Source organism: Pectobacterium sp. CHL-2024 (genome assembly GCF_044751765.1).
GTDB classification, from domain to species: Bacteria; Pseudomonadota; Gammaproteobacteria; order Enterobacterales; family Enterobacteriaceae; genus Pectobacterium; species Pectobacterium brasiliense.
On record NZ_JBIXKO010000002.1, the window covers coordinates 172,653 to 230,323 of the forward strand.

Here is a 57,671-nt window from a genome sequence, read left to right on the forward strand (position 1 = left end):
TCGTGCCATAGGTAATCATCCATAATACTCCCCACGCCGAGTAGCGTGGGGAAAATGCCTTATTCCGTTGCGGCTTCCCGGGTGATGGTCTCATCACCACTGGTCGTCAGCGCGGCATCATTATTTACACGGTCTTCGAGCCTGATATTTTCAATATGACCGAAATTCCAGGCTCCCGGTACATTCTCAAAAATGACATTTTTAAATTCACTGTTCTTCAGGAATGTGATGTCAGTAGCTTTTACATTTTTGAATTTTACATTCTCAAAATGTAAGCCTTGATGATAAGCATCACGTCCAAAAGAGAACTTATACGCATCAGCCATTTCAGCCACGGTCATCCCATCGACCATGATACTGTTTTTCTTCGCTGTACCATCAACCGTGACGTTGGAAACGGTCACATCACGGAACTGTGCGGGCTCAGCAGCAGGCTGGGTATCGTTCACGTCCGCTTTATATTTAATCGTGAACACAAACGGCTCGTTGACAATATCACGCATCGCGTTATTACGGAATACCACGTCACGCGAGCCACCCCCATAATAGGGTCGACTCTTCATGCGCAGGCCCACATCCGTCTTATTCATTACGTTATCTTCAGCAACAATTTTTTCAATCCAGGCACCGGTATGGCTACCCGTAACCACCGCACCATGCCCACGGCGGAAGTAGTTATTGAAAATCCAGGCACCGCTCTGCGCTTTTTGCCCCAGCGTTGCCACTTCGGCACCGTATCCCGCCGCAAAGTTTACGCTGTCATCACCCGTGTCAAAAAAGTTATTGAATACCATGACGTTCTGGCTGTTGCCGAATTCAATGCCATCCGCATTATTCGCGTCATACGTCGTGTGAACCAACGCATTCATCGCCACATTTTCGGATTCCAGCACCATCACACCATGGTATGCCGGGTTCAGAATCGTCAGCCCTTCCAGATACATATTGCTCACACCACGCAACGTCATCAGGCTGGAGCGGCGGTTTTTGTACGCCTCATCCAGTAGCATTCCTTCATCAACGGCTTTTGCCGTTTGGTCTTTTGCCAGAATACCGTCACTGCTGACATTGGTGGCTTTACTCGCACGATAGAGCGGTAAGGTGTTATTTAACTCATCAGTTTCAGTAATGTTTGTGTCGCTGGCTTTAATGCCGCGCAGCCAGCCGTTGCCATCAATGGTGCCCTGCCCGACGATACGAATATTTTTAAAGGTGCCTGCATGGCTGCTGCCCTGATCGTCCGCTTCCAATACGTTAATCAGAGAAGGCGGACGCTTCGGCAATTTAGGTGAACTGTAAGGGTAGAGATAGTAGCCGCGGGCGAGCGGGTAATCGTCACCGTTTGCCGATCCCAGCAATGTGGCACCTTTCGCGACTTCGAACGTCATGTCGCTGTGCAGGAACAGCGCGCCGGTTTTAAACGTTCCCCCCTCAACCACGACCTTACATCCTTTCGGATACGCGGCTGGCGTACAGTCATCAATCGCCTTCTGAATCGCCACCGTGTCGTTGGTTAAGCCATCCCCTTTCGCACCATAGTTGGTCACATTCAGTGAAGCTGGCGTCGCCGTCGTTTTCTGCACGACGGTTTCACTATCAACGGATTCTTTGCCGTCGTCATAAAGCGCGCGCACCGTGAAGCGGTATTCCGTTTCAGGCGACAGATTATCAACCTTGAAATTATGGAAGCTGACGCGGACATGCCAGTTATCGGTATCAATCGAATTGTAGAAATTATCGATATAGGGCTTGGCCGGCGAATGAGTGTTCTGGTTATCAATGGTTCCGCCCAGCAAGGTTCCATTCATATAGACACGGTAATCCTTAATGCCAGCGGCAGGTTTGGTCGGTTTTTCCCAGGCAAGTACCACGCTGCGGTCATCATAAGCCAACGTCGGCACTTTAAGATTTTGTGGCGCGGCGGAACGATCAACACCGACATCCGGCGTTGAGTCGCTATCGCTGCATCCGGCAATCAGGCCGCTCAGAACCAATGTTGCGCAGAGCGTAAGGCGAGTACGAGGTAAAAAGTCAGTCATAGCATTTCCTGTATTTTTACTATTATTTTGCCCGATGTATTTCGCCCTACGGCAGGGTAGTTGCCACAGAGCGAAACCTATCGGCAGAGGGTTTACAGATAAAAATCAAATAAAAAAATAACGGGTTGAATCAGGCGATTCACGGCAGAGAAATATCCAGTTTCCCCGCTCCGGCATTGTCCAGGACGTATTTCTCAACGGCGGCAATGGATTTCCCGGCGCTATACGCATAAGGCGGGCTCCATTCCAATTCATTGGTGCAGGTTTCCAGCGCCCATGCGGGTACCGCTTTGCCAGAATTCGTAGCGGCGACCTTCTCGGCTTCTTGCAATGTGCTGCATTTGTCTAATGCGATTTGATTCAAATTGCTTGCCGGATTGCCATTGAACCAGGAGCCGTTGTCTTTGAATTTGCTTCCTTTGTAGGCACCGATGATCAGATTTTCATCCGCGCCGCCGCCCTGGAAATTAAACACGTTACTTTCGGAAAGAATGGATGAATCGAAGCCCATCCCAATGGCATACAGAATGGGGTAATTTGTATCCGTTGCCCCGCGATGGTAGTTATTCAGCAAATGCACCTGACCAAAGCGCACACGCGGTGAACGCTGCACGCTGTTGTCCCATAAATTGCCTTCAAAAGTGATTCGGTATTCCCCTTTATCACCATCGCCGGAGCCAATTAATACCGTTTTGTCATGCTCGGCAAAAATGTTGTAGGAAATCGTCAGGTAGTCGGCACCGTCTTCAATATCCAGCAAACCGTCGTGGCGTTGGATATGTTTGCCAAATAGCACCGGTTCCTGATAGTCAGGGTGTTCACCATCCGTAAAGGTACAGTGATCAACCCAGACATTTTTACTGGCGTTAATCGACACGGAATCATAGCGCGCATTCCAGTTGCCTTTATCACCGTCGCCCGCATCCCAGGCAGGGGCGAAGTCACGCGGTGCCTGAAACGTAATATTACGGATAATGATGTTGCTGTTATCGGTTTTGCCAAACGTGTGACTTAAGGTGTTGAGGGATAAATAGCCTTCTACCAGTTTCGCTTCGCTACCCACGCCTAAAATCGTGGTATTCGGCGGTACCTGAAATTGAATCTGCGCCTTCTGGTTGTTGGCATACTGCGAGCGTTGACCATTTTGCTTTTTAAGCAGGCTAAGTTCAGCGCTAGCCGCCGCCGCATCGCTGCCGCCCGCATCCGCCGTCGCTTTCAACTGCGCCATATAATCCTGGTCGAACGCTTTGACGTATAAGTCAAAATCAAACGTCGTTTTATTCGGCTTGGTTTTATAATACTCAGCATCCGCATAGCGTCCATTGCCTAAATCATCGCCGCGGACCGTGCCTTGCCAGTAGATAATTTTGGGCTCTAATTTCGCCTTCAATTCCGCATCGGCATCGCCGGCGATATAACGAGGGCTGCGGATGTTATTTAATGCGTCTTTTAATTCCTGGCGGCTGGTGACGACATAAATACTATTTTCATGTGCGCCCTCGCCCCCCGTCGTTGCATAAAATTTACCATCCGTATTCTGATATTGCGCAGCCCAGCCAAACGGTGCCGTTTTCACCTGCAAATCTGGCGGAGCTGCTTCTGCCACTGGCTGCTGACTATTATCACACCCAGAAAGCACGAGCCCGGAAAGGGCAATAGCTACCGCACAGGTACGTAAACGACCAGTTCCAATAACCGCTCTAAACATTTTATCCCTCAGTATTTTTTAATTATTAAAATAGAAAAATAAATCCGCACAAAACCCTGCGATATTAATCGCATACTTTAAAAGTACTTTTATTCTTAATGTCGTGGCAGATTGGCACGTCCCTTATTGATAAAAAAGCAGTACACTATCTGTAGTAAAAAACCACATAATAATGCTGCCCATTTAGCACTCGGGACTGTTAATTAAATGATGATAGCACCACCCCACGCTGATTGATTATCGAACATAAAAAAGAAACGTTATACCTACAATGGTAAAACATGGTTTCATTAAAGCAAATTCACACGTTTTTTTTGCGACCCGCATCAAGATTCCATCTGTGATTATTATGACTATAATAGTTTTTAATCAAAATGGAGGAACTGTCACATAACCGAGAGATTCAGTTTTCTGGCTCTTTCTATTTTTTGCAAAATAAGGCAGACGGCACCATCCTACTCACCCGACTTTGGTTTATGATGTGGTGCTACACGACCTAAATACCCCCTAAAACACTTAAGGATAAGCGCGTGGATAACGCACCGGACGCAACGACACACTCACAGCCAGCACTGCTTGCCAGATACCCGATGCCCGGTTATCTGATGGTTATTTATGCTCTGCTTTTTACCGCACTCGGCTGGTTCAGCCACCAGCGCTGGGGGAGCCCTGCTTCTCCGACGACCGCTTTAGCGGCTCAAGCGACCACCTTGCCTGCGGCAGAAGAACAAACGCCAGCAGCACTCGCCGTTACACCTCATCAGGAAGAGGCCCATACCGATACACCCGCTTCCTCAGAGAAAAAGACCACGCTGCCGTTACCCGCCATCAGCAACGGTGAGATTCCGCCGCTGGCCTACAGCGCACATGTTTACACGTCGGATGATACCAAGCGCAGCATCACGCTCAACGGCCTGCAATTCCGCGAAGGGGATTCGCCAATAGAAGGGCTGACCATAGAACAGATCCAGCAGGATATGACCATTTTCAGCGTAGAGGGTGAGGTGTTTATTCTGGAAGCACTGGAAGATTGGCCAGGCGGAAAATTCAACGAAAATGAACGTTCCGCCGACAATCAAAGTGGAAGCGCTACGCCTTAGCTTTGGCTGCGAATGGCCTCAATAAACGGCGCCAATGTACGGTTAAATTCCGAACACTGCGCCTCTTTTGGCGTACTGTCTTTCAATAACCCTTGATACAGGCTTTCACTGCGCTGCGGTAAAGCCTGATAGCTCGCAACATTCCAGCCTCGTTGTTTCGCTACAGCCAACGCGACATTGGCAATCGTCGCATCATCAGGCAGATCGCTGCGGTTACACTTCGATTTGAGATAGCGGGTAGCCGCAACCAGCGACGCCAGTTGATTCAGTTGATCGTTAGGAGAAACCGTTACCGCAGAAGACTGGCCTGCCGCCGTTCCTTTTTGGGCAGACGTTCCTGTTTGCTGGCACCCGGCCAGCGTAACGCAAAGCAGCGTTAACGCAGAAATTTTAGACAGAGATAATGACATGACAAACTCATCCTGATTGAGATTAACGGTAGGCATTCTAGCAAATGATAAGCCGCTGTCACGGCATGTTTATGTGCTCCCAGTCAGTCGACTGGGAGCCGTGGTTATCAGGAAATGACTATCAGGCAGTCGTGCCCTTGCCGGGTAAGGATTTGGTGGTTGGCAGAAGACCGTCGGCACGGAACATGGCCTTAATACCGCGTACCGCCTGCCGAATTCGATCCTGATTCTCAATTAAGGCGAACCGAACATGGGTATCGCCATAATCGCCAAAGCCAATGCCGGGGGAGACGCAAACCTTCGCTTCCGACAGCAGTCGTTTGGCAAACTCCAGCGACCCCAGATGCGCATAGGCTTCAGGAATTTTCGCCCAGACGTACATTGACGCTTTCGGCTCATCAACCATCCAGCCGGCCTCGTGCAGACCACGCACCAACACGTTACGGCGCTGGCGATACTGCTCGGCAATATCCCGCACACATTGCTGATCGCCTTCCAACGCAGCAATCGCCGCCACCTGCAACGGCGTGAACGTACCGTAATCGTGGTAGCTCTTAATCCGAGCCAGCGCGCTGACCAGCTCTGGGTTGCCGACCATAAAGCCGATACGCCAGCCCGCCATGTTGTAGCTTTTCGACAGCGTGAAGAACTCTACCGCGATGTCCTTCGCGCCGGGAACCTGCATGATCGACGGCGCTTTCCAGCCGTCGTACACGATATCGGCATAGGCCAGATCGTGGATCACCAACACGCCGTACTGTTTCGCCAACGCCACAACGCGTTCAAAGAAATCCAGCTCAACACATTGTGCTGTCGGGTTCGACGGGAAACCGAGAATCATCATTTTCGGCTTCGGAATACTCTCGCGGATCGCGCGTTCTAATTCGTTGAAGAAATCGACGCCGTCCACCAGCGGCACAGAACGCACCTGCGCCCCAGCAATCACCGCACCATAAATGTGAATCGGGTAGCTGGGGTTAGGCACCAGCACCGTATCGCCATGATCCAACGTTGCCAGCATCAGGTGCGCCAGACCCTCTTTGGAGCCAATCGTGACGATAGCTTCGCTTTCAGGATCGATATCAACTTCATAACGATCGGCGTACCAGCGGGAGATCGCACGGCGTAAGCGCGGAATGCCTCGGGAGGTCGAATATCCGTGAGTATCTTCGCGTTGTGCGACCGTACAGAGTTTTTCCACGATATGAGGAGGGGTCGGGCCGTCAGGGTTACCCATGCTGAAATCAATAATATCTTCGCCGCGACGACGCGCAGCCATTTTTAATTCAGCAGTAATATTAAATACATACGGGGGAAGACGATCGATGCGCGTAAAACGGCGCGGAGAAGTAGAATCAGCCATAACATCCTCAGATTAACGTGAGCGCCCGGACCGTCCGAGCGACGCAGTGCCTGTAAAGGCACTCTACTCAACATCATTCAAATCGCTGTAACCCGTTTTCGTTGACGACACCTTTCGTTAACTACAACTTTCGTTAACCACAGGGGTACAAGCGACCTGAAGTGTGATGAGCTTATTCAAGCTATCTCAGATAATTCGCCCTGTCGATACTGTGCTCGTAAATTTTTCCAGCCTGGAATTAAGCTTCATCAATTTCTGGCTAAAATCGCGAAAAATGGAGAATACGCACCGAAAGAAGCATTACACTTGATGACCCGCTCAGACCTTGTAAATAAGGCGCTTATCCCCCCTGAGGCACAGGATGGTTAACCCGAGAGTAAGCTTATGACTGAGATGCGACATTTCACCGAGAGTTGGCCAATAGAAGGCGCATTTACCATTTCACGCGGCAGCAAGCGTCAGGCGGATGTCGTTGTGGTGGCGATCCAGTCTGGCAACGTGACAGGCTACGGCGAATGCGTCCCTTATTCGCGCTACGGCGAGTCCCTCGACAGCGTCACGGCACAAATTGCCTCACTGCACGGCGACATCCGTAACGGTTTAGATCGGGAGAGGCTGCAAACCATCCTGCCCGCAGGCGCGGCGCGCAATGCGCTCGATTGTGCATTCTGGGATCTGGAGTGCAAACAGCACCAACAGCGCATTTGGCAGCATTTGAATCTCCCTTCGCCTACGGCGTTGGAGACAGCCTATACGCTATCGCTGGATACGCCAGACCGTATGCGCCACGCCGCAATACATCATGCTAATCGCCCTCTTCTCAAACTAAAGCTGGCCGATGCAGACGATCTGGCCAGAGTTGCCGCCGTGCGCGAAGGCGCACCATCGGCTCGTCTGATTGTGGATGCGAATGAAGGATGGGATACCGAACGTTATCTGACGCTGGTTCCTGAACTTGCGGCACTTGGCGTAACGATGATCGAACAACCTTTCCCAGCAGGCAAAGATGATGTGCTGGCAGACTTGCCCCGCCCGATTCCCGTCTGTGCCGATGAATCCTGTCATGACAGTCAGTCGCTGGCCGCTCTGGTCGGCCGCTATGACATGATCAACATCAAGCTGGATAAAACCGGCGGTCTAACGGAAGCCCTGCGTCTGCGACAATATGCGCAGGAGCAAGGTTTAAAAATTATGGTCGGCTGCATGGTGAGTACATCGCTCTCGATGGCACCTGCATTTGTCGTAGCACAAGGTGCCGCCGTGGTCGATTTGGATGGCCCGCTGCTCTTGCAGCGCGATCGTACTAACGGGTTGCACTATAACGGTAGCGAAATATTACCGCCCGACGCATTATTGTGGGGATAACGCGCGTTAACCTGCATTGAGCAACTATTAAGGAGTGTTGTGATGCAACGTCTTGTTTATGTTGATGGACTGTATGTAGAAGAAAATGAAGCAAAAATTTCTGTATTTGACCGTGGTTTCCTGTTTGCCGATGCCGTCTATGAAGTGACGGCGGTCATCGATGGCAAGCTGGTTGATTTCGCCGATCATATCACTCGCCTGCAACGCTCCTGCCGCGAGCTGTCGCTCACGCTGCCTGTCACTCCTGAGGCACTCAAAGAGATTCACGATGAGCTGATCAATAAAAACGATCTGAAAGAAGGCGCGATCTATTTACAGCTTAGCCGTGGCAATGCCGGCGATCGTGATTTCTATTTCCCTTCTGCTGACGTCAAATCCACGTTGGTGTTATTCACTCAGGCACGTTCGTTGGTCGGTAACCCGAAAGCCACAACGGGCCTGCACGTTGTCACCACCGAGGATATTCGCTGGCATCGTCGGGACATCAAAACCGTCAGCCTGCTCGCCGCCAGCCTGGCAAAAGAGTATGCCCATGCCAATCAGGCCGACGACGCTTTCTTTGTTGAAGACGGTTTCATTACCGAAGGCAGTTCCTGCAATTGCTACATCGTCCTGCATGACAACACGGTTGTGACCCGCCCACTCAGCAACGCTATTCTGCACGGTATTACGCGTCAGTCGCTGCTCAAGCTGGCAGAAAAGGAGGGCATTACGCTGGAAGAACGCTTTTTTACGCCGGAAGAGGCGTATCATGCTAAAGAGATTTTTGTCAGTTCAGCCACCATGCTCGTTCTCCCCGTCGTCATGCTGGATGGAAAAACGATCGGCGACGGCAAGCCCGGAAAAATCACTCAGCGGTTGCGTGAAATCTATCTCGATATGATTAAACAGCAGGAAAAATAGCCGCGCTTCACATCCTGTAAGCACGGCTTCGATGTTCATCCGTTACCCGTTCACTGCCGGATAACGGATGGCTGAGCACATTATTTATCCTCACCCGACATGCCGTCAGTCAGCGCAAGCCCTGAGTTTTCCAACACCATCTTCTGCGGTACGGCCAGTGGAATATTAGATTCCCGCAGTCGCTTGATAATCGCAAACAGCAGATCGCTCTTCGCTTCCGATACCATTCTCGGACTGCTGACATAGCCTGTAACGCTCAGCACCATGCCCGTTGGGTTCAACTGGCTGAACTTCACTGACGGTGCGGGGGTTTCCAGAATCGCCTCATGACTGATGTAAGCATCCAGTAACAGTGTCCGGACTTCTTCAGGATCGATATCCAGCGGGAACGTCAGCGCCAGCGTGGCAACCCCAAACGGGTTCCCCATCGTAATATTGCGCACATTCTGCGAAATAAATTGGGAGTTCGGCACGATCACCGTCGAACGGTCGCCGAGCTGAATTTCCGTCGCACGCACGTTAATCCGCCGAATATCCCCTTCAACACCGCTGATACTGACCGAGTCGCCAACTTTCACCGGGCGCTCAGTCAACAAAATCAGGCCAGAGATAAAGTTCTTCACGATCTCCTGTAAGCCAAAACCGATACCCACCGACAGCGCGCTGACAATCCATGCCAGCTTGTTCCATTCAATCCCCAATGTCGCCAACGTCAGCAGGATAATCAGGATGTAGCCGATGTTGCTGAACAGCGTCACCAGCGACGCACGGATACCGCGTTCTAACGTCGTTTTAGGAAGGAATTCGTCTTCCAGCCAGCGTTTTGAGGAGCGTAAAACATAAACCCCCACCACCAGAAAGAGCACGGCATTGACCAGATGAGCAGGCACGATGCTGAGCGTTTCCAGCCCTTTTCCGCCCCAGATTTCAACGGCTTTTTGCACCAGCTCAAGCGGCGTAGTGGTGCCAAACGTCCCGTTCAGTAAAGCGACGGCCGCCATCAAGATTAAAAAGACTTTACCGGCAGCCGACAGGAGCAAGGTAGCCTGAGCCAGATGCCGATCGTCCAGATTGAGCGAATTCTTCATTCGCTTGCCGCTGGCGTTGTTGGGAGAAAAGAGGCTTTCGCAGATATCGGTAATAAACGTTGAGAACAAATACAGGCAGGAGAACACCATACCAATCCACACTAGCTCGAACGCCAGGAAACGAGCCAGTGAGATATAGCCGATGACCAGCGACACCAGAATAGAGAATGATGTTGCCAATACGGCAAGATGAATAATGCCGGATAATGTCGAACGCGCTTCCGGCTGTTCCCCTGAATGCACCATCTGCCGACGAATCTGATCGCTTTTTAGCGTAATTGTTCCCGCAGTAAAGGCCAGGAACAATGCAGATAAGCCGTTTACCATAATGGTTGCCGCGACCGATGTTCCCACCGTCGCTGTCACTTGTTCAATAAAACCGAAGATCAGAATAATGCCCGCGGCAACCACAGGAAACGGCTTCATGGCTTTTGCGACGGGGTTAGCAATCGCAGGCAAACGCCATGAAGGGCGCTGATTCGAAAGGAACGCACGCCCCAATCCAGCGATCATCGAACAGAAAATTGCCTGTCTCACCAACGCATCAAGGAATGACACGACGCGTTCTGAAGCCTCACCGTGGCGCGTAAACGTAAAGTCGATCAGATTAACCGCAATACCGATCGTGACCACGGTTGAAATAACCGACGCCGTGGCTAAAAAGCTCCGCCGCAGACGCCCTTCCGGCAGCCAGTTAATTCCCGCCCAGGCCAGACATTTCTCCATATACCGACGCCCCGCCGAACTCATAGCCATGGCGATCAAAATCAGGAGTGCGGAACCGTAACGCCAGTCTGGCTCCCAGGCCACCGTAAAAGCATCGCTTAATTGATCCTGAAAGGTACTCAGGCGGCGTACATCCTCAGCCTGCGGAGCCACAATCGGTGCCCAGAAGCGCCCGCCCAGAATGCTACCGGAATTCAATGCCAGCTGCGTTTTCAACGCATTACGGCGCAGAGTCACGATTTGCGCAGACAGATTGGTCGCTCCGGTGCGTAAAGCCTGAATCTGCTCGATCTGCGCATCCATTTTTGCTTTTTGCGTATTCAGACTGTTTCGCTTACGCGTCACTTCGCTGGTTTCACTAATGCTGGATCCGGGCTCTGGCGCTGGTCCTAAGACATCCAGCTGAGCCTGAATTTGAGCGCGCTGCGGTGCTACTGCATTAGCAAGCTCATTGGCGCTATTCACCAGTTCCTGCGTTGTGTCATTCAACGCGCCAAATTTGCTGTCGCTATTGGTGCCTGAAACCTGCTGCTTGATGTTATCTAACTGTTTTTGCAGCTTGATCAACTCGGCATCGACATTGATTTTTACGGGCGCATCGGTCTGCGCAGGCTGTGGGTCAGGATCAGAATCCGCACTCGCCACCGATGCATATCCAACAGGCAGCATCAACATTGCCAGCAGACAAACGCGCAAGAATGCGGATGAAAGAATGTTCATAAATCAAAAGGTTCCAAAGTTCGACAAAATAGCGGATCCACAAATAGCCGAGCGACAAACCCAGCACGTGAAAGCAGCCCACACTCATCCAAAACCCACGAATGCGAGCATAGTGTACCAACAGCGCAGAACGCAGAATATGCCCGTTCATAACTTGAAAAGAATTACTGAACGCATCTAGCAGATAAAACTGAAATTTTCATTGCTATGTGTAGTTCATGTGGACGAGGCTCGCAATTGTGCAAAAAAGTCACACCTGAGAAAGCGACATTCACCAAAGTTGTACAGGGATTCACCGTATAGCGTAAATCCAGCGCCAACCCGTTGACTCACTGGGACGTGTGGGTATAATCCAGCCCACTGTTGTAACACGCATCAGCCATTTCTTTTTGAAATGCGCCCTTAGCTCAGTTGGATAGAGCAACGGCCTTCTAAGCCGTAGGTCACAGGTTCGAGCCCTGTAGGGCGTACCATTTCGAAGTAAACAGACGTCAATCGACGTCTTTTTTATGCCTAAATTTCAGTGAATTAGCTATAAACCCGCTGCTTTCAGTCAACCAGACTCTACCGACATCTCCGTACATCAAGTAGGATTTGTTGGTATAAGGATGGTACAAGCCCGTTCAATGAATTCTTATACCAACAACCAGCGTATGCCGACACCTCAATATGGAGATCTGCTATGCCACTCACCGATGTAAAAGTCAGAAGTGCCAAACCAGAAGACAAGGCTTATAAACTTACCGATGGTGAAGGGATGCATCTGATGGTCCATCCTAATGGCTCTAAATATTGGCGTCTGCAATACCGCTTCGACGGCAAACAGAAAACGCTGGCGCTTGGGGTATATCCTGAAATTACCCTATCTGAAGCCCGGCAACGCCGTGATGAAGCCAAACGCCAGATTGCTACCGGGACTGACCCCAGCGAACAGAAGAAGGTGGATAAACAACTACGCCAAACGCTCGTTGATAACACCTTCAAAGCTATCGCATTGGAATGGCATGAATACAAACGCCCTAACTGGTCGAAGGGCTACGCTGAAGACCTGATGGAAGCCTTTGAGAACGATATTTTTCCTGATATCGGCAAACGGCCTGTTGCTGAGATCAAGCCGCTGGAGATGCTAACCTCGCTGCGCAAGCTGGAAAAACGCGGCGTACTCGACAAGTTGCGTAAGATTCGCCAAGCCTGTAATCAGGTGTTCCGTTATGCGATTGTCACTGGCCGGGCGGAAAACAACCCAGCATCAGAACTGGCAAGCGCCCTTCCCCCACCTAAATCCACGCACTACCCTCACCTTCTGCCGGATGAACTGCCAGATTTTCTACGCGCATTATCAACTTACTCGGGTAGTAAGGTCACACAACTGGCAACACGTATTCTGATGCTTACCGGCGTTCGCACCATCGAATTGCGGCAAGCAGAATGGAAGGAGTTTGATTTTGAGAAACAGCTCTGGGAAGTGCCGAAAGAACGCATGAAAATGCGCCGTCCTCACCTTGTGCCCCTTTCCGATCAAGTGATCGATGCGCTGCAACAACTCTATGCCGTTACCGGGCGATACAATCTGGTTTTCCCTGGACGTAACGACATCACCAAACCGATGAGTGAAGCCAGTATTAATCAGGTACTGAAACGGATTGGTTATCATGGAAAAGCGACAGGTCACGGCTTTCGCCACACGATGAGCACCATACTGCACGAACAAGGCTACAACACTGCCTGGATCGAATTGCAGCTTGCTCATGTGGATAAGAACACCATTCGTGGCACGTACAACCATGCGCAGTATCTGGAACAGCGGAGAGGCATGTTGCAGTGGTATGGGGATTTTGTTGATGGGCTGGAGCATGGGGATGTAAGGAAGGTTGTGGTGATGGGTAAGCGGAAGTAGGCACAAAAACGATTGGCCGGAATTGTTCCGGCTTTCGCGTTACGAGATCGATGCTTGAGTCAGTATGATGATCGCATGATGCGGTTGATCATGGGGTAACTTAGTGTGCTTCAAAATACAGCTTACACATGTGCGATTCGTGGCACGTATAGCCTTAATAGAGATGATGCAGTGATATGCAAGTTAAAACGGTGAGCTTGGGAAAGGTGGATTTATGATAGAAAAGCAGGATAGAACATGTACGTAAATAAATTAACATAGCCATCCTTACATCTGGATGGCTGATTTTTACAGGAGTATTTATTTTTCAAAAAGCTCTGAATTGCTGGCGTAAGGTACTTTCCCTGAAGGCACAACCTTTGCAGCAGTAATTAAATGTACATCCTGATCATCAAAGAAGATATGCGGTTTAAATGCTTTCAGTACTTTTGTTTTTTCTACGCCGCCTAGAAAAAAAGCTTCATCGACATATACCCCCCAACTTCTCAGTGTTTTAATGACTCGCATTTCAGAAGGGCTGTTTCTAGCCGTCACTAGCGCAATACGGACGGGTGAATATTCAACGCGAGTCGGCAATCGTTCTTGAAGCTTGGCTATTTTTTTTAGCAAAGTGGCATAGGGTCCCTCTTCCATTGGGATATCTTGCTGTGCATCTTCCTGAGCGTGAAAAGCAGCCATCCCTTGGGTCTTATAAACTAACTCGCTTTGATCAGAAAAAAGCACCGCGTCACCATCAAACGCGATGCGTACTTGCTCTTCTGGGATATCAGAGGCATTGGAAGGCGGGTCTTTCAATATGGCGGCGGCGCAAAACCTAGAATCAATGACCTTCTGGGCATCATCAACATTGGTTGTTAAAAACAGATCAACATCAAAGGCATCAAGATAATCGGCAACAGTTTCGCCTGCGGTAAAGGCTGAGCGAGTAATATCGAGCTTGTCATGACGAATGGTATTCAGAACGCGGATACCTGTATCGGGACTGTTACGCGACATCACAACAACCTCGACCAGTGGTGATTTATCATCCGGTTGGCGATACTGGTTCAGACCCAGAAGCGCTTTAACTAAAGGATAACCTGTACCAGGGTGTAAAGGCTGGTTTTCGTGTTCCAGCATGTAGGCGCGATACTTTTCAATGGCGCTATCGGGATCGGTCGCATAAGTTTCCCTAAACATACGATCGGATTCGCTCATGTCAAAAAGCGCGGTTGAGCTAATGCCAATAACTAAAGTATTACTTAAATCTAAAGGCATGGTTGGTTTCCTAAAGTCGAATTTCGAGGTTTTGGAATCGATACATAATAATGCAAGAAAAACATTTCAGTTATTAGTAAAAATAGATTACTGTCAAAAAAAATTATTCCTTACTTATCAATAACATCAAGAATCGACTGACATTTTTCTTTTACATATAGTTTAGTTTTTTCAATTTCCATCCTACTATTTATTAATTCACTCTTTAAGTTATTTATCGTACCCTCCTTTTTTGAAAGTATCTCATAAAGGAATGATATGTTATCCAGCAACAGTTTATCTTTATCTACAATATCAAGAGAATATATTTCATCCGCAGTTGAGTAACATATTTTAACTATATTCCCATTTTCTTTTTTTATTCCTGTAGCGATCCTTTTCTCATCTGGAAATATATTTATAATAGCAAGGTGAATTTCTTTTAATGACAAATTTTTTCTATATTCCTGGCGTCTACGCTCATAGTAAGAATCATTGCCGTAGTATAAATAGCTAATAAAAATATCACCATTATGGCCTTCTGATATATATGGTTGATAAGGATTTTCCGTCTGAAGCTTAAATGAACGCATTCTAATTTCATAGCCGTCATCAACTTTGTCGATTAAAGAATTTTTATCAAAATTGACTTCTGTTTTATCTGAAATATATGTGCCCATCTGGTCATCCTTCATGTATTTAGTTTAATTCGTGTAATGAATTATTCTAAGAAAATTATAGTTTATTGAATATTAAAAGACCACTAGCTAATGCATCGAAGAATTTAACTAATTCAGTCACTTTATCTTCTTGTTTTTTTACAAGAGATCCATGGAAATTAACTAATCTCGTAAAAGCAAGTTGTTTTTCCAACGGAGGAATAGGAATCCTAAGCGCTGATAAAGTACCTTGACTAATGTTTTGAATATTCGCGCCCTGGCCCCCGCTCAACATTTGCTGTTTCATTGAAGGTGTACGAAAGAGAAAATTAAGATAGTCTGGGATGATTGCAGGATTTTCTAATCTGTATCGGATACAAAACCCACTAAAAGTTACTTCCACTTTTTTTGGGTAAACTGTAAGACACCTCCCAACTAAGGCTTTATTTCCATTAGATCGGACGAATACGATATCACCATCTTTCAAAAAATAATCATCGGGAGGAATATTATCTAATTCAATTTCACCGATATTATCCATACGGGTTATAGTTGCCCGTGATTTGAAATCACCGACTCCCAGGCACTTCATAGCCGTTCCCGACTCCCCCTTCGTAAAATTCAGTCCATTTTTAAATGAACCATATTCTAATAAAGACGCAACATCCCATCCCATCGGGTTTTCAACAGGATCGCCAAACATCTCCAGAAACGCAGCACGTAAAAAATCATCGGCCAGTTTTATTGCTTGCTCACGTTTTTGGCGTATACCAGCGGCTTTATCAAGAATATCTGCGATACGCCTTTGCTCAATTAAAGAAGGTAGAGGAACCTCTAATGACTTAATCAATCCTTGGCTAATATTAGGTTGAGCACCGCCGACAGCATTTTCGACAAAATAGCCGAACTTACTCTTCAAGAAGTAATAGAGATACTTCATATTTGCAATTGTCGTATCTGGCCTGATATTGCAGATAGCTTGATTAGTAGCTGCATTAATACCTAAAATAGCCAAACGGCCAACAGTAGCTCCATACATTGCTATTAAAATTGAATCTTTCTCGACTATTTTTGCACTACTATTTTCTAGCCCTACGGTTGTAATATACTCATTTGCTTCATAAATTATTGAATCTTTAAGATCTCCTGATTTAATCCAAGGGATGACGCCCCCTTCATAGTACTCAGACTTTGACTTACTAGGTGTTCCACCGCTACCAGTGTTGCAAAAATCCTCAATTTTCAAATAACGCCAACTCACAGCATCCCCTCCAGTTCATCCAGATCCGCCAGAATCTCTTTTTCCAGATCTTTTAACCGCTTCAGTATCACCTTCGGATCTTCATACTCCTCCGCCTGATACACCACCTCTTTATAACGGTTGATGGAGAGATCGTATTTCTGCACGGCAATATCCCCTTTCGGCACCACAAACGCCGCCTGAGTGCGATCTTTAAAATCAACTCCGGCATCAATACCTTCTGGGTACTGCTGCTTCAGCAATGAGGCTGATTTCTCACCCATAAAGTTATCAACCGGCAGTCCCCGCAGGGTACGATAATGCTTCCAGCTTGCCAGCAAATTCGGCAGATCGTTGTCTTTTATCGGGTTACGTTTGTCATCTAGGCTGTAGCCGTCATTTTGCAGATCGTAGAACCAGACTTCATCCGTTTGACCACCTTTGGTGAAGATCAGGATCGCTGTCGCTACGCCCGCATAAGGTTTGAATACGCCGGAAGGCAGGTTAATCACCGCCTCCAATTGGTTATCTTCCACCAACGTTTTACGCAGCGATTGATGCGCCTTGCTGGAGCTAAACAGTACACCCTGCGGCACGATAGTGGCACTGCGTCCACCTACTTTCAGCATTTGCAGAATACGTGCCAGGAACAGCAGTTCAGTTTTCTTGGTTTTCACCATTGCTGACAGCGTAGAGTCGATGTCTTCCTCATCCAGTGAACCAGTAAACGGCGGGTTCGCCAGAATCAGATTGAAGGCGTTTTTACTGGCCTGCGGGAAGTTGGTGCTAAAGCTCTGACTCATAGTGTCCTGATAGTGGATATCCGGCGCTTCCACACCGTGCATAATCAGGTTCATGGCGGCAATACGCAGCATGGTGGTATCGAAGTCGTAACCGTGGAACATGTTGTTATCCACATGGTTACGCCACTGCGTCAGCAGATCGCCAGTAAAGATTTTTTGCTCTTCCAGTTCGCCACGTTCGTCGGTGCCAATCTCGGTATGAATGGATTCCAAAGAGCTGTATTTTTCCAGCAGGTACTCATAACTGGTTGCCAGAAAACCACCAGTGCCACAGGCAGGATCGCAAATCGTCTCACCACGTGCCGGGTTCGGTTCCATCATTTCAACCATCGTGCGGATAATGTGGCGTGGTGTGCGGAACTGACCGTTGATCCCGGCAGTAGTCAGCTTGCTCAACAGATATTCGTAAAGATCGCCTTTGGTATCGCCACGATCCAGCGGCAGGCTTTTTATCACCTCCACGGCTTTAGTCAATAGCGAAGGTTTGACGATCTCCAGACGGGCATCTTTCATAAAGTTGCCCAGCAGCGTTACCTTCGACGCACCAGACTGGCCGAGTTGACGGAAATGCTGGAATACGCCATCGCGCACCACTTCCATCATTTCATCCGAGCCAAGGTTGCTGTAGTGGCTGAAGCGGAATTCCTGCTGTTCTGACGCAAAACGCGGTTTAAAATCAATACCTGCTATTTGTTTACGCTTCTCATCCCGTTGTTCCTGGGTATCCAGCATCCGGGAGTACATCAGGTAGGTGATTTGTTCGATTACGGTCAGCGGGTTGGTGATGCCACCCACCCAGAAATCTTCCCATAGTCCGTCGATTTTACTTTTTAAGTCACCGGTAATCATTGTTAACGTTTATACCCTGTTATAAATACAAAAACCCCGCTGCCGGGGCTTGTCATGCGCGCATTATACCGTCGCGGTGTCGATCACAACACCCAACTCTTCGACTATCTTTTGCAACCGGACGATCTGCTCTATATCCGGGAATACTCCGGTAACGCCTTCGTTGTGGATATGCGTAAACGGCTGTTCAAAGAGCTGCCGCATTTCAATGGTGCCGTAATAACGGATATGATTTTTCAGCAGCGACAGAAAGCGCAATTGTTGGCTGGTCAGGCTGTTGTCAGCGGCGAACTGTGCAAAACGCACTTCCACCGCGCCACTGTCCATCCCGATTATGGTACGTAACAGTTTATCCAGGCTGGCGGTTGCCTGCGGGTAGAACTCTTTCAGCGCCCGGATATCAACATTCGGGTTCTGGATAAGCACCAGCTTTGCCAGCTCATCCAGCTCACTCTGCGTTACCGGCTCGCCGTTGCGGATTTTCTTCAGTACTGGATTTTGCTGGAACAACGGCTCCAACGCGCCCTGAACCTGCTGGCGATAAAGTTTGAAATCAATCGAGCGGATATTGGTTTTGCGGGTGTCCGTCTGAATCTGGCCTGCATCTTCAGTGATATCCACCTGTACCGGATTAGGGCGGGGAGTCGGATCTTTTTCCATCAGATGCATAATGCCACGCAGATGAATGCGGATATCCTCCAGTTCTTCCAGACTTGCCTGCTTCCACCAGCCTAAGTCGCGAAGCTGATTAATCCGCTGTCCCTGCTGCTGTACCTGTGCCAGATGGGGCGGCAGACGCTCCACTTTCTCCACGATGACCGGCCAGATCACATCCAGCTCCTCCGGGTTAGTATAACGGGCGGTTTGTGCCGCCAGAATATCCATATCGAAACGCATGGCGTCACTTTGCCCGCGCACGTCCAGCCACTGCATCAGCGGGGCCAGAATGGATAGCAGATCCTGCTGCGTTTTCGGGGAGAGCTGGCGCAGCACTTTTTCATCGCTGTACTGCGCTTTTTGTTGCCACTTTTCCTGTACGGCAATTGATTTTTCATCCAGAGAGTTGATTTGCTCTCGGAGCTGGCGAGCGACTAAATTCACCGCCTGCTTGTCGAATTTACGCTGTGCCGCGCCCCCCAGTATCACCCACGCTTCGAAACGTTTTTGCGCCAGCGATTTAGTCACGGTGACTTCGGCCTCTTCGGTATGTAGCTCGTGATACTCAAAATTGCCCCAGTGATCGAAAATGCGGAATTTCTGTTTATCCAGCGGCTTGCCGTCGTCATCGTTGCCGAACAGCACAGGACAAAGGCGCGTACCTCGACCAATCATCTGCCAGAACTTCACTTTCGATTTGACTGGCTTGGCAAAGACCAGATTCACAATTTCCGGGACATCAATGCCGGTATCTAGCATATCAACGGAGATCGCGATGGTAAGCTCTTTGTTGGTGCTTTCATCCAACCCTTTAAAATCATCAATTAATTGCTCAGCGCGAGGATCGTAGTTGTCGATGACCTGACAGAAACGTCCGGCAAATTGCGGGTACATGTCGTCAAACAATTTATTCAATAAAAGCGCGTGTCTATGGTTGCGGGCAAAAATGATGGTCTTTCCGGGAAGTTGACCATCCCGATCTTTCAGGCCATTTTCCATCAGATTACGCAGGATATGGCGGTTGGTGTCTTTGTTGTAGATCGCCTCATCCAGCGCTTTGCCTTCAAATTCCAGTGTATTGGGATCGATACCCTGCTCTTCCAACTCACGGATTTGCGCATCGCTTAACTTTTCCCGTTTAATACCTTCGCGCAGGAATTCCGTAGTGTGCGTAACAACCTCATAAGGCACCAGATTGTTGTCTGCAATAGCATCTTCCAGGCTGTAGTTGGCAGTAGGAATGCGCCCTTCGCAACCGAACAGACCGAAAGTGGTTTTACTCACCATGTCGATCGGCGTTGCCGTCAAGCCAATCTGGATCGCATCAAAATACTTAAACAGATCGCCGTAAACGTTGTAGATCGAACGGTGAGATTCATCAGCAATGATCAGATCGAAATAGCCGACATCAAAATGATCCATGATTTTCATCATGCCAGGGTAAGTAGCGATATAGATCCTGGCATTCTGCCTGTCTGCTTTCTTCGATTTCCCGACCACATACAATGGCTCATTGGTAAATTGATTGAAAGCATTCGCCGCCTGTTTACGTAACTCTTTGCGGTCACAAAGAAACAGGACTCGTTTTACCCAACGGGCATCAATCATTAGCTTACTGAGCGCAATCGCCACACGCGTTTTACCCGTCCCAGTCGCCTGAACAATTAGCGACTGCCGGTATTTGTCGGTGAAGCGTTCGCTGACTCGGGCAATGGTTTCAAGCTGATACAAACGTCCAGCAACCGCTTTGCCCTCTTTGTCTTTAACGTGAGGCACACTATTTAAGGGCAAACGGGTTTCACGTTGTTGAATAAGATATTGCAGGCTTTCTTTACTGTAGAAGCCAAATACCCGACGCGGTGGATAGCCATGAGTTTTGTTGTCGTCCCACAGCCAAATATCGTAGCCGTTAGTGTAGAAGATGACCGGTCGCTGACCGTATTCTTTCTCCAGCCAGTCCGCATATAACCGGGCCTGCATTCGCCCCTGTTCAGCATTGACGCTGGTTTTTTTAGCTTCCACCACCGCTAGCGGTTTGTGTGCCTCATCCCACAAGACATAATCCGCATAACCATCCCCGGTCATAGTAGGCTGTCCTTTAACAGGGTGTTCCTGCGTAACCTGATCGGTATTTTTAAGTTCTTCGCCTACATTCCAATCAGCAGCAAGCAGGCGGGAGTCAATCAGGCGGCGACGGGTTTCCGCTTCATCAATAGAGAGGATATCAGCAACATGCTGGTTACGCGCTCTGGCTTCACTCAGGCGCTGAGCGAGGTGTTCGGCCTTTTCCTGCTCTTGCTGTAGTGCGCGTTGTAATGCCAGTTCGCGTTCACGGCTTTCATCCTGCGCTCTGATTGCGTCTTCCAGGCGTTTTTCATCTGCACGACCTGAAGATTGCGTTAACGGAGGGAGAGAGAATTTGGGGCAGTCATCAACATTACCGTGGGCATAACGAACATATAGCCAAACACCTAGTAAATATGCTTCCTTAAGCAGCCAGTAGGTATCTTTGGCTTTGATACGTCCGCCGTGCGCTGCGCGGTTGCCGTGAATACGCAACGCATCCATTTTCATGATGATGGCTTCCGGCATCATGCTGGTAAAGACATCTGCCCCCATCAAGTCATACAGGCTGGCTTTAATCCCTTCCGGTAACCGTTCCTGACGATACAACCAGCGCACCATCAACTCGGTGTAGTTGCGCAGCTTCACTAGACTACTTTCCGGATCGGCGTGAACATAGCGTTCTGCCATACATGCAAGTTCCGCCAGTTCTGGCCACTGGCTACGCAACATTTCGAAATTGAGAGACTGCTCCATCAATCATCGCCTTATGTCGTGGATAAAACAGGATTTATGGAAAGAATATCACACTAATTTGGCTAATGAAGTGAGCCTTATGCCATATATCAGCTATGTATTGGTCAGCAAAGTGACCGTGATAAATTGTATAGGAAAGAAAATGATACTATTTACGGGATTCTTCGATACGCTGCTGTAACCAGGTCGCCACTTCACTTTGCAGCCAACGGGAGCTACGCCCTAGCTTGATGGGTTTGGGAAACAGGCCATCTTTGATCAGCTTATAAAACCATTTGTCAGTGAGCCCAGTCAGTTTGGTGATGAATGCCATATCGACAAACTGGTCTTCGAGTAGGGAAGGTTGAACAGTCATAGCGAAATTCTCAGGTAGTTTAAAGAGTACCGGAGTCGAGATACTGGTTATCACTGCCTGCTCCGGCATAACAACCGGGGAGAATGTAAAAAGTGTTTTGCCTTTAGTGGCTACCTCGTGGTCGTCCTAACTTGCTGGGTGCAGGGATTTCATTGGATCCGTAGTAATAATCACCGTGCTTTTGCTCTTCTTTCGCCAGATAGCTGATAATGTAGCGTAGGCCATTGATAGCAAGGTTATCATCGTAATTAACTGGCTGGGTTATATCAGCTTCGTAGCTGGCTTTACGATCACACCGGTTGTGGTAACCTTGGCCTTCCGTTATTTCCTGCCACAGTGCTCCAATCTGTTCTGCTACCGGGTATGTAGCCTGGTTATTGTGTCTATTGAGATACATCACGATGTGAGCATGACACCCATGACGACTGGTAAACTCCAGTACCCAGAAATATCCAACGAGTTTGCCTTGACGCATCATCATTTCAGTCAACTGGCGAACCTCACATTCAGCTAGCTTCATCCCATGATGGAGATAACGCAATGAACCTTTCCGATAAAATAGATCGATCCTGATGGGTTGTAGGCGAGAGTAACGTGCTAACAGTTGATTAAGGTGGTCATTAAGTAACGAAAGTAGGAACCAGTTCATCGTGTAGTTACGGTTGTAAGGGTATGGGAAATCCATTATTGAGTTCTCTGTTGTGGGTATACAGAGAAATACACTGATATGTATTTTTATGTAGGAGATTGTGTTGATAGCAACCATGCTCTCTATGGTATTCCGTTATGGCAGTAATAAATTAAAATAACTAATTTTCATCCTATATCAGAGTGTTTGACAGTGATAGTGGATACACGTATCAGATATATTTACCAATTATACTATACGAGATATGGATGATCACACTGACGAGACGTATGAATAAGTAATGAGGGTTAATTAAACTAAAAACCCAAATGTTATTTCTAATCCCCCCCTCAAACGGTAGCACTCTAGACTCAATTTTTTCACATTAAAAAATATTGTTATTAGAACAAGTAGCACCACCAAATACTGAATGTACGGCTTGTACTCCAAGAGTTTTAGAACAATTGATAGCATTTTGTTCGTATTTAGCTAATGACCCCCAGTCAATCGTATTATGTCGATGCGCTTATACGTAGTGAAATACCATATTCAAAGGAGAATGAATTCACATTACTCTCTGAATCTCCACGGGGAACCTAGACACTTCCGAACCGTTGAACATATTGATGTTCATATTCCGTCGGTGACATATGATCACTTGAGCCATGCCGACGCTTACCGTTATAAAAAATTTCGACGTAATCAAAAATATCACACCGGGTTTCTTTCCACGTTCCATAGATTTTTTCTTTGACCGTTTACTTTTCAGTTTTAGAAAACAGCTTAGCTGCTGCATTGTCATGATGGTTTGCATATCGAGAAAAAAACCACTTTGAAGTCAGGTTAAATCATATACCACAGGCATTACCCATGTCTTAAATTTGGTAAAACACTACGTAAAATACTACATTGATAACCACGTAAAAATAATGCTAAAATACTTTTTTATATTATTTCAAGTAGGAATTAAAATGAGCTGCGTTAGTTTTTATGAAAATCGAATTAATATGCAAATATTGCTCTGCAACAGGGGTTTATTTGATAGTGAATTAATCAGATATCTTATAGATAAAGCAGAGTATTCATCTTTTAAATATGATTTTTTAGATAATATAGTCCCTCGGCGAGAATTTGGTTCTTTCTCGCCTGAAATGATATTCAATCAGACAGAAGAAAAAACAAAAAGCTCACTCATACCTGAGGATAGCTTAAAATGGGTAGATTCACCGTTGGCTATTGCATTTCTAACAAATGTAATGAACTCACTTAACAATGAATATTACTCAAAAACAAACCCATCTCTTCTTTTTTTTAATTCGCCCATTGATATCCTTTATGTTGCTAATGGTGCCATGTCTTTTAAATCATTAGTCTTCATGGTTGACAATCTGAGTGTAAAGATTGGCAGGCAAAAAATAGAAGAAATTATTTATACTTTAAAAAGCCAATGGACTGCTTTGACTAAAAGCTTTCCAAGCCCATTTTGGTTTTCAGCAAATAAACAAAACATAAAAGAAATGGACTCTTACAACTGGTTGCTTTCAAGGTTTGACAAAATGGGGGTTATTGAGGATAACATTGACTATCATAAAAAGAGTGAAAATCAATTTATTATCTACTCTGTTTTTTACTCATGGGCGTCAAATAAAACAATGTCTGAAGTAGAGTTGTTTTTGATAAAAACAAGAAAGTCGTGGAGCCAGAGAAAATTTAAAAAAAGTGTAAAGGATAAAAAGGTGCTCAATACCTATATTAGTGGAGATGCTAAAGATCAGCTAAAAAAACTTGCAAAGAATAGTAATAGAAACATGAATGAAGAATTGGAAGTGATTATCAATGATGCTTATTTAAGACGTTTAATGTAATACATTAAAAATAATTTCAGATAGATATTATCCCCATGCACACCCCAATCAGTGGTGGCTTTCAATAGCCGCCACGCCATTCTGTCTGTCTGAGAAATCTTTATGCACAATTACGAGAACCTGCGAGAGATACAGGCGTCGCTATCAGTATTGCCGGGTAGCCTGCACCAGCGCGTCATTGACCACATTGAACAACTGATCCAATACGAACCCGTCATCGGCATTATGGGGAAAACCGGTGTAGGTAAATCCAGCCTATGTAATGCACTGTTTCAAGGGGAAGTGTCCCCGGTCAGTGATAACAGCGCCTGCACCCGGCAAGCTCTTACGTTCCGGCTGTCATCAGGACAACGCAGCATTCTGTTTGTCGATTTACCCGGTGTCGGTGAGAGTGAGGATAGGGATCGTGACTATGTGGCACTCTACCAGCATTGGTTGCCGCGCGTTGATATTGTCCTCTGGTTGCTTAAGGCTGATGACCGGGCGCTCTCTATTGACCAGCATGTCTATCGCACCGTTATCGGTGAGCGCTATCGTGACAAGATACTGTTTGTCCTGAACCAGGTTGATAAGCTGGAGCCTTGCCACGAGTGGGACTGGGAGTCGCAGCAACCCTCACTCAATCAGTCAAGCAATATTTATGCCCGTCGTGTCACAGTGCGTTCCACCTTCTTTCCGACCCATCCGGTCTGCGCCGTGTCGGTAAAAACCGGCTGGGGCATGGCAGCAATGGTGGAGACGCTGTTTCAGTGTTTACCGCCTAAGGCCAGTAGTCCGCTGTCAGTACGCTTACAGCCCGACTGGCGTTCAGTGGCTATTGAGAACAGGGCTCAGGATGATTTTGCCCAGTCGGTTGGCGACGTACTTGATAGCATGATTGCGCTGCCTGTCGTCCCCGCACCGCTAAAAATACTTATCGGCGGCCTCAAACAAACCGTGGTGTCACTCGCCCGTTCATTGTGGTCACTGCTGTTCTAGGCAACACCTACCTTTTCATTCCCATCTGGCCCTGTCGCTTTTGCGGCAGGGTTTTTGTTTATTCTTTTTCTGAGGACATTCCTATGGTTCGTTTAGCTTCCCGCTTTGGTGCTGCCAATGTTATCCGTCGTGACCGACCGTTAACACACGATGAATTGTTCCGCGTGGTCCCCAGCGTGTTTAGTGAGGACAAGCATGCGTCGCGCAGTGAACGTTACACCTGTATCCCGACCATCACCCTGCTGGATAGCCTCCAGCGTGAAGGGTTCCAGCCCTTCTTTGCCTGCCAGACCCGCGTCAGGGATATCGGCAAACGCGAGCACACCAAGCATATGTTACGCCTGCGCCGGGAAGGACAAATCATCGGCCAACAGGTGCCGGAAATTATTCTGCTGAACAGTCATGACGGCTCCAGCTCCTACCAGATGTTGCCGGGGCTGTTTCGCAGTGTGTGTCAGAACGGCCTGATTTGTGGCGAATCGTTGGGTGAGGTTCGGGTGCCACACAAAGGCGATGTGGTTGGGCGGGTGATTGAAGGAGCTTATGAAGTGCTGGACACCTTTGAGCGTATTGATGAGAAGCGGGATGCGATGCAGTCACTACTGTTGCCGCCACCGGCTCAGGTGGCGCTGGCTCAAGCGGCACTAACCTACCGCTTTGGTGAAGACCACCAGCCAGTCACAGCAGCGCAGATACTGGCTCCACGCCGCTGGCAGGATGAATCCAACGACCTGTGGACCACCTATCAACGGGTACAGGAGAACCTGATAAAAGGCGGGCTGACCGGTCGCTCCGTGCAGGGAAGGCAGTCCCGTACGCGAGCCGTCAAAGGGATTGATGGCGATATCAAACTCAACCGGGCGCTGTGGGTGATGGCAGAAACCATGCTGGCGACATGCCAGTGAGTGATGACCATGTGTTATCACTCTGTAACCACCTGGACAGGGTATGTCCAACCGTTAGCGTTTGCCCTCATAACCGGTTTACCTCAATCGCCCCTCAGGCCGCATCCCACCGGCTTTCTTACTGAAAATAAAAATATTTTTCACAGTGTCCATACCCTGACCACGCCCCTCTTTAAAGTAATCACAGGACTTTCATTCCGTTAACTGCTTCAGGAGGCTGCACCATGACACAGGCTGACCGCCGATATGACCGGCTGGCCGTCAGGCTGTCATTGATAATCAGCCGATTACTGGCGGGCGAAACGCTGAGCGTCAGAAAACTGGCGGCAGAGTTCGGCGTCTCGACCCGTACCTTGCGGCGGGACTTTCGTGAACGGCTGATGTATCTCGACCTGGAATACCGTAACGGTCTTTGCCGTTTGCCGGAGCACCACAATCCGGCGCGGCATGAGCAGGATGTGCTGATGTTTGTCCGGCAAACCGGGATGGGCAGTGTGTTTCCCGGCCTGGATAACCGACTGGTTAATACCCTGTTGGACAGCGGTGAGGACGCCCCTTGTCTGGTCTGGCATCCGCCCTTGCGCGGTACACCGACGCTACCGGGGCATTTTTACCGTCTGACTCGGGCAATTGGTGAGCAGCTACGTGTCACCGTTCTGGCCGACGGTCAGCGCTATGACGGGTTATCGCCTTACCGGCTTATCTGCCTGTACGGCGAATGGTATCTGGTGGCCGAATCGCTGGGGCATCTTCTGGTCCTGCCGCTGCATGAGATTCACGGCGTGACGGTGTCCACCGAGTCATTCCAGCGCCGCGATGATATCTGCCACCTGACCACGCAATCCGGCTTCATCACGGCATTGCCGCATTTTCGCTTTATTCATGACGTACTGACCACTTTCGGCACGTCTCCGACCACATAAGTCAGGGACGCGATGCCAACACCAGAGAAAACCAGAAAGACAGATAAAGAAGGACAGTACCGGTAGTTGCACACAGAGGCCGTTACCGGACAGTTCAGTGAAGGACCACTCCTGGCGTCACGGACAGGCACAGTCCTGTCTTGACGATATTCATGATGACTTCAACATAAAGGATACGATGATGTTTACATACCTTCCGGGCAAACGGGGATGGCTGATAATCGGGCTGTTGACCACTTTCTCCGCGCACTCAGCAACCGAGTTCCCCACTCAGGTTAACTGGTTCTCCTTAAAAGCGCTTGGCTGGACCAACACTGATGGGATAAGTGACGACGAGTTGGGCCGCCGAATATACAAAGGCAGAGCGATTTTTAACTATCCCTGGACTGAGCAGTTTTTTGTCAGAGATGGCACCGGTCCACTGTTTCTGGCGAATAAAAAGGCCAAAACCCTTTCCTTGGTGAAAGTAAATACGCGGTCACAATCACCCGGTGACCTGGAGGTCACTTATCGTGGTAACAAAACCAGTAACTGTACCTATGAAATTACCGACAAAAAGACCTACTTCAATGCCAATTTTGCTGACGGCAAACCCGAGCAGCCGACGTTATTGCTGAGCATTCCAGAGAAGTGTATCGACCAGAAAAAGATGGCAGAAATTCAGGCACAGAAACGCGAACAGGAGCAGAAACTGGGTAAATGGCTGGTCGACGGCGTGAACAAAGAGCACTACCGCCGTTACGGCTACTGACCCTGAGACGTGTCTATTCACACCAAGGAGCCCGTATGAAAAACATTTCTTCACTTCTGCTTGCAGGCGCACTGTTGTTGCCGCTATCCGCACAGGCTGTACCGAACCTGTGGAGTGCCGACTCTGGTCAGGGTGTCACCGAATATCGGATAGCCAATACCGCAGGAAGTGTCTTTACCGTTAACTGCACCGGCAACCCTGACGAGGACAACACGCTGCAACACAGCGTGGCGGTGTCGCCCGTGAATGGTCAAGGTGTTGATTCCCATTTTTCCACCGAGGTGTATATCGTCGTCGTTATCGATGACCAGCAGTACGGTATTCCGTCCTCACTGGGGTGGCGCAATGCGGATAATGCTTGGTTCGCGTTTATTGAAGCAATTGGCCGCGCAACGCAGTTTGACGTTTATCTCAATGACCGGCATGTGGGTGCCTGGGAGCCCAGGCAAAAGAACGTGCAGAAGGTGCTGGCTGATATCGCGTCGTGTGCCACGACACACCGGGAATAATCGGGAGAGGTAACGCTATGCCCATTATTGCCATCATCGTTATTGTCGTGGTTGTCATTGTCTTAAGTAAAACCGGTATCTCGGACAGCCTTATTGGACTGGTTATCGCCACCGTTGCAGGGTTGCTAACTGGCAGCGGAACCGCAGGCGTTACCAGCGTGGCACTGACACCGTTTCTGGGTATCCCGATAGGGCTGTTTGTCGGTGTAACCGTATTCGCCAAAGTACTGCGCTGGTTTTCCCGACGCTAGTGATAGCGTTAACCACACAAAGTAAATCCATCCCTGCCCCTGTTGCTTATGCAGCGGGGGCATTTTATTTATTAAGGAATCACCATGTCATGTAATTCATTGGCAAGCAGTGTTGCCTCCAGAGAGCAGCGCATCATCCAGATGGCGTTGTGCCTGTTGGAAAAACGGGGGCGTAAAAACGCACGCCAGTTCAAAACCTCGGAGGACACCAAAAGCTGGTTACTGCTGGAACTCAGCAGTCTGGAGCGTGAGGTGTTTATGGTGTTGTATCTGGATAACCAACACCGCCTGATAGAGAAGGAAGTTATCGCGCTGGGCGGCATCAACAGTACCGAAGTGCATCCGCGTGAAATCCTCAAAGCTTCACTGCGCCATAATGCCGCTGCCGTGATATTGGCTCACAATCACCCCTCCGGCTGGGCAGAGCCCAGTCAGGCTGATCGCCATATCACCGACACACTGAAAAATTCCCTCTCACCGCTTGATATCAGAGTACTTGATCATCTGGTTATTGGCGGCAGTGAGGTGGTGTCGTTTGCTGAACGTGGTTGGCTGTGATGACCACATTTACCACCGTGTTTTTATAAGGAAGCTATCATGCCATCATCGGATATCCCGGAATGGGGACTAAAACGTGCCGTTACGCCGCAATTCGGAGCCAGGCTGGTTCAGGAAGGTCACTATCTTCATTATCTGGCAGACCGGGCCAGCGTTGTCGGTACGTTCAGCGAAACGGAAGCCCGTCATCTGGAACAGATCTTTCCTGAGCTGATTAAGCAGTTGGAACAAAAACTGCGCTCAGGTGAGTTGAATCCCCGTCAGCGGGGTTGCGTCACGCTGTATTGTAACGAATGGACCTGTGAAGCCGATACGCTGGGCAGTTTTGGTTATATGTATATTGTTATTTATCCCACTTCTGCTGCAACACACTAATCCACAGTTTCTCTAGTCACCTTGTACATTCCCCTGATTTCATTGTTCTAATCTGAAGAGAGTATAGCCATGCAAACAACACCTGCAATCCCGTTACGGGAGGATCAATCCTGCCCGCCACCCATAGCCGTCTGGCAGCAACTTCTGACCTATCTGTTGGAAAAGCACTACGGCCTCACGCTGAATGACACACCGTTCTGCGAGGAGAACGTGATTCAGGAGCATATCGATGCTGGCATCACGTTGGTAAATGCCATCAATTTTCTGGTGGAAAAATACGAACTGGTGCGCATTGATCGCAACGGTTTTAACTGGCAGGAGCAATCACCGTTTCTCACGACTGTCGATATTCTTCGCGCCAGACGTGTAACAGGCTTACTTAAGGCATAAAGATCCCGAGCTGTTTTCCAGTAACACCACACCAAACCTATTTATCTCTCTCCCCGATGCATAATGCGCCAGCCCTTACCGGCTGGCGCATTTGCTTTTATGTATGGACCACAAACTATGCAAACTGAACCCGAGGTTTTGACCGAACACACCGAGCTGATTTGCTCGACCAATATCGAACGTATCGTTGCCGGACGTGATGCTGCGCTGCAACAGATAGAACAACTCCTCAACCAGCTAGGGGCGATCTCAACACTCACAGCGACTATTGGTGGCGGCACCGCTGAAGACTGGGCGTTAAAGCAGGGGCATCGCTATGATTGCTGGCTAACAGAAGCACCCAACAAGGCGATGCCAGCCATCACCCGCACGTTGGATCGCAATATCTGGCGCGACCTGATGTTGAAATCCGGCATGTTGTCGCTGATGGATGCTGAAGCTCGCAGCCAGTGGCATAAAAATCTCGATGAAGGGGAGCTACCGGTCATCAGCGAAGCCAATATCCTCAGCACCTTTGAGCAACTTCACCAGAGCAAGCGGGAGGTATTCGAACGTGGCGTAATTAATGTATTCAAAGGATTGTCCTGGGATTACAAAACCAATCATCCTTGTTACTTTGGCAAGAAAATTATTATTAGCAATCTGGTGACATACAACCGTTGGGGCTTTGGTCTGAACTGGGGCTGGCGACGCGATCAACTGGCCGATCTAGAGCGTATGTTCTATCTGCTGGATGGTAAACCGATCCCCGACAATCGGGGCGATGTCACCATCCGGCTAATGGATCATATCCGCGATAATCCGCATCAGCAGGAATACGAGGATGAGTTCTTCAGCGTTCGTTACTTTCAGAAAGGCACCGGGCATCTCACCTTTAAACGCCCTGACTTGATCGATCAGATGAATGACATTATTGCCAAACATTATCCGGGGATGTTGGCGGCCAGGTAATCACGCCCGAAGAGATTTCATCCCCTCCCCTTTATTTACTTTCAGGAAAACAATTTAATGAATACGTTATTTTCTGCACAAGGTGGGTTTTATCAGGTCCATAATATCGCCGACGCACCACCATTGCCCAAACACATGGAAAATCAAAACTGACGTTTCCACTAACGAATGGAAGATAGCCGTGAATTGGATTACCGAACATTTAAGCTCCTTCGGACCACAAACTGATTCATCAGAGATCAATCCCCAGCATCAGAAGACCTGGGATAGCTGGTTTGACGGTGAAGATATAACGCACGATTTCATTCCGGAGCGAGAACAACCAGACGCACAAACCAGAGATGACAACTGACACTCATGTCTATCGTCTCCCTACCCTGCAACACCTTAACGTCGACACAAAACGACATGTTGGTATAAATGTTGGTATAAAATTTATCGAACACGATTTATTCATTTAAATTCAATACAATGAATAGCCAATTCGAATCCTGTAGGGTCTCGAAACGTCCACTCAAGTCTACAAAACCCCGTTATATTCATTGATACCACTAGGATTTTCTGTCGCTGAGGTCAACCCAGCATACCGGAAATCAAGTCGATGTTGGGAAGCCCGCCAAGCTACAAGATAAAGAATACAAACTCACTGAGAGTGCAGACCTTTATCTTCTGATAAAGCCGAATGGAGCCAAATATTGGCGTTTGAAGTACCGCGTTGCAGGGAAAGAGAAAAAATTATCTATCGGTGTTTATCCTGATATTTCGCTGGCAGAGGCGAGACTAAAACGGGAAGAGGCTCGAAAAATTGTCGCTTCTGGTGGCGATCCTAGTGAACGATAAACCCACCTCTGACAACCGTGGCAATATCTCTACGCGATTGATGGAACATATCCGGGAGAATCCGGCTAAGGAAACTTACGAAGATGAATTCTCCAGTATTCGTTACTTTCAGAAGGGAACCGCGCATTTGACCTTCAAACGCATGAAGTTGGTTGAGCGTATGAAAGACATCATAGCTAAACACTATCCAAAAATACTATCGAGTAAGAAAACCAAGGTACGTACACTTAGTAAAAACATGACAATAACGTAAACATCAGATGAATGGATTTCTATGAATAATATTAATAATGCTAAACGGATTTTAGATGAGAATACCAAAGTGCTTTATGGCATCTTTGGTGTCATTAGTTCTTCTGGCTATTTCCCACCTTTGCCCTTTCTGAATGAATTCTTTCTGGTTGGCAGTGATCCATGTGATCAAGATGGAAGAATGGGTTGTTGGCGTCCATTCACCCTTATACTCTCGGAATATGAAGTGGTAAAGGAATGGTGGTTTGTATCTCACCCAGATACAGTTGAGTCACGACTTGGTTGTGAATGTTGGGGGGATTGGGTTCAAGAGATCCTCGAAATGTAAGTGTAAGCCCCCCAATAAACCGAACCATTCACTTTAGACGGCTCAGTACAACAATCACTGAGCCGGCAACGTTTACGCTATTGAACTCGCCAGTCGCTAAAGTAATGACCGATCGCGGAAGGTTGGTCGAGAGGAGCGGTGGCGGCTATATAGCCATCTGGCCGAACTAACAGATATTGATCGGAATAGGGACTACTTCCCGTTTCAACGTGCAGGACATTGACGATATCAGGCAGTGATGCCGGTACCGTCGCCGCGCCAATGATGAGCAAACTGTAATTGCGATAATTTAAATGTGAGTAAATTCTGCCCGACTGACTAGATTGAGAATCACGCCACATAAAATCATGCAGCCTTTCGCCAACACGCCCTTCGGTTCCGTAGCGAACGCCCATTCCCGTGATGTAACCCGCACGTTTTTCGACAATCTTGACGTAATCATCGGCATGGGTGCCTGTCTCTGAGGTTTTGGTTGAACGCACGAGTTCCGCTGACGTTTTTACGACTTCCAGCGCGACCGCTTTTCGCTCCGTTTCATAAGTCTGTAATAGCGTTTGGGGCGCATGGTGATGGGTAATCATCGCGATTTTCCAGATGAGGTTAAATGCATCAGCCAACCCGGTATTTAACCCTTGCCCACCATTCACCGAGTGAATATGGCTCGCATCACCAGCAATAAACAATTTATTTTCAAGGATGTAGTGTTCTGCTACAGACTCTTTAACCGAGAATTGTGAATACCACTCAATCGATTTGAAGCGCAGACGGTGTGGTTGCAGAGCATGGTTAATTTTATCTATCGCCTGCTGTTGCGTGAAGTCCTCACTCTCCATCTGGATATAGAAACGATCAATCTTACCTTCACGTGGTATCCAGGCGACATCCGCGGTTTCTGCTTGGAAAACAATAATTTCCGGTACTTTTGAGAAATCAGTTTCTATTTCGCCATCAATCACTGCCCAGGTAATTTGTGGTCGAGTGATCTCAAACGGGATAGCAAAGTGTTGGCGCACAAACGATCGTGAACCATCTGCACCAACCAAATACCGGGAACGCACGGTCTCACCGCTGGTGAGCGTGGTAAGGCAGCCGTCGTCCTCCAGCACAATATCTTCCACAGAAGTATTACGGCGCACGGCACTCTTTAGTTCGGTGAGCTTATTATCGAGCGCTTGTTCCACATAAGCCTGACCAATCATTAAAAAATGCTTGTGGAAACAGCCTTCTAAAGCATCCCACCAGGTAGATTGGCGTGAAATAAATTTACCTTTTGACCAGACTGAGCTGGTATTGCAGGTTTTGCCCAAGGGATAAAGCTCGTCGAATAAACCGATAATTTCAAACAGCTGCAAACTACGAGCGTTTAGTGCATCAGCACGGCCTACTGTTAGCGGCCCTGATGATTTATCGATAATGACGGTACTTAAACCTGACAGCTGAGCAAGATAGGCACAGGCCAGGCCGACAGGCCCGGCACCGATAATCATGAGATCAACATGCTGTGGTTTCATGACGGCTGCACCAAATGTGGGTTAGTCAGCGGCTGTTTAGCATGGATATGCACTCGGCGCAGATGACGGCCACTCTGGCTGGCATAAGATTCACGACCGTGTAATAACGAGTAGTTATCTGCAATGACAATGTCGCCGCTTTGCCATTGATGAGCATACTGAACCCGTGGATCATATAAGGCATTTTGCAAGCTGCTGAGTAATTGCTCTTGCTCTTCAGGTTCAATACCGGAGAAGTGATAAGTAGATGGGTTCAAGAATTCTTTATCACCAGCAATCGGTGGCTCACAAAAACGAATGACGGGATGAGTGCGGTAAGGGTGTTGCTCGATAATAGGAGCCTGCGCGGTGCTGCTGTATAGCTCGACGGCGCGCTGATACTGACCTGTTGCACGCTGCCACAGCGCTTTGGTTTCGGGTGACGCCAGACGTAACGCCGTAGTGGTACTCGAAAACGTGGTTCGCCCACCCTGCCCTTCGCCAACGGCTGAGACGCATTGAAAGACTTGTAGTTCCGGCACGGTTTTAAGGTACATGCCGTCCCAGTGCAAGGGAACATAGTTATTAGCAAAGATATGGTCGGTCGCATCGGGTTGTTCAACCAGCTCCAACACGGCACCAAATGGCCATTGCATAATGTCACCAATGGCTGCGCAGTATGTTGTTAAATTTTCTGCACTCGTAAAGCTATCAAAACCCCGCAGTACCACTAATTGTTCATTCTCTACTAATGTACGCAGCCAGGTAGGCGATAATTCACCAATATGCACGCCTGACTGTTTAGGCTCAATACGCACACCAAAATGACAGGTTTCACCTTGAGAATGGGTTAAAGGTTGATAATCAAAGCGATCTTCTAAAGTGAATGAGTCCATTTTACTTCTCCGTGTATTATCCATTGCTGAAAGATCTTTTCAGATAATATCGGCAACAAATATTCAACACCACGGATACAATTTTAATAATTAGGAGGGTTTGAATAGAGAATCACTGCCCTCCTCTTTTCACTACTATCTAATGATGTAATGGACCTTGATACTCCCCCACAATTAAAAAACCCCAGATAAACCTATCCGGGGTCTTTAAATAACGAGAAAAAACCGTCGCCGTTTCAGGCTTAGCCGCGGTTCTCTTCGATGTAGCGAGCCAAATCCGCTGGGGTTTTCAGAACGGTGGCGACTTCGGTTGGCGGGATCACGCAGCCGTAAACGTCCTGCACTTCCAGCACCAAGTCGACCGCCAGAATAGAGTCAAGAATATCGGACTCAATCAGCTCATCGTTAAAGCCCACTTTACGGGATAAGATCTTTTCAAACAGCGCGAGTATTTCTTGTTCCATCATTTTTTCCTGAGTCATTAGATCGTGCGGGCATGGCTGTCCAGCAGTTTACGGTCAATTTTGCCGTTAGGATTAAGCGGCAACGCATCTTTGATAATAATTTGGGAAGGCACCATGTAAGGCGGAATCACCTTCGAGAGCGATGTTTTAATCGCTTCTGGCGCTAAGTTCGTCACGCAGAACGCCGCGATGCGCAGAACACCACCGCCCGATTTCATCAACGGCAGAACCACCGCTTCGCTGATGTCGGATATCGCCAGCAGACGATTTTCAATCTCATTGATTTCAATACGATAGCCATTCAGTTTGATCTGGCTGTCATTGCGGCCCTGACAGTACAGCAGCCCGTCTTCATATCCCAGGTCGCCGGTTCTGTAGCCCCGGAATGCTTCGCTCTCCCGATGCAGCAATTTCTCCGCATTCTCTTTCGCCAGCCCAAGGTAGCCGCGCATCACATTTTTGCCCCAAATGATCAGCTCGCCCTCAGACGTAATTTCCATTCTGGAGTCCGGCATCATCGCCCCCACCGGCAGCAGATCGTTTTCACTGTGCAGGATTTCATCGGTGATTTCGATGACAGTGGTCGCGATGGTCGCTTCCGTTGGGCCATAGGAGTTGAGAATTTTGGCATGCGGGAAGCGACGGCGTAACTGTTTTACCAGCGCCTTATTTAGCACTTCGCCAATGAATACGAAGACATTAAGTTCAGGTAAATATTCACTGTTGAACTGGGGGGAAAGCAGCCTCTGGTAGGCAAAAGAGGGCGTTGACACCCAGACGGAAACACCGTTGTCTTTCAGGCGATCGAGCCAGTTTTCTGCCGCGATATCCTCTTTCGCATTCAGGACGATGTGCCCTCCCGTTGCCAGATTCGCCAGCAGCGGGATCAAAGAGAGATCGAAACTGAACACTGCATGATTCATCAGCACCGGCACGTCCGGCAGCGAAAAGTCCTGACGCACCCACTTCATAAAGTGCCACAGACTTTCACGCCCGATCTGCACCCCTTTCGGCTTTCCGGTACTGCCGGAGGTAAACATGATATAGGCGAGATCTTGCTCGACCAGCGCCTGCCCTTCCTCACCGGTCGCAATAAACTGTCTGGTCGCCACATCGTAATAATAAGGGGCGCTCGCCAGGTGGCAAATCTCTTTAAGCCGCTCCTGAGGATAGATGCAGTCCACCGGAATATACGGGATGTTATGCAGCAGACAGCTATAGATCGCCACGGCAAACTCCGCCTGCTGATGCCCATATAACACCACTGGCGCTCCCGCGGGCTGCCGACATTGCTGATAGCGATGCGACCAGTCTGTCACGGCGACGGAGAGCTGCTGCCAGGTCATCGCATCATCGCTACCGGTAATCGCCAACTGATCTGGGTTCGCGGGGTCGAGTAATGCCGCACGGAGGAAGTCTTGTAGTTCCTGAAGTTCAGAGTTAAGGATCATAGTGGGGACATTCCGCTAAAGATGTAGAGGGAGGCCGCGGCGCTTGCCAGCGTCAGAATTCGACCGATGAACGCAATAACCGGATGATGCAGACAATTGCTCAGCGCCGGACTGCGTTTGGCTGACCACTGCAGCATGTTGTGGGCAACGGAAATGGCGCCAAACAGTGCGCCGCTGATGACATAGTGTCGTTCAAGCCCGTTCCATGCCCCCATACAAAACAGGGTGCAGAAGATGCCAATATTCTGTGCCAACGTTTTGTTCTGTCGGAAAAAATCGAGCTTCATCAGATTCATATAAATCGGCATAAAGACCACATCTCGCAGCCATTCAGACAGGCTGATGTGGAAACGCCGCCAGAAGTCCTGCGGGTTTTTCGCCAGAATAGGCATATTGAAGTTCGCCGGAATATTCAGGCCAAATAAGCGCCCCGCCCCGATAGCCATATTGCTGTAGCCAGCAAAATCAAAATAAAGGTAGGCGCTGTAGGCGAGCGACATCACGACACCCACGCTTAACGTAAACGGGCGCTGGCTCCACGACTCAATCACCAGATTATTGATCAGCATGGCGAATAAGAACTTCTGAATAATGCCGGTAAAAATCTGCTCCATCGCCACTAAAAACTGTTCACGGGTCAGCGTGAAGACCGGTTTATTAATGTCATTAACCCATGTCCGCCAGCGATACATCGGACCAGCCAGAATAATAAAAGGCATAAAGAGGTAGCAGAAGTAGTGCAGGAAATTCTGGCCATCTTTTTTACTGCGATAAAGCAGGACATCAATGGCGCGGAAGGTCATAAAGGACAGGCCGATCATGCCCCAGTGGTTATTAAGGTGTAATTTCACCAAAAACAGCGGCAACAGCGTCAGGCTGACCGCCTGCCAGGTTTTTAACCACCCTTTCTCTTTTAAGGTGACGAGAAGATAAAAGCTCAGGAACACCGCCACGGGAACAACGTAGTCCCCCTGGAAAATATATCCCCAGCCGAATACCGCCAATACGGAGAAGGCAGATAAATACGTCAGCCGATAACGGAATACGCGATTAACCAGCGCAAACAGTAACGCGGATGAAAACAGAAAGAAAAAAAATGCCCCGGAACTATACATCATTCATCCTTCAGAATTTTTGATATTCAAAATGCACTTTTAAACTCATGCTTTCATCAACAGACGTCCACGCGACGATGGTGACTGCCAGAAAGAGATAAAGGAAAAAAAGGCGAATGGCAGTTTTCATCATTTAAAACTCTCTGCAATAAATTGATCCATCGCGACCCATGCCGGATCGGTTGGATGCAGGCGATCCCAATTCCAACCGTTCTGATAAGGCTGCGCATACATATCAAAATAGCGAACCTGATTCTCTTCCAGCATCGATCTGATCTGGCTATCCACTGGCTGGAATTTCTCGGAATTCTTAATCGCCCACGGATTAATCGGATCGACAATGACCACAAACTGGGCGTTGCGCGCCTTCAGCAGTTTGATCGTCGCTCGTAATGCCTCCATCTGCGCCGGAACAATCGGCGCGTCATCCCACTCTTCCCGCGTTGGATCGTCTGCAAAAACAGACTTATCCATCCACAGAGTGTCTGCACTTTGCTGACGGGACTGGTTTAGCACACGAGCCTGACCCAACTCGCGACTCCAGTCTGGCGTCATGTTGGCGGTTGGCTGATGCGGCCACGGTTGTGCGGACTGAGGGACAATACGTAATATCGACAGCCAATAGTTTTTTATCAGCTCACAAAAATTAGCAAATTGATAACTCACTTCCTGCCAGATAATTTGTGGATCCCAGCCATAGACCTTCATTTGGCCGAACGTTAAATGACTTATCTCTTCTTTATCGATATGTTGTAAGTAATTGACCAAAAAGGGACGCGTCTGGTCATCCTGCATCAGCGGCTCAAAAATAGATGCGGGAAAATTGTTGGCAAAAATGGCAGGCGGAATACCGTCTGAATAAAAGCTATCGGGTGCCAGCAGCAAAACAACTTTACTGTTCGCGTTAAGTTCATTTTTAAAACGTGAGAGCAGTAAAAAGTGCGTGACGTTATCGACATAGCTATCGCCATAGGCCACGACCGGACGGTGTAGTTGGTTATTAAAGTAATTATAGACAGCGTAATGTTCATCTTCAGATGTAGAGACCTCGGAAGCCCCAAGAAAGAAAATCGCATTTCCCTGTAAAGCATGGGAAATAGTGGCTATCTTTTCCTTTTGTTCCTTTACCGTTCCTTCCATGGTTTTAATCAGCGGCTGGAACGTTAGCGCAGGATCAACGCTCTTCACCAACGGGGGAACGCTAAGAAACAGGATGGCAAGGGTAGCCATCAGGATATGTAGGCAGAGAGTATTTTTGATTTTCATTATAAAGTAAGGCTACATGATATTTATTGTTTGAAAGTTGTGAATTTTTATCTTCACAGTAAATCGTCCCCTGTATTTTTGGATTATATACCAGGCTTATCGCCGATGATGAGCGTTGCTGTGTAACGGTATGTACAGTGTTTATGTCCGTCACAGAATAAGGCTGACGAGCCCCGCGCGATCGAGGCAGGAGAAGGGCTCTCCTGCATCCATTATCACTTACGTGGTTTGAATATGCGGTAGTAAAGAGCGGTGACGGACCCCGTGCGTTCAGGTTTGTTAGGGGTTTTAGGGATGATGATGTTCAAGAATCCTTGGTGCGATGAATAAGTACGAATAGCGTCATCCCGGCTTTCCTTTTTATTTCATCTGACAAACCATTCTCTTAATGTTAACTTAATGTATTCGCAATATTACGGATTCGCTCGGTATTCCTCATCACGTTTTACAGGGCTATACGTAATTGCAAAAACTAAAAGGAGAATCGATGAAAAATTATCAGGCCACTCTCCCTCGGCTATTAATCGTCTCAATAACCCTGTTTGTTATCGCCTGCTCATCCAGCACGAAAAAATCCCCTACTGATGAAACGCCAGCGTGTATGAAATATCGTTCTATGATGACGGCACCCTTGCCACCAGCGGAAATGATGAGGCTAAAAAATCAGTGCGAGCAATCAAGACATTAATGCGGTGGTATGTTCATCAGAGCCAGCATCGATCCGATGTATTTTACAAAAAATACGAACGCCTTCAAATAAATCCACTTCCCCTCAAGGTAACGCTAGCCAAATAGCGGTCATTATTAAAAATGGCCGCTATTCCCTTCAATTCGCGGCCCGTTCTAGATCGCCATAAAATGAATAGGGATAGCCATTTTCCAGCCATTCAGCATCGTCAATAACGCAAACATCATCTTCTATATAAATATCTGATGCCATTATTTTTATTGCGAAACCATTAGTTTTGTATTCCGAGCGATAATTATCATAGGTAATTTCGCCTCTGCCGAAATAGTCTTTGAGTTCTTCCCGCCATAATAGCTCGATCTCTGCACTAAACGGGCCGCTCCCCATTTTCCCTTTCAGGCTGGCGATAATCTTTTTCTTCTCAACAAAGCCCCACCGCACGGCATCCAACGTCCAGGCATCGTCACTAACACTAAACTCACCAGAAAAAATCGCTAAAAGCGCGTCATTATTATCAGAACACATTTCATTTCCTTGAATATTCAAAATTTGTCAGTGGAACCGATTATCTCAAACGCTTTTTAATCGCCTGACTTACAGCCCAATAACCCAATCCTAACGCGGGTAGCGCAGCGCTTCCACAAACAGTGAGAAGGCAGTGGTATGCTGTTTGCGGCTGGGATAATACAGGTAGTAGCCGGGGAACGGTGGACACCATTCCGTCAGCACCCGCATCAGACGCCCGCTGGCAATGTCATCTCGCACCGAATCTTCCGGCACATAGGCCAGACCGAGCCCGATGAGTGCCGCATCGATCCGCTGGCGCAGGCTATTCATGGTCAGCTGTCCCTCAACGCGGACCTTGATTTCCCGACCGTTTTTTTCAAATTCCCATGCATAGATGCCGCCCATCGTCGGCAGACGCAGGTTAATACAGCGGTGATGCTGCAAATCCTGTGGCGTCGCGGGGGCAGGATTGCGTGCGAAATAGTTCGGGGAACCGACAACCGCCATGCTCATTTCTGGTGCGACACGCACGGCAATCATGTCTTTTTCCACCTGTTCTCCCAGACGAATGCCCGCATCAAAGCGGCCGAGAACAATATCGGCTAAGGCGTTATCTACCGTGATGTCGACGTTAATATCGGGATAATTCGCCAAAAATGGCTTTAACACCGGCCATAATATTGAATCAACCGCATGCTCCCCCGCCGTGATACGAATATTCCCCGCAGGCCGTTCGCGCATGTCGCCCAGCGCTACCAGCTCGCTTTCAATATCCGCGAAGTGCGGGCCGAGGCTATGCGCCAGCTTCTCTCCCGCTTCCGTCGGTGCAACGCTGCGCGTGGTTCGGGTTAGCAAACGCACACCAAGCCGCTCTTCAAGGCCGCGAATCGAATGGCTTAGTGCCGACTGGGACAGCCCGAGCTTCGCCGCCGCTTTAGTAAAACTACGTTCTCTTGCCACCACAAGGAACGAAATGAGGTCATTAAAATTTTCTTTTAACATCAGAGTGTCCGAAGAGTGGTGTCATGGATGATGTCCATGTGAAACGGTCAATCACGAATTAAGCCACGCTGAAAATCAGCAGCGGGACATAACATCCCCGCATTACGCGGCGTAATTAATGAATATAATTCATAGCCGCTTGCTGGTTTTGTCCTCTGGTGCTTCTCCGTAAATCGCAGTAACGTTTTGCACAACCGCTGTCTTTCATCTTTCAGCAACCCTGAATGGTTCAATCACAGCGAATCTTTCAATCACTACAAATTCTTCAATAACAGCTACGCTTTCCATGAGATGACTCACCGCCTCTGTCGTGATGTTATCCATGTTAGCCTTGGCTGTGATTGCCGGAACGGAGGAAAAATTGAAAATTACCCGCAGTGGTTCACACCCGTCCCAACCTGGCTCGGAAAGCTATTTTTCCGGCAACGTACGTATCGACGCGCCCTTTCAGGGCACCGCCCCGGCTCGGGTTGGTGGCGCGACCGTCACCTTTGAACCCGGTGCCCGCACAGCATGGCATACCCATCCACTCGGTCAGACGCTGATCGTCACACAGGGTCGGGGCTGGCTTCAGGAATGGGGCGGCGAGATTCAGGAAATCAATCAGGGCGATATTGTCTGGATACCCGAAGGCGTAAAACACTGGCACGGCGCGACGGCACAAACCGCGATGACGCACATTGCCATTGCCGAATCGCTTAACGGCAGCCCGGTTGAATGGCTGGAAAAAGTCAGCGACGAGCAGTACGGAAACGGGAAATAGCATAAGGAGAACGTCGCTATAAGCAAAAATAGCGACGGGTAGAAACAGCAAAGCCACTCAGCGTGAAACTGAATGGCTTCTTCCTTTGCTCCGCGATGCGGCTAGCGCATGTGGAGATTGACGCCAGAGACCTCTTTTCTGAGTTCAATAATCTCTTCAGCCAGCTCACGGCACAGCATCGCATTCATCAGATGATCCTGCGCGTGCACCACGATAAGTTCGATATTGGCTTTTTCCTTACTCTGGTTGCCAATAAATCCGGTCTGGATCAACTGCGCCCGGTTCAGCGCCACCGCCGCCATTTTTAATAATTCATCGACGTGATCCCACTCCCCTCGACGAGCGGATCTCAGTGCTTCCATTGCGCAGGAACGTGTTTCGCCAGATTTAACGATAAGCTCAATCATCCGCGTTTCTACATCCATTTTTCCATCCCCCCGAATATCAGTTGCTGTGTCATCTTTTTGTCGGTCAATTAACCCCAAATTGCAGACAAGCGCACGTGACACCGAAGCAAGTACGGTGCATTTGTTGTATCGCTACTCACAGCCTGCAGAGTAAATATAGATGATCAATCAGGATTTGTTTCTGTAAATCATGACGTTATGTCTCATTTCCGATGAAATAAATTTCACAGAGACGTCAGCCTGTTTTTTAGACGATAGATTTATACAAATTCATACTACGACACACCCTGAAATAAAGTGATGACCGAAAGATCACACCCACCGGAACCTTAATTTAACCTTAAGAAATGGAAATAATAATAACTATCATTATTATTATCAATATGTAGAATCCATCGTCGACTGCCGCTACATATCGGCCTGTGTCGCTAAAATAGCGTAGCTATCGTCAGTGACGCAGGGCTTCCCATGTCAGCCAGCCATACGCAAACACGACAGGTATTAATAAGGGTAAATACTATGAAGCTTAGTTTTGGATTGCTGAGTTCTGCCGTTTTATTCGCTTCCGGTTTGGCTCTCAGCGCATCGGCAACCGCAGCAGAAAACGATGAAGGGATTGTGATTTACAATGCCCAACATGAAAACCTCGTGAAATCCTGGGTTGACGGTTTTACCAAAGAAACTGGCATCAAGGTGACGTTGCGCAATGGCAGCGACACCGAATTGGGCAACCAACTGGTGCAGGAAGGGAAATCCTCCCCTGCCGATGTGTTCCTGACTGAGAATTCACCGTCAATGGTGCTGGTCGATAACGCCAATCTCTTTGCTCCGCTGGATAACGCGACCCTTGCTCAGGTGCCGTCTAACTATCGTCCATCCCACGGTCGCTGGATCGGGATTGCCGCACGCTCCACCGTCTTTGTTTACAATCCGGCCAAATTTACCGACGCTCAACTGCCGAAATCCTTAGCCGATCTGGCGAAGCCTGAATGGAAAGGCCGCTGGGCCGCGTCTCCATCCGGTGCAGATTTTCAGGCCATCGTCAGCGCCTATCTGGAGCTGAAGGGTGAGCAAGCCACACAGGCGTGGCTGAAAGGCATGAAAGAAAACTTCACCGCCTACAAAGGTAACAGCACGGTGATGAAAGCCGTGAACGCTGGCCAGATTGATAGCGGTGTGATCTATCACTATTACCGTTTTGTCGATCAGGCTAAAACCGGCGAAAACAGTAACAACACGAAGCTGTACTACTTCAAGCATAAAGATCCGGGCGCGTTCGTCAGCATTTCCGGCGGCGGCGTACTGGCATCCAGCAAACATGCGAAAGACGCACAGGCCTTCATTAAGTGGATTACCGGCAAATCCGGTCAGGAGGTCTTGCGCACCAACGATGCCTTTGAGTACGCCGTTGGCGTCAACGCGGCCTCAAATGACAAACTGGTTCCGCTGAAAGATCTGGATGCGCCGAAAGTCGATGCCGCCAAGCTCAACAGCAAAAAAGTCGTGGATCTGATGACGCAAGCTGGCTTGCTGTAACGCACAGGTTTTAATGCATAGTTTTTAACGCACAGATTATTGCGTATGGGTTATAGCACATCGATGTCATAACCCCCTTTCATCAGGGCGTTCGCGCCCTGATGAATCCTAACCTGAATGCCCGCTCAGCGTGGCTTCACCGTCTTAAAATATCGTCCTGACGAGGCAGCTACAGGCCGTATGACAAACGTTAGCTACAGCGAAACCACCCCGTTCACCGCCCCTTCTACGCCATTACGCAAGCCAGCCGCGTTGCTGACCATCGTCGCCCTGACGCTATCCCTGCTGGGGTTTATTCCGCTGGGCTTTGTGATTGGCGTGAGTATTGATACCGGTTGGGAAACGGCGCGTGCGCTGCTCTTACGCCCTCGCGTCGGCGAACTGCTGACCAACACGGTGCTGCTGGTTGTTCTGACGCTGCCGATTTGCACGGTGCTCGGCGTGCTTTTGGCCTGGCTGACGGAACGTACTACCCTGCCCGCCCGACGCCTGTGGTCCCTGCTGCTCACCGCGCCGCTGGCAATACCCGCATTTGTACAAAGCTATGCCTGGATCACGGCCGCGCCCGGCCTGCATGGTCTGCCCGCTGGCGTGTTTTTATCCGTCGTCGCCTATTTGCCGTTTGTGTATTTACCCTGTGCTGCGACGCTGCGACGGCTTAATCCTGCGCTGGAAGATGTCGCGGCTACGCTGGGCGTGCCTCCCATTACCGTATTTTTCCGCGTGGTGCTGCCGCAGCTAAAGCTGGCTATCGGCGGCGGGCTGCTGCTGATTGCGCTGCATCTGCTGGCGGAATATGGCCTGTTTGCCATGATCCGCTTCGATACCTTTACCACCGCGATTTTCGATCAGTTTCAGTCAACGTTTAACGGTCCGGCGGCTAACATGCTGGCTGGTGTGCTGGCGCTGCTGTGCCTGTTTCTGCTGTGTGCGGATGCCCGCGTGCGCGGCGTCACGCGCTATGCCCATGTCGGTTCCGGCGCGCCGCAGGCTGTCACGCTGGTACGCCTGTCGCTGCTTCCGCTGTTGCTGGCTCTGCTGCTACTGGCGACGCTGGTGCTGCTGACGCTCGGCGTGCCTTTTATTACGCTGTCTCGCTGGCTGTGGTTTGGCGGCAGGGAGGTGTGGCAGCGCCGCGAACTGCTTGATGCCTTTCGCCAGACCATGATGCTGGCGCTGAGCGGTGCCGCACTGACAACGCTGGCGGCGATCCCGATGGCCTGGCTGACTATTCGCCACCCCAGCCGCCTGTATCGGTTTCTGGAAGGGTGCAATTACATTACCAGCTCTCTGCCGGGTATCGTCGTCGCGCTGGCGTTGGTGACCACCACGATTCACATCGTCAGGCCGCTCTACCAGACTGAATTCACCGTGCTGCTGGCTTACCTGTTGATGTTTATGCCACGGGCGCTGGTTAATCTACGCGCCGGTATCGCACAGGCTCCAGTAGAGCTGGAGCAGGTCGCCGCGAGTCTGGGGCGTTCACCGTTGCAGACGTTAATGACCGTGACCGTTCGGCTGGCCGCGCCTGGCGTAGCAACAGGTGCAACGCTCGTCTTTCTGGCGATCGTTAACGAGCTGACCGCCACGCTGCTGCTGGCTCCCAACGGCACCCGCACGCTGGCGACTGGCTTTTGGGCGCTCACCAGTGAGATCGATTATCCGGCGGCGGCACCCTACGCGCTTATTCTGGTCCTACTGTCGCTGCCGTGGACCTGGTTTCTCTACACGCAATCACAAAAAATGGCGGGGCTGTAATCATGTTGGAACTTCATCGCGTCAGTAAAAGCTTTAACGGGCGCACCGTGCTGTCTGACATTCATCTGACGTTAGAAAACAGCCGCCGCACGGCGATTGTTGGCCCGTCCGGTTCGGGGAAAACCACGCTGCTGCGCCTGATTGCCGGGTTTGAAAAACCGGATACTGGCGTCATCACGCTTAACGGACAGACGCTCTGTGATAACGGGCTTTCCGTGCCTGCCCATCAGCGCAGAATCGGCTACGTACCGCAGGACGGCGCGCTATTCCCGCATCTTTGTATCGCGGACAACATCGCATTTGGGCTCAAAGGCTCGAAGGCAGAAAAACAAAAGCGCGTGGATGAGTTGATGGCGCTGGTGTCCCTTCCGGCGCATTTGCAGAAGCACTCGCCGCATGAGATTTCCGGTGGTCAGCAGCAGCGTGTTGCACTGGCTCGCGCGCTGGCGCAGCGCCCTGCATTAATGCTGCTGGATGAACCCTTTTCCGCATTAGACACCGGCCTACGTGCCGCCACCCGTAAAGCGGTGATGGACGTATTGCAGCAGGCTAATGTGGCATCGATTCTGGTGACTCACGATCAGGGAGAGGCGCTGTCCTTTGCTGACCACGTTGTCGTCATGCGCGACGGCCAGCTGTCGCAATCCGGCTCGCCGTGGGCGCTTTACCACCAGCCCGCCAATGAGGACATCGCGACCTTCCTTGGCGAAACGCTAATTCTCGATGCACAAATCGACGGCGGTCAGGCTGACTGTCTGCTTGGACGCATCGCGGTAGATCGCCCAACCGCAAGCGGGAAGGCAAGAATCATGCTCAGACCGGAGCAAATCGCGATTCTGGATGCTGGGGTTAATAACGATAAGGTTGATAGTAATGAGGCAAATAGCACAGCAACGATTCGCGCAACTATCCGTAAAGTTGATTTTTCCGGCTTCGTCTCGACGCTGACGCTGCACGTCCACCACGCAACAGCCGACATCATTGAACTGAAAACCGTCAGCCACGCCGCTTTTGCCGTCGGCCAGCAGGTCAGCTTGAACGTGAACGGTACGGCACACGTTTTCAGTCAATAATTCTCTATCGCTAGCAGTATGCGCAGGCGGCTTATCGCGCCGTCTGCGCGTTGCGACTCACCAGCCAGACGCCCAGCAGAATAATCAGGACGCCGAGGTTTTTCCGCAGGCTCATCGGTTCGTTCAGCCACGGCAGGAAAACCGCCGCCAGATAAACCACCGCGTAGCTCAGGCTAATTAGCGGATAGGCGCGGCTTAGCGGCAGGTAGCGCAGCACCATGAACCAGCACACCATCGATAGCCCGTAGCAGAGCATCCCGAACAGCACCGCAACCGCAGGCCAACCGGCCAGCAACGTGCTGAGCGACGGCCAGTGCGCGAGGGAAATGCTCGGCAGCGCCAGCATCCCGCTTTTCATTAACACCTGCGCGGTGCTGGCAAGCACAATGCTGCCAAGCGCCCAGACATAGCCCATTTTCGCCATCATCCCCCCTGCATCAGATAGATACCGGTGACAATCAACGCAATGCCCCACCAGTGATGTTTGTCCACACGTTCGCCAAACCCGTAGTGCGCCAGCAGCGTGACCAGAACAAAATTGATGCTCAGCAGCGGATACGCCACGCCGAGCGGGATATGCTGCAACACCACAAGCCACAGCAGCAGCCCGATGCCGAGCAGCAGAGCCGCCAGCATCAGCCACCCCAGCGTCACGCGTCGACGTCGATCCGCGGGTAAACGCCGCCAGCACTCCGCTGCCCGTTTCTGGCACAGCTGCCCCAGACTGGTCAGCAGGCAGACGATAGCCACCAATAGATAACTCATGGCGCTATCTGCTTATAAAACAGCAGCACGTAGCGGTGCGATTTTTTCAGCTGATCGGGGGCAGGCAGACTGCGGTATTCCTCATCAGTATCCCTATCGACCTTCAGCACCAGCGCGACATTTCCGCTACGCCGTTTCTCCGCAAGCCAGGCCGGGAAAGCGCCCTCATCCACAAAGCGGTCAGTGGAATCGGCGTAGCCCAGCCCGTAGTTCAATTCGCCCCGCGCTTTGAATAAGGTGATATCGCTGCGCTTCAGCTCCCACGCCAGTCCGGCCGCCAGCCCAACCTCATCGCTCAGCACATAACGGCTCTCCTCCAACAACGGTTGATGGCTACGAATAAAGGTTTGAGGGTTCTTTGAATCGACCACGCTCGCCGGAATACTCCCGCCAACGAGCAGCGCCAGAAATAGCGGACAACCCGCCACCAGATAGCCCCGCGTTCGCGGTTTCCTGAGGCTGACAGCCGCAAAGGCAACCCAGCCGATAAAGCAGACGACGCCCGAGACGATGGTCAGCCCTTCTCCCGGTTGATAGACATGCGGCACGATGATGCCGAGGCCCAGCGCGGCAACGGCGAGCGCCAGTACGCTGCCGAAAGCTATGTTGATCCAGCTATTGATGCGCAATACACGTTCACGTATTGCGGGTGCCAGCCCGGAAATCCACGCCGCCATCAGCAGCGCCAGCGGCGCAAAGCACGGCAAAATGTAGGTCAGCAGCTTGCCTTTAGCGATGCTGAAAAACAGCAGCGGCATCACCATCCAGCACAGCAGGAGGAACCGTTCCGGGTTCGCTTTTCGTTCGCTCCAGCCGCTGCGCAACGCGCCCGGCAGCAGCGCCAGCCAGGGGAATGCGCCGACCATCAGCACTGGCAGGTAATACCAGAACGGCGCTTTATGCTGCGCATCGTCTTCCGCAAAACGCTGGATATGCTCGATCCAAAAGAAGTAGTGCCAGTAATCGGCTTCTCGCGCATGCACCGCCAGCGCCCACGGCGCACTTAGCAATACCGCGACGACAATCGCCAGCGGCCCGAACAGTAGCAGCTCCTTAATGCGCTTTTGCGCCAGCGCCACCGGCAGCACGCTGATGACCGGCAAGGCCAGCGCCAGAAAGCCTTTGGTCATGAATCCCATGCCGCAGGCCAGCCCCATCAACCCCCAGGCCACGAGCCGTTCGCGCGTCAGCGTGGCGCGCTGAATCAGCACGTGGCTGAACAGCGCCGCCGTCATCCAGAGCGTCACCATGGGATCGAGCACGCTGTAAGTACCGATGCCATACACCAGCAGCGAGGTCAGATAGATCGTCGCCGCCAGCAGCGCGGTACGCTGGTTTTTCCACAGCAGCATCGCCAGCCAAAACACCAACAGCGCGCTCAACCCGGTAGACAACACCGAAGCAAAGCGCACGGAAAAATTGGTATGACCTAATAGCCACTGGCTGATGTTATTCAGCCAGTAGCCCGCAACAGGTTTCTCAAAATAGCGAATACCCAGCAAGTGCGGCACGATCCAATCGCCACGCTGAAGCATCTCGCGGCTGATTTCGGCATAGCGCGTTTCGTCCGGTGACCACAGCCAGCGGCCGTTAAGCGGTAACAGGTAGAGCAAAGCAAATAACACCAGTATCGCGGTGCTTTTCAGCTTTATCATGCCTTTTTCCATGCTATCTCCTGCTTTATTTATTCTTCCGTCTGCACGCCAAGCCACCCTTCCCGTCCAGGAAACGGCGCACGTTCAATCCGCCCGACGGGCAGCGTGGCGGGGTCATCAGGCAGTAAGGCGGAAAGCGGACAAAATTCGATGTGCTGCTGGCGGGCGCGAAACAGCAACTGACGGAACTGCGCCAGCTTCGCGCCACCTTCAACCTCCGCATGGATGGTGTAGACCGGCACGCCGCGATCCTGCTGGATCGCCTCAAGAATAAAGTCGTTAAATTCACCGTCGCTCACGCGCTCGCCGATGACTTCATCGTAGGTCGGCAAGGTGACTGGGATCTGCACGGTGCCCAACTCACCATTTTCCAGGCGCGGTCGAAAAGGTCGGGTGCCGCGGCAGTCGCTGTTATAGTCCAGATTCCAGCGCTGCTTCATCTCTACAACGCGCGAATCGGCTCGCCAGCCTGCCACGGCGGAACAGCGCACTGGCGATGGCAGAATCGACGTCAGCGCATCCATGCCTTCACGGAACTGCGCGGCCAACTGAGCATCCGACCAACGGGCGACATTCGCCTGCCAACCGTGATGATCCCAGACATGTAGCCCGACTTCATGGCCTGCGTCGTGCGTCTGGCGGATTAACGAACTAAACCGCGCGCCGATATGACGCCCCGGCCATGCCGTACCCGCCAGCAAGATATCCCAGCCGTAGAGCGAGGCCGCGTTGGAGCGCAGCATCTTCCATAAAAAGCGTGGACGCAACAGACGCCACAGGTGACGCCCCATGTTGTCCGGCCCGACGCTAAAAAAGAAGCTCGCCTGAATATCGAACTCTGCCAGCACATTTAGCAGCGCGGGCACGCCGTCCCGCGTACCGCGCCAGGTATCGACATCTATCCGCAGGCCAACACGCGTCATCCCTGCGCATCCTTGGCGTCAGCAGTGTGCTGGGGATCAACGGTACGCAGAAAATAGTCCAGCGTTTCCGCGACGGTTTGATCCATCTTCACTGTCGGCTCCCATGCCAGCAGGCGTTTGGCGTTGCGAATGCTTGGCGTACGGTGCTCCACATCCTGATAGCCTTTGCCGTAATAGCTGCTGCTTTCCACGTCAATAAACCCAGCGAACGGCGGGAAGCGGTCACGCAGCGGATGCGCATTAAAGCTGGTCAGCAGCATTTCGCCTAGTTCGCGGATACTGGCTTCATTATGCGGATTACCGATATTGATGATCTGCCCGTCGCACTGGCCGTTGCGGTTTTCAATAATGCGGAACAGCGCTTCAATGCCGTCATGAATGTCGGTAAAGCAGCGCTTCTGCTCCCCGCCATCCACCAGCTTGATCGGCGATCCTTCCACCAGATTGAGGATCAGTTGGGTAATCGCCCGGGAGCTGCCGATGCGTGCCGCATCCAGCGTATCCAGACGCGGCCCCATCCAGTTAAACGGACGGAACAGCGTGAAGCGCAGGCCGTTTTTCGCACCGTATGCCCAGATCACCCGATCCAACAATTGCTTGGACACGGAGTAGATCCAGCGCTGCTTATTGATCGGCCCAACAATCAAACGTGAGGTATCTTCATCAAATTCTTTGTCATCACACATGCCGTACACTTCTGAGGTGGACGGGAAGACAATGCGTTTGTTGTAGCGCACGCAGTCGCGCACGATTTTCAGGTTTTCTTCAAAGTCCAGTTCAAACACGCGCAGCGGGTTACGGGTGTATTCGATAGGCGTGGCAATCGCCACCAGCGGCAGAATGACATCGCATTTCTTGATGTGGTATTCGATCCATTCGTTATGAATGCTGATATCGCCTTCCACAAAATGAAAACGCGGATCGCCAAGAAAACGGGCGATGGCATCCGAGCTGATATCCAGCCCGTAAATCTCATAGCGATCGTCGCGCAGCAGGCGTTCGGTCAGGTGATTACCGATAAAGCCATTCACGCCGAGGATCAGAACGCGCGTGCGGCGTCGTTGTACACGACTGGCGAGGTTACCCAGTTTCGCCTGTGGCACCATGCCCATTTCCGCCGCCAGCCGGTTGCCTGACATATACAGCCCGGCTTCACTCTGCCCGCTGACGATCTCAAGCGCATCCTCACCGCAAGACACCACCAGCGGCGACGTCGAGATGATCGCGCCCGGTTCCTGCTTCACCCCATTGGCTCTCACATCGTTGCTTTTAACGCGATTAACCTTCACTACACGAGCACGCCAGATAATCACTTTGCGCTCACCGAGAAACGTAAACGCGCCCGGATACGGCTCCGTCACCGCGCGGATCAGGTTGTTAATCTCACGGGCACTCTTTTGCCAGTCGATCAGCCCGTCTGCCGCCGTGCGACGTCCGAAATAGCTGGCACGACTGTCATCCTGCGGCGTCAGCATAATCTCACGTGAGCGAATCAGCGGCAGTTGCTGTGCCAGCAGCGCGGCAGCGGCGGTACGACATTTGCCATGCAGCGTCAACGCGGTGTCTTCCTCATCAATCGCCACTACGGACTGGGCGACGATATCACCGGCATCAGCGCGAGACACCATCTTGTGCAGCGTCACGCCCGTCTGCGTTTCGCCGTTCACCAGCACCCAGTTCACCGGCGCACGTCCCCGATAGCGCGGCAGCAGTGAACCATGCAGATTAAATGCGCCAAACGACGGTAGCTGGAGAATGTCATCGCTTAATAGCGTGCGGTAATAGAAGGAAAAAATAACATCCGGCGCCAATTCCCGAATGCGGTTCACCCAGAGCGGATGGTTAACGTCTTCCGGTGCAAACACCGGCACGTCCATCTCGGCAGCCGCTTTCGCCACTGAGGCATAGAAGTGGTTCTCGCCCGGCGCATCGCTATGCGTGAACACCGCCTGAATCTCATAGCCCGCGAGCTTTAACGCCTCAAGGCCGACACAGCCGATATCATGGTAGGCAAATACGATCGCTTTCATTCTTCTTCATCCCGTAAAGTGGTAGCCAGTGGCGTTGCCGCACTCACTGTTTTTTGCACAAAATAGCGTGGTCGGGCACGGACATCGGTATAGATACGGCCGATGTATTCCCCTAAGAGCCCCATCCCGACAAACTGCGCGCCGATAAACATGAACAGCACGGCAAACAGCGTGAACACGCCTTCTGCCGCCCATTCCGCACCGAAAAACAGACGCAGGCCGATCAACAGCAACGCCAGCAAGAAACCCGACAGCGCAACGACGCTGCCAATCAGGCTAAGTATGCGCAGTGGCGTCGTCGTCAGGCAGGTCAGCAGGTCGTACATCAGGTTAATCAGCTTCAGAAAGCTGTATTTAGACGTGCCGAATTCACGCTCGGCGTGCAGCACATCGATCTCGATGGTTTTCCGGGCGAAGGTGTTGGCAAGGATAGGAATAAAGGTGCTGCGTTCATGACAGTGCAACATCGCGCTGACGATGTGGCGACGATAAGCACGCAGCATACAGCCGTAATCCGCCATGGATTTCCCGGTCGAACGCCGGATCATCATGTTGATGGTTTTCGAGGCCAGTTTGCGGAACAGCGAATCCTGCCGGTTTGCCCGCACCGTGCCGACCACGTCATATCCTTGCGCGGCATACTCCACCAGCCGTGGGATTTCTTCCGGCGGGTTCTGCAAATCGGCATCCAGCGTGATGACCACATCGCCCACCGCCTGCTGAAACCCAGCCATAATGGCCGAGTGCTGGCCATAGTTACGGTTCAGCAGCACGGCGATAATATGCTTTTCCGGGTCGCTCGCCGCTTCGGTCAGCAGATCCGCCGAACGATCGCTGCTGCCGTCATCGACCAGAATAATTTCCCAGGGTTTACCGATCTTCTGACAGGCCGCCAGCGTGCGTTCGATCAGCACAGGCAAACTCTCTTCTTCGTTATAAACGGGAATCACAACGGAAACATTTTTGATGTCATCAATCACGAACAGACTCCAGAATCGAGGTTAGCGCCGCGACGACGCGATCAACATCGCTGTCCTGCATATCGGGGAACAGCGGCAGCGTCATCAGCGACGCCGAATTCCACTCCGTTGCCGGCAGATGCAAGTGGGGATAGCGCTCACGGTAATATTTCTGTGTATGCACCGCTCTGAAATGCAGCCCGGTGCCAATACCGCGTGCCTGCAACGCCACCATCAAATCATCGCGTGATATGCCGCACTGCGTTTCATCCACGCGCACCATAAACAGATGCCAGGCGTGCAAATGGGGGTAATCAGGAACAGCCAGCGGCTGGAGCGGCAGCGAACGCAGTTGGGTGAGATAGCGCGCCGCAAGCTGCTGACGGCGGGCGTTGATCGCCGGGAGTTTATCCAGCTGCACCAGCGCAATCGCCGCATTGATGTCCGCCAGATTGTATTTAAACCCCGGCGTCACCACTTCGGCCTGCGGCTTGCGCCCCTGCAACTGCCTGTCGAACGCATCTACACCCAGCCCGTGAAACTTCAGGCTGCGTATGCGCTCGGCGAGCGCTTCGTCGTCCGTCACCACCATGCCGCCTTCCGCACAGGTGATGTTCTTAATCGCATGAAACGAGAAAATGGCGGTTCCGCGCGCACCGATCCATTCATCGCGATATTGCGTACCGACGGCGTGCGCCGCATCCTCAATCAGCGGGATGCCGTAGCGCTCGCTGAGAGCACGAAGCGCCGCCAGATCGGCCGGAGCGCCAGCATAGTGCACGGGAATAATCGCTTTGGTCTTCGGTGTGATAGCCGCCTCAATATCCTGCGGTCGCACCATCAACGTATGCCGATCCACGTCAACCATCACCGGTTCCGCGCCCAATAGCGTGATGATATTGATGGTTGAAACCCAGGTCTGAGACGGCGTAATTACCTCGTCGCCGGGGCCAATACCGAACGCCATCAGCGTGACGTGCATGCCGCCCGTCGCCGAGCTGACCGCAATCGCCTGTCGACACCCGATTCGCTGGCAAAACGCCTGCTCTAATTGCTGACATTTCGGCCCCGTGGTTATCCAGCCGGATCGTAATACTTCCGCCACGGCAGCAATTTCCTCTTCGCCCATGTTCGGGCGGGAAAAAGGCAAAAAATCCGTCATAACGTATTCCCAAAATAAATAACGGCGAGAAATCATCATTCCGCAGTCTAAATAATGAAGCCTTAAGCCAACCTTAATTTATTGCGATAATCATAAAACCACAGATAAACGGCACGACATGACAAAACGGCCAAAAGACATAATTAATTACAATGCAAAAATGAACTTTTCGCGAATAACCGAATAACAAAATTTCGTTTTATTGATTTACAGCAAGAAATTAATCTTCGCCAAATAAGTCTCGCGTATAGACTTTGCCCCTCACATCGTTTAATTCATCGGCATAACGATTGGTAATAATAATGTCACACTGTTGTTTGAAACTGTCGAGTTGATGAATGACAGGGAAATCTAAAAAATCATCATCATCAATCCCAGGTTCATAAATTACCACTTTGATTCCTTTCGCTTTTATTCTTTTCATAATCCCCTGAATGGAAGAGAATCGAAAATTATCCGACCCCGCTTTCATGATGAGGCGGTGGACGCCGACGGTTTTCGGATGGCGACGGATAATCGTGTCGGCAATGAAGTCTTTTCGCGTATGGTTAGCATCCACGATAGCCTTGATCAGGTTATTCGGCACAGTACGATAATTCGCCAAAAGCTGCCGGGTATCCTTCGGTAAGCAGTAGCCGCCATAGCCGAACGACGGGTTATTGTAGTAATCGCCAATACGCGGATCGAGGCATACGCCTTCAATAATCTGCCGGGTATTCAGCCCCAGCGATTCGGCATAGCTATCCAACTCGTTAAAGTAGGCCACGCGCATCGCCAGAAAGGTATTTGCAAACAATTTTATCGCTTCAGCTTCAGTTGGGTCGGTAAACAGCACGCGAATATCTTTTTTTAATGCGCATTTCATCAATAGGTTAGCGAAGAATCTTGCCCTTTCTGACCGCTCGCCCACCACAATTCGCGACGGATAAAGATTGTCGTGTAACGCCTTACCTTCACGCAAAAACTCGGGTGAAAAAATGACGTTATCCGTATCCAACTGCTGGCTGATTTTCTCGGTGAAACCAACAGGCACTGTCGATTTAATCACCATAATCGCCTGCGGATTAATCGCCAGCACGTCGCGAATGACTGCCTCTACCGACGACGTGTTGAAATAGTTGGTTTGCGGATCGTAATCTGTCGGTGTAGCGATGATCACGAACTGCGCATCGGTATACGCCTCATGTTTATCCAGCGTCGCGGAAAAATTCAGCGTTTCATGTTGCAAAAAACGCTCAATCTCGGCGTCATTAATCGGCGATTTTCGTTGATTCAACAGCGCCACTTTTTCCGCCACAATATCCAACGCCACAACCTGATGCTGTTGCGCTAATAATAATCCATTCGATAAACCGACATATCCCGTTCCGCTAATCGCTATTTTCATGAAGGGCTCTTTATTTCATTACTGGCTAAAAAAATCTATTTCGCCGCAGTATCTTTCTTCTGTTTTCATCTGAATAGAGGGGTAACATGTCAATTTATTTCCTGTTCCTCTCCCGCGATGCATCGCTACCATTCACAAATACACTGTTACTTTATCCGTCGATAACGTCGGAAGCACAGCATCCTTATCATTAGCAATTCCAGTTAAACGCCAATTAAACATAGCGTATTTAATGATAAATAAAGATCTTCTTACACCTTGTGACTTTTTTAAATCATTAGCGTGAAAACAAATTTTCATGAATTTATGTAACACGACGTCATTTATCTTAGATGATATTGGCGAATAAACATGATGATACCGGTTTATTTTCAAGTTTTTATCAACGCTACATGGAGATACTGTGTAGAGACGTTACTTTATTATCAAAGCGGTTTATTGTTCGATAAAATCGACAAAAAAATCATAAGCCTGTCTCATCAATTGCCAGCGCAACAGTCAGAAACGTCTACACTTATCATCAGTCATTTCTTTGGCTAAGGATGGGAAGGACAATGAAGGTCAGCACGAGTGACAAGGCCAGCCAGTATCAAATGCCGCTCCAAAAATTGATGATCGTCTTTATGCTCTTCATCATCACCACAGTAGTGGCGCTGAACGGATGGGCCGTCTTCAATTCTCATCAACAGCTTATCGATTCCACAGAGCGAAACGCCAAAAATCTGTCGCTGTCGCTCGCGCGCCATGCCGAAGATACGTTTTTACAAGTCGATATATTGTTGCAAGATTTACAAGAGCGCATCGAGCAGGATGGCCAATCGCCTGCGCAATTGAACCGCCTGGGCGATATCCTAAAGAACCGCAAAACGGCGCTGCCGCAGCTGCATGGCATCTTCATTTACGACAACAAAGGCGAATGGCTGGTGAACTCGGGAGTATCAAAACCCGCCAATGCCAATAACGCTGACCGAGAGTATTTCAAGTATCACCAGAACAACGTCAGCCAGACCATGCACATCGGCAGCGTGATTCAGAGCCGCTCTACGGGCGATCTGATCATCCCCGTTTCTATGCGCATCAATAAGCCAGACGGCAGTTTTGATGGCGTGCTGCTCGCCACCCTCTCACTGAACTATTTCAAACAGTATTATGGCTACTACTCCCTTGGGAACATGGATGTACTCGCCATTCTGCTGTCCGATGGACGGATTCTGTACGGACGCCCTTACGACGACTCTTATATAAACCGAAATGTATCCAGCGGTCCGCTCTTTTCAGAGTATCTGAAACAGTCCGAAAGCGGCACGGCGACGATCGTCTCCACGCTCGATCACATCGAACGGATTTATGGTTATACCAAATTAAAACGTTACCCCATCGTCATCGCAGCGGGGTTCGATCTTGGGTTAGTACTCAACAAGTGGCGATCGGACAGTTTGGTCTACGGTGCCATTACCTTAATTCTGCTGTTCACCATCACCTTACTCGGCCTGATCGTGCTGAGACAGATTCGCATCAATGTGAAAAATCAGATCGATTTAACCATCGTGCGCGATGAACTTACGTCGGTTAACCACACGCTGCAAACGCTGGCGCTGTTCGATGGCCTGACGGGCTTAGCCAACCGCCGTCAGTTTGATATTTTCCTGCAACAAACCCTATTGCAGGCCGCAGAGAAGCGGCAGTGTATCGCGCTGATCATGATCGATGTCGACGCCTTCAAGAAATATAACGACCACTATGGGCATGTGGCAGGCGATGAGTGTCTGCGCAAGATCGGTAACCTCCTGAGCAATATGCTGCGACGTAACGAGGATTTGGTCGCCCGCTATGGCGGTGAAGAGTTCGCCATCATTATCACCGACACGGATAAACAAAGCGCCGCCGCGCTGGCTCAGCGAGCGCTGGATTTGGTGCGCGAGGAAAAGATCC

General features: G+C 50.0%; 51 protein-coding genes, 1 tRNA gene and 3 pseudogenes (2 of these 55 cut by a window edge). 24 read left to right on the top strand and 31 right to left on the bottom strand.

Annotated elements, in window-relative coordinates; genetic code table 11:
- The 3 genes from gspC to ACIPUG_RS05730 all read right to left on the bottom strand — a co-directional run.
- Window positions 1-9: the 5' end (the start) of a type II secretion system protein GspC gene (gene gspC / locus ACIPUG_RS05720; protein ID WP_039464420.1), read on the bottom strand. It extends 855 nt beyond the left edge of the window; only the first 9 of its 864 coding nucleotides appear in the window; the start codon lies at window positions 7-9; the stop codon falls past the left edge of the window.
- A gap of 50 nt (window positions 10-59) precedes the next feature.
- Complete coding sequence (locus tag ACIPUG_RS05725) at window positions 60-2,039, bottom strand: glycosyl hydrolase family 28 protein (RefSeq protein ID WP_400337763.1); 1,980 nt, start codon at window positions 2,037-2,039, stop codon at window positions 60-62.
- 139 nt (window positions 2,040-2,178) lie between these two features.
- Window positions 2,179-3,747, bottom strand: coding sequence for a polysaccharide lyase family 1 protein (locus tag ACIPUG_RS05730; RefSeq protein ID WP_039509467.1), 1,569 nt, complete (start codon window positions 3,745-3,747; stop codon window positions 2,179-2,181).
- A 530-nt stretch (window positions 3,748-4,277) separates the two neighbouring features.
- On the opposite strand from ACIPUG_RS05730, the gene gspB reads away from it, so the two are divergent.
- Window positions 4,278-4,847: a type II secretion system assembly factor GspB gene (gene gspB, locus ACIPUG_RS05735; RefSeq protein ID WP_400337766.1), complete on the top strand. Its 570-nt coding sequence runs from the start codon at window positions 4,278-4,280 to the stop codon at window positions 4,845-4,847.
- Here gspB and gspS read toward each other — a convergent pair.
- Both gspS and alaC read right to left on the bottom strand, forming a co-directional pair.
- Window positions 4,844-5,257 (bottom strand): type II secretion system pilot lipoprotein GspS, encoded by a 414-nt coding sequence (gspS, locus tag ACIPUG_RS05740; protein WP_014916107.1) that lies wholly within the window; start codon window positions 5,255-5,257, stop codon window positions 4,844-4,846. The genes gspB and gspS overlap by 4 nt on opposite strands.
- Window positions 5,258-5,378: 121 nt before the next feature.
- Window positions 5,379-6,620, bottom strand: a complete 1,242-nt coding sequence (gene alaC / locus ACIPUG_RS05745) for an alanine transaminase (protein WP_014916108.1) — start codon at window positions 6,618-6,620, stop codon at window positions 5,379-5,381.
- Window positions 6,621-7,004: 384 nt separating this feature from the next.
- Between alaC and dgcA the strand changes: the two genes are divergently transcribed.
- Together dgcA and ACIPUG_RS05755 are read left to right on the top strand one after the other, a co-directional pair.
- Complete coding sequence (dgcA, locus tag ACIPUG_RS05750) at window positions 7,005-7,985, top strand: N-acetyl-D-Glu racemase DgcA (RefSeq protein WP_400337769.1); 981 nt, start codon at window positions 7,005-7,007, stop codon at window positions 7,983-7,985.
- 42 nt (window positions 7,986-8,027) lie between these two features.
- On the top strand, window positions 8,028-8,888 hold the full coding sequence (locus tag ACIPUG_RS05755) for a D-amino-acid transaminase (RefSeq protein ID WP_400337772.1): 861 nt from the start codon (window positions 8,028-8,030) through the stop codon (window positions 8,886-8,888).
- An 80-nt stretch (window positions 8,889-8,968) separates the two neighbouring features.
- Here the strand turns inward: ACIPUG_RS05755 and ACIPUG_RS05760 are convergent, their stop codons facing one another.
- Entirely contained in the window at window positions 8,969-11,422 is a 2,454-nt protein-coding gene (locus tag ACIPUG_RS05760; RefSeq protein WP_400337775.1) for a DUF3772 domain-containing protein, read from the bottom strand.
- Window positions 11,423-11,818: 396 nt separating this feature from the next.
- Here ACIPUG_RS05760 and ACIPUG_RS05765 point away from each other — a divergent pair.
- Together ACIPUG_RS05765 and ACIPUG_RS05770 are read left to right on the top strand one after the other, a co-directional pair.
- Window positions 11,819-11,895 (top strand) — tRNA-Arg (locus tag ACIPUG_RS05765).
- 209 nt (window positions 11,896-12,104) lie between these two features.
- Entirely contained in the window at window positions 12,105-13,319 is a 1,215-nt protein-coding gene (locus tag ACIPUG_RS05770; RefSeq protein ID WP_400337777.1) for a tyrosine-type recombinase/integrase, read from the top strand.
- A gap of 300 nt (window positions 13,320-13,619) precedes the next feature.
- On the opposite strand, the gene ACIPUG_RS05775 is transcribed toward ACIPUG_RS05770, so the two are convergent.
- The 8 genes and pseudogenes from ACIPUG_RS05775 to ACIPUG_RS05810 all read right to left on the bottom strand — a co-directional run.
- Window positions 13,620-14,576 carry a 5'-nucleotidase gene (locus ACIPUG_RS05775; protein WP_400337779.1) on the bottom strand — a complete coding sequence of 319 codons (957 nt, stop codon included), beginning with the start codon at window positions 14,574-14,576 and terminating at the stop codon, window positions 13,620-13,622.
- Between the two features lie 110 nt (window positions 14,577-14,686).
- Window positions 14,687-15,235, bottom strand: coding sequence for a hypothetical protein (locus tag ACIPUG_RS05780; protein WP_400337781.1), 549 nt, complete (start codon window positions 15,233-15,235; stop codon window positions 14,687-14,689).
- A gap of 55 nt (window positions 15,236-15,290) precedes the next feature.
- A complete protein-coding gene (locus ACIPUG_RS05785) occupies window positions 15,291-16,475 on the bottom strand; it encodes a restriction endonuclease subunit S (RefSeq protein ID WP_400337784.1) in 1,185 nt (394 codons plus the stop codon).
- Window positions 16,472-18,106: an N-6 DNA methylase gene (locus ACIPUG_RS05790; RefSeq protein WP_400337786.1), complete on the bottom strand. Its 1,635-nt coding sequence runs from the start codon at window positions 18,104-18,106 to the stop codon at window positions 16,472-16,474. The genes ACIPUG_RS05785 and ACIPUG_RS05790 overlap by 4 nt, the downstream gene beginning before the upstream one ends.
- Window positions 18,107-18,169: 63 nt before the next feature.
- Entirely contained in the window at window positions 18,170-21,583 is a 3,414-nt protein-coding gene (locus tag ACIPUG_RS05795; protein ID WP_400337789.1) for a DEAD/DEAH box helicase family protein, read from the bottom strand.
- A gap of 148 nt (window positions 21,584-21,731) precedes the next feature.
- A complete protein-coding gene (locus tag ACIPUG_RS05800; protein ID WP_015841065.1) occupies window positions 21,732-21,938 on the bottom strand; it encodes an AlpA family transcriptional regulator in 207 nt (68 codons plus the stop codon).
- A gap of 103 nt (window positions 21,939-22,041) precedes the next feature.
- Window positions 22,042-22,623, bottom strand: a complete 582-nt coding sequence (locus ACIPUG_RS05805; protein ID WP_400337792.1) for an inovirus-type Gp2 protein — start codon at window positions 22,621-22,623, stop codon at window positions 22,042-22,044.
- 539 nt (window positions 22,624-23,162) lie between these two features.
- Window positions 23,163-23,387 (bottom strand): annotated as a pseudogene (locus tag ACIPUG_RS05810) (IS3 family transposase); the annotation flags it as partial.
- Between the two features lie 150 nt (window positions 23,388-23,537).
- Between ACIPUG_RS05810 and ACIPUG_RS05815 the strand changes: the two are divergent.
- From ACIPUG_RS05815 to ACIPUG_RS05880, 14 genes and pseudogenes are all read left to right on the top strand, one after another.
- Window positions 23,538-24,431 (top strand): hypothetical protein, encoded by an 894-nt coding sequence (locus tag ACIPUG_RS05815; protein ID WP_400337794.1) that lies wholly within the window; start codon window positions 23,538-23,540, stop codon window positions 24,429-24,431.
- Between the two features lie 102 nt (window positions 24,432-24,533).
- On the top strand, window positions 24,534-25,409 hold the full coding sequence (locus ACIPUG_RS05820; protein WP_400337797.1) for a GTPase family protein: 876 nt from the start codon (window positions 24,534-24,536) through the stop codon (window positions 25,407-25,409).
- Between the two features lie 83 nt (window positions 25,410-25,492).
- Window positions 25,493-26,314, top strand: a complete 822-nt coding sequence (locus ACIPUG_RS05825) for a DUF932 domain-containing protein (RefSeq protein ID WP_400337799.1) — start codon at window positions 25,493-25,495, stop codon at window positions 26,312-26,314.
- 224 nt (window positions 26,315-26,538) lie between these two features.
- Window positions 26,539-27,237 (top strand): DeoR family transcriptional regulator, encoded by a 699-nt coding sequence (locus tag ACIPUG_RS05830; RefSeq protein WP_205562690.1) that lies wholly within the window; start codon window positions 26,539-26,541, stop codon window positions 27,235-27,237.
- Between the two features lie 181 nt (window positions 27,238-27,418).
- Window positions 27,419-27,988 carry a hypothetical protein gene (locus ACIPUG_RS05835; RefSeq protein ID WP_039308205.1) on the top strand — a complete coding sequence of 190 codons (570 nt, stop codon included), beginning with the start codon at window positions 27,419-27,421 and terminating at the stop codon, window positions 27,986-27,988.
- Between the two features lie 35 nt (window positions 27,989-28,023).
- A complete protein-coding gene (locus ACIPUG_RS05840; RefSeq protein WP_400337803.1) occupies window positions 28,024-28,497 on the top strand; it encodes a hypothetical protein in 474 nt (157 codons plus the stop codon).
- Between the two features lie 17 nt (window positions 28,498-28,514).
- Window positions 28,515-28,748 carry a hypothetical protein gene (locus ACIPUG_RS05845; protein WP_400337806.1) on the top strand — a complete coding sequence of 78 codons (234 nt, stop codon included), beginning with the start codon at window positions 28,515-28,517 and terminating at the stop codon, window positions 28,746-28,748.
- An 84-nt stretch (window positions 28,749-28,832) separates the two neighbouring features.
- Window positions 28,833-29,306 carry a DNA repair protein RadC gene (gene radC / locus ACIPUG_RS05850; RefSeq protein WP_400337809.1) on the top strand — a complete coding sequence of 158 codons (474 nt, stop codon included), beginning with the start codon at window positions 28,833-28,835 and terminating at the stop codon, window positions 29,304-29,306.
- 39 nt (window positions 29,307-29,345) lie between these two features.
- Window positions 29,346-29,681, top strand: a complete 336-nt coding sequence (locus ACIPUG_RS05855; RefSeq protein ID WP_400337812.1) for a type IV toxin-antitoxin system YeeU family antitoxin — start codon at window positions 29,346-29,348, stop codon at window positions 29,679-29,681.
- Window positions 29,682-29,750: 69 nt separating this feature from the next.
- Window positions 29,751-30,071, top strand: coding sequence for a TA system toxin CbtA family protein (locus ACIPUG_RS05860; RefSeq protein ID WP_039503067.1), 321 nt, complete (start codon window positions 29,751-29,753; stop codon window positions 30,069-30,071).
- A gap of 117 nt (window positions 30,072-30,188) precedes the next feature.
- On the top strand, window positions 30,189-31,022 hold the full coding sequence (locus tag ACIPUG_RS05865) for a DUF4942 domain-containing protein (RefSeq protein WP_400337814.1): 834 nt from the start codon (window positions 30,189-30,191) through the stop codon (window positions 31,020-31,022).
- Window positions 31,023-31,589: 567 nt separating this feature from the next.
- A pseudogene (locus tag ACIPUG_RS05870) lies at window positions 31,590-31,856 on the top strand (Arm DNA-binding domain-containing protein); the annotation flags it as partial.
- A gap of 4 nt (window positions 31,857-31,860) precedes the next feature.
- Window positions 31,861-32,115, top strand: a pseudogene (locus tag ACIPUG_RS05875) (DUF4942 domain-containing protein); the annotation flags it as partial.
- Between the two features lie 21 nt (window positions 32,116-32,136).
- The gene (locus ACIPUG_RS05880; RefSeq protein ID WP_205543545.1) at window positions 32,137-32,442 is read left to right on the top strand and encodes a hypothetical protein; all 306 of its coding nucleotides are present in this window, start codon (window positions 32,137-32,139) and stop codon (window positions 32,440-32,442) included.
- A 77-nt stretch (window positions 32,443-32,519) separates the two neighbouring features.
- Here the strand turns inward: ACIPUG_RS05880 and ACIPUG_RS05885 are convergent, their stop codons facing one another.
- The 8 genes from ACIPUG_RS05885 to ACIPUG_RS05920 all read right to left on the bottom strand — a co-directional run bounded on the left by ACIPUG_RS05885 (window position 32,520) and on the right by ACIPUG_RS05920 (window position 41,321).
- Window positions 32,520-33,953, bottom strand: coding sequence for an FAD-binding protein (locus ACIPUG_RS05885; protein ID WP_400337817.1), 1,434 nt, complete (start codon window positions 33,951-33,953; stop codon window positions 32,520-32,522).
- The gene (locus ACIPUG_RS05890; protein ID WP_080163492.1) at window positions 33,950-34,828 is read right to left on the bottom strand and encodes a TauD/TfdA family dioxygenase; all 879 of its coding nucleotides are present in this window, start codon (window positions 34,826-34,828) and stop codon (window positions 33,950-33,952) included. Before ACIPUG_RS05890 ends, ACIPUG_RS05885 begins: the two co-directional genes overlap by 4 nt.
- A 242-nt stretch (window positions 34,829-35,070) precedes the next feature.
- Window positions 35,071-35,292, bottom strand: a complete 222-nt coding sequence (locus ACIPUG_RS05895; protein ID WP_010300175.1) for an acyl carrier protein — start codon at window positions 35,290-35,292, stop codon at window positions 35,071-35,073.
- Between the two features lie 17 nt (window positions 35,293-35,309).
- Entirely contained in the window at window positions 35,310-36,743 is a 1,434-nt protein-coding gene (locus ACIPUG_RS05900) for an AMP-binding protein (protein ID WP_039284692.1), read from the bottom strand.
- Window positions 36,740-37,858, bottom strand: coding sequence for a cytochrome c552 (locus tag ACIPUG_RS05905; RefSeq protein ID WP_039520449.1), 1,119 nt, complete (start codon window positions 37,856-37,858; stop codon window positions 36,740-36,742). The genes ACIPUG_RS05900 and ACIPUG_RS05905 overlap by 4 nt, the downstream gene beginning before the upstream one ends.
- 129 nt (window positions 37,859-37,987) lie before the next feature.
- Window positions 37,988-39,124, bottom strand: coding sequence for a D-alanyl-lipoteichoic acid biosynthesis protein DltD (locus ACIPUG_RS05910; RefSeq protein ID WP_400337821.1), 1,137 nt, complete (start codon window positions 39,122-39,124; stop codon window positions 37,988-37,990).
- 826 nt (window positions 39,125-39,950) lie between these two features.
- Window positions 39,951-40,337, bottom strand: coding sequence for a hypothetical protein (locus tag ACIPUG_RS05915; RefSeq protein ID WP_205605722.1), 387 nt, complete (start codon window positions 40,335-40,337; stop codon window positions 39,951-39,953).
- 90 nt (window positions 40,338-40,427) lie between these two features.
- Window positions 40,428-41,321: a LysR family transcriptional regulator gene (locus ACIPUG_RS05920; protein WP_039273617.1), complete on the bottom strand. Its 894-nt coding sequence runs from the start codon at window positions 41,319-41,321 to the stop codon at window positions 40,428-40,430.
- A gap of 322 nt (window positions 41,322-41,643) precedes the next feature.
- Here ACIPUG_RS05920 and ACIPUG_RS05925 point away from each other — a divergent pair, with 322 nt between their 5' ends.
- Window positions 41,644-42,084 (top strand): cupin domain-containing protein, encoded by a 441-nt coding sequence (locus tag ACIPUG_RS05925; RefSeq protein ID WP_320742746.1) that lies wholly within the window; start codon window positions 41,644-41,646, stop codon window positions 42,082-42,084.
- Window positions 42,085-42,185: 101 nt separating this feature from the next.
- Here ACIPUG_RS05925 and ACIPUG_RS05930 read toward each other — a convergent pair whose 3' ends face one another.
- Window positions 42,186-42,509: a PTS lactose/cellobiose transporter subunit IIA gene (locus ACIPUG_RS05930; protein ID WP_010280285.1), complete on the bottom strand. Its 324-nt coding sequence runs from the start codon at window positions 42,507-42,509 to the stop codon at window positions 42,186-42,188.
- A gap of 501 nt (window positions 42,510-43,010) precedes the next feature.
- On the opposite strand from ACIPUG_RS05930, the gene ACIPUG_RS05935 reads away from it, so the two are divergent.
- The 3 genes from ACIPUG_RS05935 to ACIPUG_RS05945 all read left to right on the top strand — a co-directional run bounded on the left by ACIPUG_RS05935 (window position 43,011) and on the right by ACIPUG_RS05945 (window position 46,858).
- Window positions 43,011-44,027, top strand: coding sequence for an iron ABC transporter substrate-binding protein (locus tag ACIPUG_RS05935; protein WP_400337825.1), 1,017 nt, complete (start codon window positions 43,011-43,013; stop codon window positions 44,025-44,027).
- 180 nt (window positions 44,028-44,207) lie between these two features.
- Complete coding sequence (locus ACIPUG_RS05940; protein WP_400337828.1) at window positions 44,208-45,785, top strand: ABC transporter permease; 1,578 nt, start codon at window positions 44,208-44,210, stop codon at window positions 45,783-45,785.
- A gap of 2 nt (window positions 45,786-45,787) precedes the next feature.
- Window positions 45,788-46,858, top strand: a complete 1,071-nt coding sequence (locus ACIPUG_RS05945) for an ABC transporter ATP-binding protein (RefSeq protein WP_400337831.1) — start codon at window positions 45,788-45,790, stop codon at window positions 46,856-46,858.
- Between the two features lie 31 nt (window positions 46,859-46,889).
- Here ACIPUG_RS05945 and arnF read toward each other — a convergent pair whose 3' ends face one another.
- The 8 genes from arnF to ACIPUG_RS05985 all read right to left on the bottom strand — a co-directional run bounded on the left by arnF (window position 46,890) and on the right by ACIPUG_RS05985 (window position 55,739).
- Entirely contained in the window at window positions 46,890-47,282 is a 393-nt protein-coding gene (gene arnF, locus ACIPUG_RS05950) for a 4-amino-4-deoxy-L-arabinose-phosphoundecaprenol flippase subunit ArnF (protein WP_205533481.1), read from the bottom strand.
- Complete coding sequence (gene arnE, locus ACIPUG_RS05955; protein ID WP_052901827.1) at window positions 47,282-47,623, bottom strand: 4-amino-4-deoxy-L-arabinose-phosphoundecaprenol flippase subunit ArnE; 342 nt, start codon at window positions 47,621-47,623, stop codon at window positions 47,282-47,284. Before arnE ends, arnF begins: the two co-directional genes overlap by 1 nt.
- On the bottom strand, window positions 47,620-49,290 hold the full coding sequence (gene arnT / locus ACIPUG_RS05960) for a lipid IV(A) 4-amino-4-deoxy-L-arabinosyltransferase (protein WP_400337835.1): 1,671 nt from the start codon (window positions 49,288-49,290) through the stop codon (window positions 47,620-47,622). The genes arnE and arnT overlap by 4 nt, the downstream gene beginning before the upstream one ends.
- Window positions 49,291-49,307: 17 nt before the next feature.
- Window positions 49,308-50,201, bottom strand: coding sequence for a 4-deoxy-4-formamido-L-arabinose-phosphoundecaprenol deformylase (gene arnD / locus ACIPUG_RS05965; protein ID WP_400337838.1), 894 nt, complete (start codon window positions 50,199-50,201; stop codon window positions 49,308-49,310).
- Window positions 50,198-52,231 (bottom strand): bifunctional UDP-4-amino-4-deoxy-L-arabinose formyltransferase/UDP-glucuronic acid oxidase ArnA, encoded by a 2,034-nt coding sequence (gene arnA / locus ACIPUG_RS05970; RefSeq protein WP_400337841.1) that lies wholly within the window; start codon window positions 52,229-52,231, stop codon window positions 50,198-50,200. The genes arnD and arnA overlap by 4 nt, the downstream gene beginning before the upstream one ends.
- Window positions 52,228-53,211 (bottom strand): undecaprenyl-phosphate 4-deoxy-4-formamido-L-arabinose transferase, encoded by a 984-nt coding sequence (arnC, locus tag ACIPUG_RS05975; RefSeq protein ID WP_400337843.1) that lies wholly within the window; start codon window positions 53,209-53,211, stop codon window positions 52,228-52,230. Before arnC ends, arnA begins: the two co-directional genes overlap by 4 nt.
- A complete protein-coding gene (arnB, locus tag ACIPUG_RS05980; protein WP_400337846.1) occupies window positions 53,204-54,352 on the bottom strand; it encodes a UDP-4-amino-4-deoxy-L-arabinose aminotransferase in 1,149 nt (382 codons plus the stop codon). Before arnB ends, arnC begins: the two co-directional genes overlap by 8 nt.
- Window positions 54,353-54,572: 220 nt before the next feature.
- On the bottom strand, window positions 54,573-55,739 hold the full coding sequence (locus ACIPUG_RS05985; protein WP_100018406.1) for a nucleotide sugar dehydrogenase: 1,167 nt from the start codon (window positions 55,737-55,739) through the stop codon (window positions 54,573-54,575).
- Between the two features lie 554 nt (window positions 55,740-56,293).
- On the opposite strand from ACIPUG_RS05985, the gene ACIPUG_RS05990 reads away from it, so the two are divergent.
- Window positions 56,294-57,671, top strand: the 5' portion of a protein-coding gene (locus tag ACIPUG_RS05990; protein ID WP_100018405.1) for a sensor domain-containing diguanylate cyclase. 170 nt of this gene lie beyond the right edge of the window; the window shows 1,378 of its 1,548 coding nt (coding positions 1-1,378); its start codon is at window positions 56,294-56,296; the stop codon falls past the right edge of the window.

Coding starts and splice junctions, on each gene's coding strand:
- ACIPUG_RS05725 (WP_400337763.1), bottom strand. CDS start 2,039: ATGACTGACTTTTTACCTCGTACTCGCCTTACGCTCTGCGCAACATTG.
- ACIPUG_RS05730 (WP_039509467.1), bottom strand. CDS start 3,747: ATGTTTAGAGCGGTTATTGGAACTGGTCGTTTACGTACCTGTGCGGTA.
- gspS (WP_014916107.1), bottom strand. CDS start 5,257: ATGTCATTATCTCTGTCTAAAATTTCTGCGTTAACGCTGCTTTGCGTT.
- alaC (WP_014916108.1), bottom strand. CDS start 6,620: ATGGCTGATTCTACTTCTCCGCGCCGTTTTACGCGCATCGATCGTCTT.
- dgcA (WP_400337769.1), top strand. CDS start 7,005: ATGACTGAGATGCGACATTTCACCGAGAGTTGGCCAATAGAAGGCGCA.
- ACIPUG_RS05755 (WP_400337772.1), top strand. CDS start 8,028: ATGCAACGTCTTGTTTATGTTGATGGACTGTATGTAGAAGAAAATGAA.
- ACIPUG_RS05760 (WP_400337775.1), bottom strand. CDS start 11,422: ATGAACATTCTTTCATCCGCATTCTTGCGCGTTTGTCTGCTGGCAATG.
- ACIPUG_RS05770 (WP_400337777.1), top strand. CDS start 12,105: ATGCCACTCACCGATGTAAAAGTCAGAAGTGCCAAACCAGAAGACAAG.
- ACIPUG_RS05775 (WP_400337779.1), bottom strand. CDS start 14,576: ATGCCTTTAGATTTAAGTAATACTTTAGTTATTGGCATTAGCTCAACC.
- ACIPUG_RS05780 (WP_400337781.1), bottom strand. CDS start 15,235: ATGGGCACATATATTTCAGATAAAACAGAAGTCAATTTTGATAAAAAT.
- ACIPUG_RS05790 (WP_400337786.1), bottom strand. CDS start 18,106: ATGATTACCGGTGACTTAAAAAGTAAAATCGACGGACTATGGGAAGAT.
- ACIPUG_RS05795 (WP_400337789.1), bottom strand. CDS start 21,583: ATGGAGCAGTCTCTCAATTTCGAAATGTTGCGTAGCCAGTGGCCAGAA.
- ACIPUG_RS05800 (WP_015841065.1), bottom strand. CDS start 21,938: ATGACTGTTCAACCTTCCCTACTCGAAGACCAGTTTGTCGATATGGCA.
- ACIPUG_RS05805 (WP_400337792.1), bottom strand. CDS start 22,623: ATGGATTTCCCATACCCTTACAACCGTAACTACACGATGAACTGGTTC.
- ACIPUG_RS05815 (WP_400337794.1), top strand. CDS start 23,538: ATGAGCTGCGTTAGTTTTTATGAAAATCGAATTAATATGCAAATATTG.
- ACIPUG_RS05820 (WP_400337797.1), top strand. CDS start 24,534: ATGCACAATTACGAGAACCTGCGAGAGATACAGGCGTCGCTATCAGTA.
- ACIPUG_RS05825 (WP_400337799.1), top strand. CDS start 25,493: ATGGTTCGTTTAGCTTCCCGCTTTGGTGCTGCCAATGTTATCCGTCGT.
- ACIPUG_RS05830 (WP_205562690.1), top strand. CDS start 26,539: ATGACACAGGCTGACCGCCGATATGACCGGCTGGCCGTCAGGCTGTCA.
- ACIPUG_RS05835 (WP_039308205.1), top strand. CDS start 27,419: ATGTTTACATACCTTCCGGGCAAACGGGGATGGCTGATAATCGGGCTG.
- ACIPUG_RS05840 (WP_400337803.1), top strand. CDS start 28,024: ATGAAAAACATTTCTTCACTTCTGCTTGCAGGCGCACTGTTGTTGCCG.
- ACIPUG_RS05845 (WP_400337806.1), top strand. CDS start 28,515: ATGCCCATTATTGCCATCATCGTTATTGTCGTGGTTGTCATTGTCTTA.
- radC (WP_400337809.1), top strand. CDS start 28,833: ATGTCATGTAATTCATTGGCAAGCAGTGTTGCCTCCAGAGAGCAGCGC.
- ACIPUG_RS05855 (WP_400337812.1), top strand. CDS start 29,346: ATGCCATCATCGGATATCCCGGAATGGGGACTAAAACGTGCCGTTACG.
- ACIPUG_RS05860 (WP_039503067.1), top strand. CDS start 29,751: ATGCAAACAACACCTGCAATCCCGTTACGGGAGGATCAATCCTGCCCG.
- ACIPUG_RS05865 (WP_400337814.1), top strand. CDS start 30,189: ATGCAAACTGAACCCGAGGTTTTGACCGAACACACCGAGCTGATTTGC.
- ACIPUG_RS05880 (WP_205543545.1), top strand. CDS start 32,137: ATGAATAATATTAATAATGCTAAACGGATTTTAGATGAGAATACCAAA.
- ACIPUG_RS05885 (WP_400337817.1), bottom strand. CDS start 33,953: ATGAAACCACAGCATGTTGATCTCATGATTATCGGTGCCGGGCCTGTC.
- ACIPUG_RS05890 (WP_080163492.1), bottom strand. CDS start 34,828: ATGGACTCATTCACTTTAGAAGATCGCTTTGATTATCAACCTTTAACC.
- ACIPUG_RS05895 (WP_010300175.1), bottom strand. CDS start 35,292: ATGGAACAAGAAATACTCGCGCTGTTTGAAAAGATCTTATCCCGTAAA.
- ACIPUG_RS05900 (WP_039284692.1), bottom strand. CDS start 36,743: ATGATCCTTAACTCTGAACTTCAGGAACTACAAGACTTCCTCCGTGCG.
- ACIPUG_RS05905 (WP_039520449.1), bottom strand. CDS start 37,858: ATGTATAGTTCCGGGGCATTTTTTTTCTTTCTGTTTTCATCCGCGTTA.
- ACIPUG_RS05910 (WP_400337821.1), bottom strand. CDS start 39,124: ATGAAAATCAAAAATACTCTCTGCCTACATATCCTGATGGCTACCCTT.
- ACIPUG_RS05915 (WP_205605722.1), bottom strand. CDS start 40,337: ATGTGTTCTGATAATAATGACGCGCTTTTAGCGATTTTTTCTGGTGAG.
- ACIPUG_RS05920 (WP_039273617.1), bottom strand. CDS start 41,321: ATGTTAAAAGAAAATTTTAATGACCTCATTTCGTTCCTTGTGGTGGCA.
- ACIPUG_RS05925 (WP_320742746.1), top strand. CDS start 41,644: ATGTTAGCCTTGGCTGTGATTGCCGGAACGGAGGAAAAATTGAAAATT.
- ACIPUG_RS05930 (WP_010280285.1), bottom strand. CDS start 42,509: ATGGATGTAGAAACGCGGATGATTGAGCTTATCGTTAAATCTGGCGAA.
- ACIPUG_RS05935 (WP_400337825.1), top strand. CDS start 43,011: ATGAAGCTTAGTTTTGGATTGCTGAGTTCTGCCGTTTTATTCGCTTCC.
- ACIPUG_RS05940 (WP_400337828.1), top strand. CDS start 44,208: ATGACAAACGTTAGCTACAGCGAAACCACCCCGTTCACCGCCCCTTCT.
- ACIPUG_RS05945 (WP_400337831.1), top strand. CDS start 45,788: ATGTTGGAACTTCATCGCGTCAGTAAAAGCTTTAACGGGCGCACCGTG.
- arnF (WP_205533481.1), bottom strand. CDS start 47,282: ATGGCGAAAATGGGCTATGTCTGGGCGCTTGGCAGCATTGTGCTTGCC.
- arnE (WP_052901827.1), bottom strand. CDS start 47,623: ATGAGTTATCTATTGGTGGCTATCGTCTGCCTGCTGACCAGTCTGGGG.
- arnT (WP_400337835.1), bottom strand. CDS start 49,290: ATGGAAAAAGGCATGATAAAGCTGAAAAGCACCGCGATACTGGTGTTA.
- arnD (WP_400337838.1), bottom strand. CDS start 50,201: ATGACGCGTGTTGGCCTGCGGATAGATGTCGATACCTGGCGCGGTACG.
- arnA (WP_400337841.1), bottom strand. CDS start 52,231: ATGAAAGCGATCGTATTTGCCTACCATGATATCGGCTGTGTCGGCCTT.
- arnB (WP_400337846.1), bottom strand. CDS start 54,352: ATGACGGATTTTTTGCCTTTTTCCCGCCCGAACATGGGCGAAGAGGAA.
- ACIPUG_RS05985 (WP_100018406.1), bottom strand. CDS start 55,739: ATGAAAATAGCGATTAGCGGAACGGGATATGTCGGTTTATCGAATGGA.